The 57185-nt window shown below is 59.0% G+C and carries 50 protein-coding genes and 5 tRNA genes (1 of these 55 running past the window's edge); 27 read left to right on the forward strand and 28 right to left on the reverse strand.

Translation table 11 applies throughout. The features are described 5' to 3' along the window. Positions 1 to 211: 211 nt before the first annotated feature. On the reverse strand, positions 212 to 1078 hold the full coding sequence (locus KGB14_RS17955) for a LysR substrate-binding domain-containing protein (RefSeq protein WP_223488084.1): 867 nt from the start codon (positions 1076 to 1078) through the stop codon (positions 212 to 214). 113 nt (positions 1079 to 1191) lie between these two features. Here KGB14_RS17955 and KGB14_RS17960 point away from each other — a divergent pair, with 113 nt between their 5' ends. Together KGB14_RS17960 and phnX are read left to right on the forward strand one after the other, a co-directional pair. After that, positions 1192 to 2301, forward strand: a complete 1110-nt coding sequence (locus KGB14_RS17960; RefSeq protein ID WP_223488085.1) for a 2-aminoethylphosphonate--pyruvate transaminase — start codon at positions 1192 to 1194, stop codon at positions 2299 to 2301. 122 nt (positions 2302 to 2423) lie between these two features. Next, positions 2424 to 3251: a phosphonoacetaldehyde hydrolase gene (gene phnX / locus KGB14_RS17965; RefSeq protein WP_223488086.1), complete on the forward strand. Its 828-nt coding sequence runs from the start codon at positions 2424 to 2426 to the stop codon at positions 3249 to 3251. Between the two features lie 138 nt (positions 3252 to 3389). On the opposite strand, the gene KGB14_RS17970 is transcribed toward phnX, so the two are convergent. Then, on the reverse strand, positions 3390 to 4016 hold the full coding sequence (locus KGB14_RS17970; protein WP_223488087.1) for a hypothetical protein: 627 nt from the start codon (positions 4014 to 4016) through the stop codon (positions 3390 to 3392). Between the two features lie 368 nt (positions 4017 to 4384). On the opposite strand from KGB14_RS17970, the gene KGB14_RS17975 reads away from it, so the two are divergent. Beyond that, positions 4385 to 4933: a cytochrome b gene (locus tag KGB14_RS17975; RefSeq protein ID WP_223488088.1), complete on the forward strand. Its 549-nt coding sequence runs from the start codon at positions 4385 to 4387 to the stop codon at positions 4931 to 4933. A 53-nt stretch (positions 4934 to 4986) separates the two neighbouring features. Here KGB14_RS17975 and KGB14_RS17980 read toward each other — a convergent pair whose 3' ends face one another. After that, positions 4987 to 5928: a 1-aminocyclopropane-1-carboxylate deaminase/D-cysteine desulfhydrase gene (locus KGB14_RS17980; protein ID WP_223488089.1), complete on the reverse strand. Its 942-nt coding sequence runs from the start codon at positions 5926 to 5928 to the stop codon at positions 4987 to 4989. Between the two features lie 171 nt (positions 5929 to 6099). Next, a complete protein-coding gene (locus tag KGB14_RS17985) occupies positions 6100 to 8139 on the reverse strand; it encodes an FAD-dependent oxidoreductase (protein ID WP_223488090.1) in 2040 nt (679 codons plus the stop codon). A 207-nt stretch (positions 8140 to 8346) separates the two neighbouring features. On the opposite strand from KGB14_RS17985, the gene KGB14_RS17990 reads away from it, so the two are divergent. Together KGB14_RS17990 and KGB14_RS17995 are read left to right on the forward strand one after the other, a co-directional pair. After that, a complete protein-coding gene (locus KGB14_RS17990; RefSeq protein WP_223488091.1) occupies positions 8347 to 9477 on the forward strand; it encodes a carbon-nitrogen hydrolase family protein in 1131 nt (376 codons plus the stop codon). 3 nt (positions 9478 to 9480) lie between these two features. Next, positions 9481 to 10521 carry an AraC family transcriptional regulator gene (locus KGB14_RS17995; RefSeq protein ID WP_223488092.1) on the forward strand — a complete coding sequence of 347 codons (1041 nt, stop codon included), beginning with the start codon at positions 9481 to 9483 and terminating at the stop codon, positions 10519 to 10521. 390 nt (positions 10522 to 10911) lie between these two features. Here KGB14_RS17995 and KGB14_RS18000 read toward each other — a convergent pair whose 3' ends face one another. The 8 genes from KGB14_RS18000 to tig form a co-directional block, all read right to left on the reverse strand. Then, positions 10912 to 11760: a DUF2242 domain-containing protein gene (locus KGB14_RS18000; RefSeq protein ID WP_223488093.1), complete on the reverse strand. Its 849-nt coding sequence runs from the start codon at positions 11758 to 11760 to the stop codon at positions 10912 to 10914. Positions 11761 to 11974: 214 nt separating this feature from the next. After that, positions 11975 to 13846: a SurA N-terminal domain-containing protein gene (locus KGB14_RS18005; protein WP_223488094.1), complete on the reverse strand. Its 1872-nt coding sequence runs from the start codon at positions 13844 to 13846 to the stop codon at positions 11975 to 11977. Between the two features lie 102 nt (positions 13847 to 13948). After that, positions 13949 to 14025, reverse strand: a tRNA-Asp gene (locus KGB14_RS18010). 53 nt (positions 14026 to 14078) lie between these two features. After that, positions 14079 to 14351, reverse strand: a complete 273-nt coding sequence (locus tag KGB14_RS18015; RefSeq protein WP_002552737.1) for an HU family DNA-binding protein — start codon at positions 14349 to 14351, stop codon at positions 14079 to 14081. A gap of 150 nt (positions 14352 to 14501) precedes the next feature. Next, positions 14502 to 16898: an endopeptidase La gene (gene lon / locus KGB14_RS18020; protein WP_223488095.1), complete on the reverse strand. Its 2397-nt coding sequence runs from the start codon at positions 16896 to 16898 to the stop codon at positions 14502 to 14504. Positions 16899 to 17165: 267 nt separating this feature from the next. Next, positions 17166 to 18449 carry an ATP-dependent Clp protease ATP-binding subunit ClpX gene (gene clpX / locus KGB14_RS18025; RefSeq protein ID WP_223488096.1) on the reverse strand — a complete coding sequence of 428 codons (1284 nt, stop codon included), beginning with the start codon at positions 18447 to 18449 and terminating at the stop codon, positions 17166 to 17168. 112 nt (positions 18450 to 18561) lie between these two features. Beyond that, positions 18562 to 19197, reverse strand: a complete 636-nt coding sequence (gene clpP / locus KGB14_RS18030; RefSeq protein WP_007901795.1) for an ATP-dependent Clp endopeptidase proteolytic subunit ClpP — start codon at positions 19195 to 19197, stop codon at positions 18562 to 18564. Between the two features lie 93 nt (positions 19198 to 19290). Further along, positions 19291 to 20601: a trigger factor gene (tig, locus tag KGB14_RS18035; protein WP_223488097.1), complete on the reverse strand. Its 1311-nt coding sequence runs from the start codon at positions 20599 to 20601 to the stop codon at positions 19291 to 19293. A 144-nt stretch (positions 20602 to 20745) separates the two neighbouring features. On the opposite strand from tig, the gene KGB14_RS18040 reads away from it, so the two are divergent. Next, positions 20746 to 20970, forward strand: coding sequence for a hypothetical protein (locus KGB14_RS18040; RefSeq protein WP_223488098.1), 225 nt, complete (start codon positions 20746 to 20748; stop codon positions 20968 to 20970). Between the two features lie 20 nt (positions 20971 to 20990). Here the strand turns inward: KGB14_RS18040 and KGB14_RS18045 are convergent. The 4 genes from KGB14_RS18045 to KGB14_RS18060 form a co-directional block, all read right to left on the reverse strand. After that, positions 20991 to 21066, reverse strand: a tRNA-His gene (locus KGB14_RS18045). A gap of 77 nt (positions 21067 to 21143) precedes the next feature. After that, positions 21144 to 21228: transfer RNA gene (locus KGB14_RS18050), tRNA-Leu, on the reverse strand. A gap of 58 nt (positions 21229 to 21286) precedes the next feature. Continuing rightward, positions 21287 to 21362, reverse strand: a tRNA-His gene (locus tag KGB14_RS18055). 32 nt (positions 21363 to 21394) lie between these two features. After that, positions 21395 to 21471 (reverse strand) — tRNA-Arg (locus KGB14_RS18060). Between the two features lie 274 nt (positions 21472 to 21745). On the opposite strand from KGB14_RS18060, the gene folD reads away from it, so the two are divergent. Both folD and pbpG read left to right on the forward strand, forming a co-directional pair. Beyond that, entirely contained in the window at positions 21746 to 22600 is an 855-nt protein-coding gene (gene folD / locus KGB14_RS18065; protein WP_223488099.1) for a bifunctional methylenetetrahydrofolate dehydrogenase/methenyltetrahydrofolate cyclohydrolase FolD, read from the forward strand. Positions 22601 to 22829: 229 nt separating this feature from the next. Further along, positions 22830 to 23768 carry a D-alanyl-D-alanine endopeptidase gene (gene pbpG, locus KGB14_RS18070; RefSeq protein WP_223488100.1) on the forward strand — a complete coding sequence of 313 codons (939 nt, stop codon included), beginning with the start codon at positions 22830 to 22832 and terminating at the stop codon, positions 23766 to 23768. Positions 23769 to 23824: 56 nt separating this feature from the next. Here pbpG and KGB14_RS18075 read toward each other — a convergent pair whose 3' ends face one another. The 3 genes from KGB14_RS18075 to KGB14_RS18085 form a co-directional block, all read right to left on the reverse strand. Further along, positions 23825 to 24049, reverse strand: a complete 225-nt coding sequence (locus tag KGB14_RS18075; protein WP_223488101.1) for a hypothetical protein — start codon at positions 24047 to 24049, stop codon at positions 23825 to 23827. Between the two features lie 12 nt (positions 24050 to 24061). Then, positions 24062 to 24277 (reverse strand): DUF6021 family protein, encoded by a 216-nt coding sequence (locus KGB14_RS18080; protein ID WP_223488102.1) that lies wholly within the window; start codon positions 24275 to 24277, stop codon positions 24062 to 24064. Positions 24278 to 24370: 93 nt separating this feature from the next. Next, positions 24371 to 25099, reverse strand: a complete 729-nt coding sequence (locus tag KGB14_RS18085) for a peptidase C39 family protein (protein ID WP_223488103.1) — start codon at positions 25097 to 25099, stop codon at positions 24371 to 24373. Positions 25100 to 25270: 171 nt separating this feature from the next. On the opposite strand from KGB14_RS18085, the gene KGB14_RS18090 reads away from it, so the two are divergent. After that, positions 25271 to 25441 (forward strand): hypothetical protein, encoded by a 171-nt coding sequence (locus KGB14_RS18090; RefSeq protein WP_223488104.1) that lies wholly within the window; start codon positions 25271 to 25273, stop codon positions 25439 to 25441. Between the two features lie 70 nt (positions 25442 to 25511). On the opposite strand, the gene KGB14_RS18095 is transcribed toward KGB14_RS18090, so the two are convergent. Together KGB14_RS18095 and KGB14_RS18100 are read right to left on the reverse strand one after the other, a co-directional pair. Further along, positions 25512 to 26261 carry a TerC family protein gene (locus KGB14_RS18095; RefSeq protein ID WP_223488105.1) on the reverse strand — a complete coding sequence of 250 codons (750 nt, stop codon included), beginning with the start codon at positions 26259 to 26261 and terminating at the stop codon, positions 25512 to 25514. A gap of 28 nt (positions 26262 to 26289) precedes the next feature. After that, the gene (locus KGB14_RS18100; protein ID WP_223488106.1) at positions 26290 to 26532 is read right to left on the reverse strand and encodes a hypothetical protein; all 243 of its coding nucleotides are present in this window, start codon (positions 26530 to 26532) and stop codon (positions 26290 to 26292) included. Positions 26533 to 26812: 280 nt separating this feature from the next. On the opposite strand from KGB14_RS18100, the gene nhaR reads away from it, so the two are divergent. After that, positions 26813 to 27712 carry a transcriptional activator NhaR gene (gene nhaR, locus KGB14_RS18105; protein WP_223488107.1) on the forward strand — a complete coding sequence of 300 codons (900 nt, stop codon included), beginning with the start codon at positions 26813 to 26815 and terminating at the stop codon, positions 27710 to 27712. A 4-nt stretch (positions 27713 to 27716) separates the two neighbouring features. Here the strand turns inward: nhaR and KGB14_RS18110 are convergent, their stop codons facing one another. Beyond that, positions 27717 to 28871 (reverse strand): MFS transporter, encoded by a 1155-nt coding sequence (locus tag KGB14_RS18110; protein WP_223488108.1) that lies wholly within the window; start codon positions 28869 to 28871, stop codon positions 27717 to 27719. Between the two features lie 333 nt (positions 28872 to 29204). Between KGB14_RS18110 and sstT the strand changes: the two genes are divergently transcribed. Further along, the gene (gene sstT / locus KGB14_RS18115) at positions 29205 to 30464 is read left to right on the forward strand and encodes a serine/threonine transporter SstT (protein ID WP_223488109.1); all 1260 of its coding nucleotides are present in this window, start codon (positions 29205 to 29207) and stop codon (positions 30462 to 30464) included. A 141-nt stretch (positions 30465 to 30605) separates the two neighbouring features. Here sstT and KGB14_RS18120 read toward each other — a convergent pair whose 3' ends face one another. After that, on the reverse strand, positions 30606 to 31115 hold the full coding sequence (locus KGB14_RS18120; RefSeq protein WP_007901777.1) for a DUF1993 family protein: 510 nt from the start codon (positions 31113 to 31115) through the stop codon (positions 30606 to 30608). Positions 31116 to 31257: 142 nt separating this feature from the next. On the opposite strand from KGB14_RS18120, the gene KGB14_RS18125 reads away from it, so the two are divergent. Further along, on the forward strand, positions 31258 to 31905 hold the full coding sequence (locus KGB14_RS18125; RefSeq protein ID WP_223488110.1) for a YceH family protein: 648 nt from the start codon (positions 31258 to 31260) through the stop codon (positions 31903 to 31905). 160 nt (positions 31906 to 32065) lie between these two features. On the opposite strand, the gene KGB14_RS18130 is transcribed toward KGB14_RS18125, so the two are convergent. Both KGB14_RS18130 and KGB14_RS18135 read right to left on the reverse strand, forming a co-directional pair. After that, complete coding sequence (locus KGB14_RS18130; RefSeq protein WP_223488111.1) at positions 32066 to 32584, reverse strand: cupin domain-containing protein; 519 nt, start codon at positions 32582 to 32584, stop codon at positions 32066 to 32068. Positions 32585 to 32787: 203 nt separating this feature from the next. Beyond that, complete coding sequence (locus KGB14_RS18135) at positions 32788 to 33606, reverse strand: shikimate 5-dehydrogenase (RefSeq protein ID WP_223488112.1); 819 nt, start codon at positions 33604 to 33606, stop codon at positions 32788 to 32790. 235 nt (positions 33607 to 33841) lie between these two features. Here KGB14_RS18135 and KGB14_RS18140 point away from each other — a divergent pair, with 235 nt between their 5' ends. From KGB14_RS18140 to KGB14_RS18150, 3 genes are all read left to right on the forward strand, one after another. Continuing rightward, positions 33842 to 34213 (forward strand): hypothetical protein, encoded by a 372-nt coding sequence (locus KGB14_RS18140; protein ID WP_223488113.1) that lies wholly within the window; start codon positions 33842 to 33844, stop codon positions 34211 to 34213. Positions 34214 to 34448: 235 nt separating this feature from the next. Further along, entirely contained in the window at positions 34449 to 34643 is a 195-nt protein-coding gene (locus KGB14_RS18145) for a hypothetical protein (RefSeq protein WP_223488114.1), read from the forward strand. A gap of 100 nt (positions 34644 to 34743) precedes the next feature. Further along, the gene (locus tag KGB14_RS18150; protein WP_223488115.1) at positions 34744 to 34926 is read left to right on the forward strand and encodes a hypothetical protein; all 183 of its coding nucleotides are present in this window, start codon (positions 34744 to 34746) and stop codon (positions 34924 to 34926) included. On the opposite strand, the gene KGB14_RS18155 is transcribed toward KGB14_RS18150, so the two are convergent. Continuing rightward, complete coding sequence (locus KGB14_RS18155) at positions 34923 to 35984, reverse strand: AI-2E family transporter (protein WP_223488116.1); 1062 nt, start codon at positions 35982 to 35984, stop codon at positions 34923 to 34925. The genes KGB14_RS18150 and KGB14_RS18155 overlap by 4 nt on opposite strands. 156 nt (positions 35985 to 36140) lie before the next feature. On the opposite strand from KGB14_RS18155, the gene yegQ reads away from it, so the two are divergent. Further along, the gene (yegQ, locus tag KGB14_RS18160) at positions 36141 to 37478 is read left to right on the forward strand and encodes a tRNA 5-hydroxyuridine modification protein YegQ (protein ID WP_411740790.1); all 1338 of its coding nucleotides are present in this window, start codon (positions 36141 to 36143) and stop codon (positions 37476 to 37478) included. Between the two features lie 472 nt (positions 37479 to 37950). Here yegQ and KGB14_RS18165 read toward each other — a convergent pair whose 3' ends face one another. Continuing rightward, positions 37951 to 38319 carry a hypothetical protein gene (locus KGB14_RS18165; protein ID WP_223488117.1) on the reverse strand — a complete coding sequence of 123 codons (369 nt, stop codon included), beginning with the start codon at positions 38317 to 38319 and terminating at the stop codon, positions 37951 to 37953. Between the two features lie 303 nt (positions 38320 to 38622). On the opposite strand from KGB14_RS18165, the gene bcsQ reads away from it, so the two are divergent. From bcsQ to KGB14_RS18210, 9 genes are read left to right on the forward strand one after another with little or no spacing between them, the layout of a single operon-like run. Then, positions 38623 to 39783 carry a cellulose biosynthesis protein BcsQ gene (gene bcsQ / locus KGB14_RS18170; RefSeq protein WP_223488118.1) on the forward strand — a complete coding sequence of 387 codons (1161 nt, stop codon included), beginning with the start codon at positions 38623 to 38625 and terminating at the stop codon, positions 39781 to 39783. Further along, positions 39780 to 42011, forward strand: a complete 2232-nt coding sequence (bcsA, locus tag KGB14_RS18175; protein WP_223488119.1) for a UDP-forming cellulose synthase catalytic subunit — start codon at positions 39780 to 39782, stop codon at positions 42009 to 42011. The genes bcsQ and bcsA overlap by 4 nt, the downstream gene beginning before the upstream one ends. Positions 42012 to 42052: 41 nt before the next feature. Next, positions 42053 to 44311 carry a cellulose biosynthesis cyclic di-GMP-binding regulatory protein BcsB gene (bcsB, locus tag KGB14_RS18180; RefSeq protein WP_223488120.1) on the forward strand — a complete coding sequence of 753 codons (2259 nt, stop codon included), beginning with the start codon at positions 42053 to 42055 and terminating at the stop codon, positions 44309 to 44311. 7 nt (positions 44312 to 44318) lie between these two features. Then, positions 44319 to 45560, forward strand: a complete 1242-nt coding sequence (bcsZ, locus tag KGB14_RS18185) for a cellulose synthase complex periplasmic endoglucanase BcsZ (protein ID WP_223488121.1) — start codon at positions 44319 to 44321, stop codon at positions 45558 to 45560. Continuing rightward, on the forward strand, positions 45536 to 49399 hold the full coding sequence (locus tag KGB14_RS18190) for a cellulose biosynthesis protein BcsC (RefSeq protein ID WP_223488122.1): 3864 nt from the start codon (positions 45536 to 45538) through the stop codon (positions 49397 to 49399). Before bcsZ ends, KGB14_RS18190 begins: the two co-directional genes overlap by 25 nt. Before the next feature lie 17 nt (positions 49400 to 49416). Continuing rightward, on the forward strand, positions 49417 to 50085 hold the full coding sequence (locus KGB14_RS18195) for an SGNH/GDSL hydrolase family protein (RefSeq protein WP_223488123.1): 669 nt from the start codon (positions 49417 to 49419) through the stop codon (positions 50083 to 50085). Next, entirely contained in the window at positions 50082 to 50756 is a 675-nt protein-coding gene (locus KGB14_RS18200; protein ID WP_223488124.1) for an alginate O-acetyltransferase AlgF, read from the forward strand. Before KGB14_RS18195 ends, KGB14_RS18200 begins: the two co-directional genes overlap by 4 nt. An 18-nt stretch (positions 50757 to 50774) precedes the next feature. After that, positions 50775 to 52184, forward strand: a complete 1410-nt coding sequence (locus KGB14_RS18205; protein ID WP_223488125.1) for an MBOAT family O-acyltransferase — start codon at positions 50775 to 50777, stop codon at positions 52182 to 52184. Then, the gene (locus tag KGB14_RS18210) at positions 52184 to 53338 is read left to right on the forward strand and encodes an alginate O-acetyltransferase AlgX-related protein (protein WP_223488126.1); all 1155 of its coding nucleotides are present in this window, start codon (positions 52184 to 52186) and stop codon (positions 53336 to 53338) included. The genes KGB14_RS18205 and KGB14_RS18210 overlap by 1 nt, the downstream gene beginning before the upstream one ends. Before the next feature lie 75 nt (positions 53339 to 53413). On the opposite strand, the gene KGB14_RS18215 is transcribed toward KGB14_RS18210, so the two are convergent. Continuing rightward, on the reverse strand, positions 53414 to 54127 hold the full coding sequence (locus KGB14_RS18215; RefSeq protein WP_223488127.1) for a FadR/GntR family transcriptional regulator: 714 nt from the start codon (positions 54125 to 54127) through the stop codon (positions 53414 to 53416). 368 nt (positions 54128 to 54495) lie between these two features. Between KGB14_RS18215 and KGB14_RS18220 the strand changes: the two genes are divergently transcribed. Both KGB14_RS18220 and gudD read left to right on the forward strand, forming a co-directional pair. Next, a complete protein-coding gene (locus tag KGB14_RS18220) occupies positions 54496 to 55842 on the forward strand; it encodes an MFS transporter (RefSeq protein WP_223488128.1) in 1347 nt (448 codons plus the stop codon). A 25-nt stretch (positions 55843 to 55867) separates the two neighbouring features. Beyond that, positions 55868 to 57185, forward strand: partial view of a glucarate dehydratase gene (gudD, locus tag KGB14_RS18225; RefSeq protein WP_223488129.1) — the 5' portion only. 26 nt of this gene lie beyond the right edge of the window; the window shows 1318 of its 1344 coding nt (coding positions 1-1318); the start codon lies at positions 55868 to 55870; its stop codon lies beyond the right edge, outside the window.

Raw genomic sequence — 57185 nt, forward strand, 5'->3', positions numbered from 1 at the left:
CGGGAATAGGCTGGTCTGGTTTCGTGGTTCACCTTGGATATACGCCACAGCAAAAATGCCCCGTATCTTTCAATACGGGGCATTTTCTTGAATCGTTGCGCAAATGGCTAGGTTTTCACACAGTCTGGAAGGCTGCGATCTTTTGATTTTGCTTTCAAATGCGAAGATCAAAAGATCGCAGCCTTCGGCAGCTCCTACAGGGGGTCCACGATCAATTCAGATTTGGCGTCAACTCAAAAAACGCCTGTATCAAGCGCAAATCCCGCCGCCGCTCCATGCACCCAATCATGTGCCGATTGACCAGCCCCTCGCCAATAATCGGCACCGCCGCCACTCGCGGGTCGTGGCTGACTTCCACCGACGCCACCACCCCCACGCCCAACTCTGCGGCCACGGCCTCAGTCACGGCCTCTCGACTGTCCAGCTCCAGCAGCACCCGTGGATTGACCTTGGCCTGAACGCACGCCTTGTCGAACGTGCGTCGGGTAATCGAACCCGGCTCGCGCAACACCATGATCACCTGGTCCAGATCCTTGAGCTGCACCCCTTTCGACTTCAGCGCCCACGGATGACCAGCGGGCACCAGCGCGCAAATCCTCGACTCGCTCAACGCTTGCAAATGCAGCCCCTTGCGCGGCTCGACCTCGGTCAGTACCGCTACGTCGGCATGCTCCGACAACAACGCCGCCAATGTTTCCTGAGCATTGCCCAACCGCAGGTTGACGGTGATCCCCGGATAACGCGCGCGCAGGCTGGCGAGCATCGGCATGACCATGTGCGGCCCGTCCGCCGCCACCTCCAGGCGCCCGGTCAGCAGCTGCCGGTTGGCCTCCAGCATCACCTGCGCCTCTTCGGCCAGACCGAACATCGCCCGGGTGATTGCCGCCAGCTTGGTGCCCTCTTCCGTCAGCTCGACGCGCCGCGCGGTGCGTCGCAACAAGGTGATCTGGTAGTGCTCCTCCAGCGCCTTGATGTGCCCGGTGACGGCCGGTTGGCTGATGAACAGCCGCGCGGCGGCGCGGGTAAAGCTGCCTTCCCGGGCCACGGCGTCGAAGGCGCGCAGCTGGAACAGATTCATGAATAACCCTCACTGATGACTGGCATAACAACAAACAATTTGATTGATAGCTCACCGAATTGCAATTTATGTCCCGTAGCTTCATCCCACTGAGCTTTTGCAAGGACACAAGAATGAGTACTGCCGAGCCCACCCTGCTCACCCCCGGCCCATTGACCACATCGCGCCGCACCCGTCAGGCAATGATGGTCGACTGGGGCTCATGGGATGACCGCTTCAACCAATTGACCGCCAGCCTCTGCGAACAATTACTGGCGATCGTCAACGGTGCCGACAGCCATCACTGCGTGCCTCTGCAAGGCAGCGGCACATTCGCGGTCGAGGCGGCCATCGGCACGCTGGTGCCTCGCGACGGTAAAGTTCTGGTACTGATCAACGGCGCCTACGGCAAACGCCTGGCGAACATTTGCGAAGTGCTCGGCCGTTCGTTCAGCACCTTCGAAACCGCCGAAGACGAACCCTCCAGTGCCGCCGACGTCGACCGCCTGCTGCGGGCCGACGCCAGCATCACCCACGTTGCGCTGATTCACTGCGAAACCAGCACCGGCATCCTCAACCCACTGGCGGACATCGCCCACGTGATCGCGCAACACGGCAAACACCTGATCATCGACGCCATGAGCTCGTTTGGCGCCCTGCCGATCGACGCTCAACAGGTGCCGTTCGACGCACTGATCGCCGCCTCGGGCAAATGCCTGGAAGGTGTGCCGGGGATGGGCTTCGTTTTTGCGCGCAAAGAAACGCTGGCCAATGCCGCCGGTAACTCGCATTCACTGGCGATGGACTTGTTCGATCAGCACGCCTATATGGCCAAGACCGGCCAATGGCGCTTCACCCCGCCGACCCATGTGGTCGCGGCATTGCACGAAGCGTTGCTGCAATACGACGAAGAAGGCGGCTTGCCCGCACGGTACCAGCGCTACGCCAATAACTGCCAGGTGCTGCTCGATGACATGGCCAAACTGGGGCTGCGCAGCTTCCTGCCCACCGCGATCCAGGCGCCGATCATCGTCACCTTCCACGCGCCGAAAGACCCGCGCTATCAGTTCAAGGAATTCTACGAACGGGTCAAGGCCAAGGGTTACATCCTCTACCCCGGCAAACTGACCCAGGCCGAAACCTTCCGCGTCGGCTGCATCGGCCACGTCAACCAGGCCGAGATGCATGCCGCGGTGGCGGCAGTGGCCGAGGTGCTGCGCGAGATGGAAGTCCTGGACATCTGAAACGACGTCACCGTCCCCTGTAGGAGCGAGGCTTGCCCGCGAATGCAGACGACGCGGTCCATCAGTTAAACCGAATCATCGTTCTTCGCGGGCAAGCCTCGCTCCTACAAGGGACACCTCACATGAACTACAGCAACCCAACCAAGCTGCAAGCCGCCATCCTCGACTGGGCCGGCACCGTGGTCGATTTCGGCTCCTTCGCCCCAACGCAGATTTTTGTCGAAGCCTTCGCCGGGTTCGACGTCCAGGTTTCCATCCAAGAAGCCCGCGGGCCAATGGGCATGGGCAAGTGGGACCACATCCGCACCCTGTGCGATCAGCCGCAAATCGCCGAGCGTTATCGCCAGGTATTCGGTCGTACGCCGACCGACGATGACGTCACGGCGATCTACGAACGCTTCATGCCGCTGCAGATCGAAAAAATCGCCGAACACTCGGCACTGATCCCGGGTGCTCTGGACACCATCGCCAACCTGCGCCAACAAGGGATCAAGATCGGCTCCTGCTCCGGCTACCCGAAACAGGTCATGGACAAGGTGGTGGAGCTGGCTGCCACCAATGGCTACATCGCCGATCACGTGGTCGCCACCGATGAAGTCCCCAATGGCCGCCCATGGCCGGCACAGGCGCTGGCCAATGTGATCGCCCTGGGCATCGACGACGTCGCGGCCTGCGTAAAAATCGACGATACAGTGCCGGGGATTCTCGAAGGTCGCCGCGCCGGCATGTGGACCGTGGCGTTGATCTGCTCCGGCAACGCGCTGGGGCTGGACTACGAAGGTTATCGTGCGCTGAGCAGCGATAACCTGGCCTGCGAACGCAAACGCATTCACGCCATGTTCGAAAGCTCGCGGCCGCACTACATGATCGATACCATCACCGACTTGCCCGAAGTGATCGCCGACATCAACAAACGTCTGGCCAACGGCGAGATGCCACAAACGTTGTAAGCCCGAACTTATTGACAAAGCGCCGTAGTCTTGACAACAAGATTACGGCGCTAGCCATTTACAAACACCCATTAGAGCACTACAGCGTTCAACCCAATAACTATCGACTCCTGCAAACGCTCACCTTACAGCACTCGACTATTTATTAATCTGATTGCCTTGCGCATCAAAAACCGAACCATCTGCATACTTGACGCTGCCATCGGGGTACTGTTCGGTGCCATCGCTCCAAACGAGACGGCCATCCGGAAACTCTACTGTGCCATCCGGCCAAACAATGCGACCGTCGGGATGCTCTACCCTGCCGTCAACGTGCTGGAGAATTCCGTCCGGGCGCTTGACGATAGTCTGGTCTGCGCTGATCAGCGTTCCATCCGGCAATGAAATCGATCCATCACCATTCTCGACACGCCCAATGGAGTTCAACAGATTAAATAGGGCGACTGGATCAACATTCAGGTTAAGGGTCGGCCACGGCATCGGCGGCCTCACACCGGCAACAGGCTGGGTGGGTTTGATTGGCGGCTTGCCTGCGGGCAAGGCCGGTTTGACTGGAGGTTTAGTCCCTACAGGCTTGACCGGAGGTTTTACAGGCACGGGTGGTTTCGCGGGAGTCGGGGGTTTGACAGGTGTTGTTGTCGGTGGCTTGGGTTTGGTTACCGGTGGTTTTACTGCCGGCTTCGGTTTAGTGATCGGCGGCTTGGCCATCATTTTTTTAACAGCACCATAACGGTCTTTATTATAGGTGAAAACATTAGAACTCATAGGTCATCCCTTTTTACTTCCCCTGCATCATATAACTGATACAAAGTATTATTAGTTCATCACCCTGATGAACTCGACAACCCAACAATAACGAAGTTTTAAAATTCCGCAAAACCCAACCTTATACCAAACATGACCAATACACAGCCACAACAGAGATTAAAAACAACACAACACCAAAATCTTCCAGATGCTTTTGTTACGTACCCCAGGGATGTATTCTCTGCAACATCTCAAGTCCAGTACCACTAAAAATAACCACCAAAAGCTTGATTCAACTCAGGCAAAATAAGCCAAATAGGATTACAGTGACGACACACCGTCGAACAAGAACGGTGACTTCAGACCAGACTTGTGAGGAACACCGTATGCCCTGGAAGAATTCCGAATCACGTTACAGCACCGTATCGATCGCGCTGCACTGGTTAATGCTGGTTCTGTTAATAGCGGTTTACGCCTGTATCGAATTGCGCGGGATCTTTCCCAAAGGCAGCGGCGGCCGAACGCTGATCAAGGAAGCGCACTTCATGCTCGGGCTGACGGTTTTTGTGCTGGTCTGGCTACGGTTGTTCGCCCGCAGCCTGGGGCCGGCGCCGCAGATCTTCCCCGCCTCGCCTCACTGGCAAACCACGGTTGCCAAGTTGATGCACTGGGCGCTGTATATTTTCATGATCACCACACCAATTCTGGGCTGGCTGACTACCAGCGCCGAGGGGCATAAGGTGATGTTCTATGGCGTTGACCTGCCGTTGCTGATCGAAGAAAACAAAACGCTGGCCAAGCAGTTCCAGGGCTGGCATGAGCTCGGCGCGACCATCGGCTATTGGCTGATCGGGTTGCACGCCGTGGCCGGGCTTTATCACCACTATGTGGTGCGCGATAACACCCTGCTGCGGATGATGCCCAAGCGCGGTTGATCTCGACCGAGGCCTGCCTGCACAACCCCCCGCTCCCACAGGTTTTTCGTCGCTCAAGTTTCTTGGCCCCCTCGCCGTGAATTGAAACCCCGGCGGCCCTGCAAGCCGCCGGTGTGGATGAAGATCAGGCGCGTGCCTGGGGCAAATTTCCCGGCTTCGACGCGTTGCTTGAGCGTCAATAGCGCTTTGCCGGTGTACAGCGGTTCGAAAAGAATGCCACTGGCCTGTTCGGTCTGCTCGATGAACTCGAGTAACAGCGGATCGACTTTGGCAAAACCGCCACGACTGGCGTCGAACAGCTCATAAACCGGGTCCTGCAGACCTGCCTCGCGAACAATCGATTCGACCTGTTGCGCCACACCATGATCGTCAGGCACCGCCAGCGCGCCATACACCGGGTGTTCGCCCTCCTCGGCCAGTACCAGACCGGCCAGGGTCGTGCCTGTTCCGCAAGCCAGCCACCAGCCGTCGTAATTGCTCCAGCCCAGACCGCTCAGTTGCTCGCGGACCTGCCCCATCAGCTGCATGCAGCCCTTTGCACCACTCAAGCCGCCGCCACCTTCCGGCACTGGCTGCAGGTCGGGATACTGCTCCCGCCAGGGCGCCCAGAAACCGGGTTCGTGCCGCGCTCGATAACCGCCATAACCCAACCAATGCAACTGCATGCCGAACGCCTGCAAGTCCTTCACCGTCGGGGTGTCTTGCGGATGCCCGCGCAGCAGGCCCACGGTGATGAAGCCCAGGCGTTTGCCCGCTGCGGCCAATGCATGGAGATGGTTGGAATGGGCACCGCCCAGGCTGATGATGCCTCGGGCGCCGGTCTGGTCGGCGGCTTTCAGGTGTTCGATGAGCTTGAACCACTTGTTGCCGCTGATCAGCGGATCGATCTGGTCCAGACGCAGGATCGCGACGTCGATGCCAGCGGTGGCGAGCCAGTCGAGGTGAAGGGGTTCGAGGGGGGCTTGGGGTAGCCAGTTGGCAGGAGGAGAAAGCATTGGCGCCTGATTGTGCTCAGAAAGAGCCCGCATTCTAGTCGCTCAAAGGACCCCATCGCGAGCAGGCTCGCTCCCACATTGGATTTGCGTCGGTCACAAAATACGTGAACACCACAAAACCTGTGGGAGCGAGCCTGCTCGCGATGGCCATTGGCACGTTAAACCTGCGTATTACAACTCAGCCGCCAACCGCGACCCCTGATTGATCGCCCGTTTGGCATCCAGCTCCGCCGCTACGTCCGCGCCGCCGATCAAATGCACGTTCTGCCCGGCAGCAACCAGACCGTCGTGCAATTCGCGCAACGGATCCTGCCCGGCGCAGATCACGATGTTATCCACCGGCAGCACCTGCGGTTCGCCGGTTTCGCCGATACGGATGTGCAGGCCTTCGTCGTCGATCTTCAGGTACTCGACGCTGTTGAGCATCTGCACCTGCTTGTTCTTAAGACCTGTGCGATGAATCCAGCCAGTGGTCTTGCCCAGGCCGTCGCCGACCTTGGATGTCTTGCGTTGCAGCAGGAACACTTCACGGGCCGGCGCATGCGGCTCAGCCTTGATCCCCGCAACACCGCCGCGCGCTTCAAGGTGTGTATCAATGCCCCACTCCTTCCAGAACGCTTCGCGGTCCTGACTGGTGGCCACGCCCTGGTGAACGAGGAACTCCGACACGTCGAAACCGATACCGCCGGCGCCGATCACCGCGATGCACTTGCCCACCGGTTTACGTTCGAGAATCACGTCCAGGTAGCTCAGCACTTTGGCGTGCTCGACGCCCGGAATCGCCGGCACCCGTGGCGCAATGCCGGTGGCCAGAATGATTTCGTCGTAACCGCCCTCGACCAGTTGTGCCACGTCAACACGAGTGTTCAGGCACAGCTCGACGTGGGTGGTCTGCAACTTGCGATTGAAGTAGCGCAGGGTTTCGAAGAACTCTTCCTTGCCCGGCACGCGTTTGGCGATGTTGAACTGGCCGCCGATTTCGCTGGCCGAATCGAACAACGTCACCTGATGGCCCCGTTCAGCCGCCACAGTCGCGGCGGACAACCCGGCAGGACCGGCGCCGACCACGGCGATTTTCTTGATTTGCTGCACCGGCAGGTAATTGAGCTCGGTTTCATGGCAGGCCCGCGGGTTCACCAGGCAACTGGTCAACTTCCCGCCGAACGTGTGGTCCAGGCACGCCTGATTGCAACCGATACAGGTGTTGATTTCATCGCCACGGCCAGCGGCCGCCTTGTTGACGAAGTCCGGGTCGGCGAGAAACGGCCGCGCCATGGACACCATGTCGGCGTCGCCTTCAGCCAGGATCTGCTCGGCGACTTCCGGGGTGTTGATGCGGTTGGTGGTGATCAACGGTATATTCACCGAGCCCCGCAACTTGGCCGTGACCTTGCTGAACGCCCCACGCGGCACTTTGGTGGCAATGGTCGGAATCCGCGCTTCGTGCCAGCCGATGCCGGTGTTGATAATCGTCGCACCCGCCTGCTCGATGGCCTTGGCCAATTGCACGATCTCTTCCCAACTGCTGCCGCCTTCCACCAGGTCGAGCATCGACAGGCGGAAGATAATGATGAAGTTCGGGCCGACCGCTTCGCGCACCCGGTGGACGATTTCCACCGGCAGGCGCATGCGGTTTTCGTAAGCACCGCCCCAGCGATCCGTGCGGTGGTTGGTGTGGGCCGCGAGGAACTGGTTAATGAAATAACCTTCGGAGCCCATGATCTCGACGCCGTCGTATTCGGCTTTTTGCGCCAGGGTCGAGCAAGTGACGAAATCGCTGATCTGCTTCTCGATGCCTTCCTCGTCCAGCTCTTTAGGCTTGAACGGATTGATCGGCGCCTGAATCGCACTCGGGGCCACCTGTTTCGGGCTGTAGGCATAACGCCCGGCATGGAGAATCTGCATGCAGATTTTGCCGCCCGCCTCGTGCACTGCACGGGTGACGATTCGGTGTTTGAGCGCTTCTTCCTCGGTGGTCAGTTTGGCCGCGCCGGAGTAAACCCCGCCCTCGTCGTTCGGACCAATCCCACCGGTAACCATCAGGCCCACACCGCCACGGGCACGTTCGGCAAAGTAGGCGGCCATGCGCTCAAAACCACCGGGCTTTTCCTCAAGGCCAGTGTGCATCGAGCCCATCAGGGTGCGGTTGCGCAAGGTAGTAAAACCCAAGTCCAGCGGGGCCAACAGGTGCGGATAATGAGCGGCGGCCATCGGTAACTCCACAACGAGCGATCACGGAAAAATGCAGGAGCTCTACGGCCCCGTCAGTCATGTTCGACAGACTAAGAGTCGCACTGCTGTCACTCAATGACCGTAACTGACAACTTATTGATCCAAATGCGCAGCGCCCCTTGGCAAGCGCGGGCATGGGCCCTACCCTAGTCGTGAACCCTGCACACGGTCGTCGACTGCTTTCCCATGCGCAAACTTTTGTACCTGACCCTCTCCATGGCGTTGATCGCTGCCCTTACGACCTATGCCATGTGGGCCGCGGATCGTCCGGTGGGTCATTACCTCTCGGACTTGCGCATCAATCTCGCCGTCGATCAGGGCACCCCCGCTGATCGAGGCAACCTGCTGGGCATCCAGCCCGAGTTGTTCCCCACCGACTATCAAAGCCCCGAACACTTGCACCGCAAGCTCGCGGCCTATTTGCAGAAAGCCCGGGACCAGGGCCTGCTGAATGACAAAACCATCGTGGTACTGCCTGAACATATCGGCACCTGGCTGATGGTCAGCGGCGAGAAAGACGAGCTGTACCAGGCGACCACTATCAAGGAAGCCATGAACTGGCTGGCGGTGAGCAACCCGTTGCAGTTTCTCCGCGCGCTGATCAGCGCCGGGGGCACCAGCCGTATCGACGACGCGCACTTGCGGATGAAAGCCAAAAGCATGGCCAGGGACTACCAGGCGCTGTTCGGTGGTTTGGCGAAAGAATTCCACATCACCCTGGTGGCGGGGTCCATTGTGCTGCCCGAGCCGAGCGTCAACGACGGCACCCTGAACATAGGCCATGGCGCGCTGTATAACAGCAGCGTGGTGTTCGGTCGCGATGGCTTGCCAATTGGCCAGCCACAGCGGCAAATGCATCCGATTTTCGCTGAGCACGACACTCTCGAAGCTGATACCGAGTACACGATCAACGTCGTCGACACCCCGGCCGGGCGCTTGGGCGTATTGATCGGCAGCGACAGCTGGTACCCCGACAACTATCGCAAACTCGACGATCGGGGCGCACAACTGGTGGCGGTCCCGGCGTTCGTGGCCGGGCGCGGGACCTGGGATCAACCGTGGCGCGGCTATAAAGGCCTGCCTACGCCGAGCGCGATCAGCCTCAAGGCCGGCGAGGTCAGTGAAGGTCAGGCCTGGCATCGCCTGACACTGATCGCCCAACCACCCGGCAGCCAGGCCATCGCCGGAATGAGCGTGTTCCTGCGCGGTCAGTTCTGGGACAAAGGCAGCGCCGGTCAAAGCTTCCTCAGCAGCAACGGGCAGCATTTCGCCGACGGCGATGCCCGTGGCGCGCGTTTGCTGAACCTCTGGTTGTAAGCGATGAAACCGCAGCCGATGCGCCTCGGGGATCTGTCGGTGGGCTTTGTTCATAGCCTGGCCGACGCCGTGCGCAGCCATGGCCTGGACCCCCGACCGCTGCTCGAACAGTACGGCCTCGATGCCGCGCGGCTGGCCGAAGCTGGCGCTCGGCTCTCAATCCCGCGCTACATGCGCCTGGGCCACGGTGCCATTCAACTGACCAACGACCCGGCACTGGGTTTGCGCATGGGCCAGCTCAGTCGCCTGAGCCAGGCGGGGCTGGCCGGGGTCACCGCCGCCCAGGCACCGACCGTGCGGGAAGCGGCGCGCTGCCTGATTCGCTTCGAAGCGCTGTACGGTTCCAACTATCGCGGTCAGTCGAGCTTTCACGAAGACGCCCAAGGTGCCTGGCTGCGGTTCTATTCCATCAGCCCCTACAATGCCTACAACCGCTTCGTGGTGGATTCGATCATCGCCGGCTGGTTGCAGCAATTGTCCAGCGTAAGCCCTGCCCCACTGCGCGCCGAACGAATCGAGATCGAATTCCAAGCGCCGGATTACCGCGAAGCCTATAGCGTGCTGGGGGATTGTCCGATTCAGTTTGGAGCTGAACAGAATCAACTGCGCCTGAGCCTTGACAGCCTCGCCCAGCGCAACCCGGAACACTGCCCAAGCACCTGGCGGCACCTGTTGCAACTGTGTGAACGGGAGCTGGAGCAACTGACACGCACCCGCAGCCTGCGTGAACGCATCACTCAGTTACTGGGGCCGTTGCTCAATGGTGGCCGGGAACCCGACCTGGAAGAAGTGGCGGCGCGCCTGAAGCTGCCGACCTGGACCTTGCGTCGCAAACTCACCGAGGAAGGCACGCAATTTCGTGCAATTCTCAACGACACTCGCCGCGACCTGGCCATGACGTATATCCGCGACACCGAACTGGCGTTCGGCGAAATCGCTTACCTGCTGGGCTTTGCCTCGGCCGAAGCCTTTCAACGGGCCTTCAAACGCTGGAATGGCCAGACTCCCGGCGAATTTCGCCGAAGTCATAGAAAAACCGCCTGAAGCTGAAAACTATCCGCTCAAGCCTTCAACCTGAAGGCATCGGCTCACAGCTCGGTAGCATCTTCGGCCGGCTCCAGCGGGTCCAGTTCAAACGCTTGGTACTCGAGCAACTCTTCCTGATAATCGTCCATTATTAACCCCCATCGTTTGTTGAAAAAACATCTGAATAAATGACCAACGCCCTGAGCATAAAGTGCCCGCGTGAAAGAAAAATGACGCTGGCACGACACGATGTCGCTACTGAATAAAACGTAGCAGGCGGTCAGGAATTTATCACAGGATTTTTTCGATTTGAGCCGTAGGAATTCGGCTCGGCTTGACGTGGATCAATCTTGAAAGCCATTACGGGATCGGTGTCGTCTGACACGATCCCGTAACATCAGGCGTCAATTACTGGCTAGAGACAGGCATGGCCGAAATCGGCTCGGTCGGCGCCGGCATGCTGCTTGCGTCCGCCGATGGCGTGACCGTTTCCGTGGACGACGTCGGCTCGGTCTTCTCCGCCGGGGTAATTGGCGCCGCTTCAGCGGGTGGCACGACAGGTTCCGACGCGGCAGGTGCGCTTTCGGCAGGTGCAGGTTGGGTTGCCGGCGCAGGCGCAGGTTCTGCCGCTGGTGTTGGAGTTGGCGCCAACTGAGCTGGCGCAGCCTTGGCTTCAGGTACGCCCAGCTCCGTTTTCGGCTTCTCGGTGATGTGCGCAGCCTTCTTCGCTTCCGGTGGCAGGAACAACTCGACCAGGGTAAAGAAGCGATCGTAGAACTTTGACGAAGACACCGTTTCGCTGGCGACCTTGACCATCGAGTCGTCGGACGAGCCGATTGGCATCGACACCGAGCCCAACACACCCACGCCAAGGCTGGCAGAGTTGTTGGTCTTCTTCAGCGCATAACGGTCCTGCAGGGCGTTGGCGAACATGGTCGCGTGATGCCCGGCGCTACCATCTTCGGCACAAACCACACTGAAGCTGATCTCCATGTGAGTGTCACCGGTCTGCTGGAAGCTTTTATGTCCACTGACCAGTTTCGGATCGCTGCTGGTGATGATGTAACCCTGGCTGAGCAACGCCCGACGGGCGGCTTCGCAGGTCTGCGCATCGGTCACCGGGTAGCTGCGTGAAAACGTCCCGGAATCGTCGAAGTTCTCATGCTCATAGATGGCGGCCTTCTTCGACGAACAACCGGCAGCGGCGGCCAGCACCAAGGCCAGCCCGACAACACGCATGGGAATTGATTTAAACATTGAACATCCTGAGAAAAACGGTTCGGGGCGTATTGTGCAACAGATCGCTGCCTAGCGGCGTACCGTTTAGTGTCTTAAAACAGATACAAGTCTACCGACTGTCTTTCACAGGAAAAAGTCCCGTTCGGGCGGAACGGTCAAAAGATTGCCGCCCATAAAAAAACCCCGGCCGTCTGGTCGGGGTTTTTATATTGCAGGAAAACTCAGTCAGGCATCAGAAACGCTTGATCTCAGCCTCGCTTTCCAACTGTTTGCGGTAGGCCGCAAAGTCTTGCTGACCAATGCGCGAGGCGAGGAAGCGACGGTATTGAGCCTTCTCTTCTTCGGTCGGCGCAGCGGCTTCGTTCACGCCGTTCAGACGCACGATCACCAGGCTACCATCGGCCAGGGTCACGTTGCTGAAGGTCGGCTTGTCTTTGGATACTGGCTTGGGCATACGGAACAGCGCTTGCAGCACGGTAGGGTCGATCCCTTCCTGAGCGCGAGTTGCGGCTCCGGTAACCTTCCAGTTCTGGCCGTCAATCGCCTTGTCCAATGGCGTCTTGCCATCGCGCAGGCTGGCGATCAGTTGATCAGCCTTGGTCTTGGCCGCAGCACTGGCGTGCTCCTTGGTCAATTGCCCACGGATGCTGGCAGACACACTTTCCAGCGGCAGTTGCTCAGGCTTGCGGTGCTCCTTGGCGCGCAGCACGATCACGGTTTCCGGGTCCAGCTCGATCGCGGTGCTGTTGGCACCCTCATCCAGCACTTCAGGACTGAACGCAGCAGTGACTACGGCACGGTTGGCCGCGACACCTTCGCCACCTTCACGGCCAAACGGCGCGGACGTGTGAACAGTCAGCTTCAGGTCTTGCGCCGGCTGGGCCAGATCGGAGGCTTCGAACGACGAGTCTTCCAGTTGCTTGGTCGCCTCGACGAAACGCTGCTCGACCTGCTGGGTTTTCAGCTCGCGGGTCAACTTGTCTTTCAGACTGGCAAACGTCGGAACTTCGGGGGCTTCAACGCCCAACAGCTTGATCAGGTGGAAACCGAAGTCAGTGCGAACCGGCTCCGAGACCTGATCCTTGGCCAACGAATACAAAGCTTTTTCAAACGCTGGATCGTAGACGCCCGGGCCTGCATAACCGAGGTCACCGCCGTTGTTCGCCGAACCTGGGTCCTGGGAGAATTCCTTGGCCAGCGCCTCGAATTTCTCGCCCTTGGCCAGACGCGCCTGCACGTCTTCGATCTTGGCCTTGGCTTGCGCCTCGGTCACCTTATCGTTCACTTCAATCAGAATGTGCGCCGCCCGGCGTTGCTCGGACAGGTTCGCGGTTTCTTTCTGATACGCCGCTTGCAGGTCTTCATCCTTGACGCTGACCTGATCAAAGAAGGAGGCCTTCTTCAATTCGAGGTAGTCGATGACCACCTGATCCGGCGTCATGAACTCCTTGGCGTGTTCGTCATAGTAGGCCTTGACCTCATCGTCAGTCAGCTTCACCGCCGCAGGATCTGCCTTGACGTTCAGGGTAGCGACATCGCGGGTCTGTTTTTCCAGACGGGCGAAGGCCAGAACCTGAGCATCGGTGACGAAACCGCTACCGGCCAAGCCAGCGCGCAGCTGACCGATCAGCATTTCCTGAGCCAGCATCTGGCGGAATTGCAGACGGCTGTAGCCGAGTTGACGAATCACCTGGTCGAAACGCTCGGAGCTGAACTTGCCATCCACCTGGAATTCAGGGGTTTGCAGGATCACCTGATCCAAAGCAGCTTCGGAGAAAGCGAATTTCGACTTTTCTGCGCCTTGCAGCAGCAGTTTGCGATCGATCAGGCCTTTGAGGGCCGATTCGCGCAGCATTTTTTCGTCGAGCAAGGAAGCATCGAAATCCTTGCCCAGTTGTTGCATGAGTTGACGGCGTTGCATATCGACCGCCTGGCTCAGCTCGTTCTGGCTGATTTCTTCGCCATTGACCTTGGCCGCCTCATTGGTGTGCTTCGTGGCCCGAAAAATGGCGTCGAAACCGGTCAAAGCCATCAGTGCAACGATGACCCCGATGATGGTCTTGGCAATCCAGCCTTGTGAATTGTCCCTGATATTCTGCAGCATGCGTCCCCCAGAAACGGTTGAACTTCAAAATTAGGCAACCGTGGAGCGTGGGTAGAATCCGGATAGAAGAAAGGCGCATCCGAGGATGCGCCTTCTCGTAACTGGCGGAGCGGACGGGACTCGAACCCGCGACCCCCGGCGTGACAGGCCGGTATTCTAACCGACTGAACTACCGCTCCGCTGCCAAGTCAGGCATGACCCCGACCCGGATAGGCAAAAACCTGAATCGAACTTAGTTGACAGCTTCTTTCAGTGCTTTACCGGCTTTGAAACCTGGTTTTTTGGCTGCGGCGATTTCCAGCGTCTTACCGGTCTGTGGGTTACGACCGATGCGAGCTGGACGATCGGTCACGGAGAAGGTACCGAAACCAACCAGAACAACAGAGTCGCCAGCCTTGAGAGCGCCAGTGACGGATTCGATTACAGCGTCCAGCGCACGGCCAGCAGCAGCTTTCGGGATATCAGCGGATGCAGCGATAGCATCAATCAGTTCCGACTTGTTCACTCTAAGTCCCCTTATATCTATTTGAGTTTGATTCTAAGTTTTTTGGTGAAAGCAAAAAAACGAGTGCTGAATGGCCTACAGACACTTAAGAGCCGCTTTATAACAAGGGCTCTAAAAAACTGTCAAGGAAGCCCCCCAGTCAAATGCGTACTAATGCGTGCTAATTCTTTCCTTAGAGTCAGACTCGCGTTTTTCATCCTTTGCAACTATCTCCGGAGCCACATCCGGCAAGGGCTCCGGCGCGTATTGCAGCGCAATTTGCAGGACCTCGTCAATCCATTTAACTGGTTTAATCTGTAGATCTTGCTTGATATTGTCAGGAATTTCCTTCAGATCGCGTACGTTCTCTTCAGGAATGATCACCGTCTTGATTCCACCACGGTGAGCCGCCAGCAGTTTTTCTTTCAAACCGCCGATCGCCAGCACCTGACCACGCAGGGTGATTTCGCCGGTCATGGCGACGTCCGCGCGCACAGGAATCCCGGTCAATGCCGAAACCAGGGCCGTGCACATGCCTACACCGGCACTAGGGCCGTCCTTCGGCGTTGCCCCTTCAGGCATGTGGATATGCGTGTCGCGCTTCTCGTGGAAGTCCAGAGGGATCCCCAGGCTCTTCGCCCGACTGCGGACAACGGTCAGGGCCGCAGTGATCGATTCGACCATTACGTCACCCAGAGAACCGGTCTTGATCAACTGGCCTTTGCCCGGTACCACCGCAGCCTCGATGGTCAGCAATTCGCCGCCCACTTGAGTCCACGCCAAGCCCGTTACCTGACCGATCTGATCCTGCGACTCAGCCAGACCGTAGCGGAATTTACGCACGCCCAGGAAGTGCTCAAGCATGTCGGCAGTGACCTTCACCGAGAAGCGTTTTTCCATCGCATGCTCTTTGACCGCCTTGCGGCAAACCTTGGCAATCTGGCGCTCCAGCCCACGTACACCGGCTTCGCGGGTGTAGTAGCGGATGATGTCGCGGATCGCTTCGGCGTCGAATTCCAGCTCGCCTTTCTTCAAGCCGTTGGCCTGAATCTGCTTGGGCGAAAGGTATTTGACGGCGATGTTGATCTTCTCGTCTTCGGTGTAACCCGGCAGACGAATCACTTCCATCCGGTCCAGCAGCGCCGGCGGAATGTTCATGGAGTTGGAGGTGCACAGGAACATCACATCGGACAGGTCGTAGTCGACTTCCAGATAGTGATCGTTGAAGTTGTGGTTCTGCTCGGGATCGAGCACTTCCAGCAACGCCGACGCCGGATCGCCACGCATGTCGCTGCCCATTTTGTCGATTTCATCGAGCAGGAACAGCGGGTTGCGGACGCCCACCTTTGTCATCTTTTGAATCAATCTTCCTGGCATCGAACCGATATAAGTCCGGCGGTGACCACGAATTTCCGCCTCATCGCGCACGCCACCGAGGGCCATACGGACGAATTTGCGGTTGGTGGCGTGGGCAATCGACTCCGCCAGCGAGGTTTTACCCACCCCCGGAGGACCGACCAGGCACAGCACCGGACCGCGAATCTTCTTCACGCGCTTCTGCACGGCAAGGTATTCGAGGATCCGCTCTTTGACTTCTTCCAGACCATAGTGGTCGGCGTCGAGAATGTCTTCGGCACGGGCAAGGTCCAGACGCACCTTGCTTTGAGCCTTCCACGGCACTTGAACCAACCAGTCGATGTACGAACGCACCACTGTCGCTTCCGCGGACATTGGCGACATTTGCTTGAGTTTGTTCAGTTCGGCCTGAGCCTTGGCCAACGCGTCTTTCGGCAGGCCGGCGGCATCGATGCGCTTTTTCAGCTCTTCGATTTCATTGTGGCCTTCATCGCTGTCGCCCAGCTCTTTCTGAATGGCCTTCATCTGCTCATTCAGGTAGTACTCGCGCTGGCTGCGCTCCATTTGCTTTTTGACGCGACCGCGAATGCGTTTTTCGACTTGCAGCAGGTCGATCTCCGCATCCAGCAACGCCAGAACGTGCTCGACCCGGGCCGACAAATCGATGATTTCGAGGATTTCCTGCTTCTGCTCGATCTTCAGGGCCATGTGCGCGGCCATGGTGTCAACCAAGCGGCCTGGCTCGTCGATGCTGTTGAGCGACGACAGGACTTCAGCGGGCACTTTCTTGCCCAGCTGCACATATTGTTCGAACTGAGCCAGCAGGCTGCGGACAAATACTTCCGATTCGCGCTCAGGCGCGTCGGCTTCTTCGATCAGCGAGACTTCGGCGCGGCAGTGGCCGTCGACTTCGCTGAAGCGCTCCACGGCGCCCCGCTGCTCGCCTTCGACAAGAACCTTGACCGTGCCGTCAGGCAGCTTGAGCAGCTGCAGAACGGTAGCGATGGTGCCTACGCGATAAAGTGCATCTTCACCGGGATCATCGTCAGCAGGATTCCGCTGAGCCAGCAGAAGGATCTGCTTGTCACCCGTCATCGCAGCCTCGAGGGCTTCGATGGATTTCTCGCGCCCCACGAACAGCGGGATAACCATGTGCGGATAAACCACGACATCACGCAATGGCAAGAGAGGCAATTCGATGGTTGTCTTCATGATTTCGCCTCTACGGCGGCCATAAGGCCGTAAACAGATGGATGTAAGCTTGAAACCAAGATGGGGGCTGCTTTCAAAAAAAACAAGCGGATAAAAGAACCACTTTAAAGATCGCCGCTTACGGTAGCGCCTGCGTGGGTCCAGATACATCCAAAAAATCAGGGCGACTGTCATGCCGCCTTCGCAGCGGGCGGCGATCCGACAAGCCAGCTCCCACAATAGCAAAGGGGCCCGAAGGCCCCTTCTTTATTCCAGCAGTGTGACGCCTCAGGCGTCTGGCGCTGCCTTGGCGGTCGGCTCATTGTTTTCATAGATATACAATGGCTTGGACTTGCCTTCTATTACGCTTTCATCGATCACTACTTTACTCACCTCGGACTGCGAGGGGATTTCATACATAGTGTCGAGCAATACACCTTCGAGAATCGAACGCAGTCCACGGGCACCGGTTTTGCGTTCCAGGGCACGTTTGGCAACCGATTTCAGCGCGTCGGAACGGAATTCCAGGTCTACGCCTTCCATCTCGAACAGCTTGGCATACTGCTTGGTCAGGGCATTTTTCGGCTCGGTGAGAATCTGCATCAACGCAGCCTCATCGAGCTCGTCCAGCGTGGCAAGTACTGGCAGACGACCGACGAACTCGGGGATCAGACCGAACTTGACCAAATCGTCAGGTTCGACTTCACGCAGGGACTCACCGACTTTCTTGCCTTCTTCCTTGCTGCGAACTTCCGCGTTGAAACCGATGCCGCCCTTGGTGGAACGGTTTTGAATAACCTTTTCCAGACCGGAGAACGCACCACCGCAGATGAACAGGATGTTACGGGTGTCGACCTGAAGGAATTCCTGCTGCGGATGCTTGCGACCACCTTGAGGTGGAACGGAAGCGACCGTGCCTTCGATCAACTTGAGCAGGGCCTGCTGCACGCCTTCACCGGAAACGTCCCGGGTGATCGACGGGTTGTCAGACTTGCGCGAGATTTTGTCGATCTCATCGATGTAGACAATGCCCATCTGGGCCTTTTCTACGTCGTAATCGCACTTCTGCAGCAGCTTCTGAATGATGTTCTCGACATCTTCACCGACATAACCCGCCTCGGTGAGGGTGGTTGCGTCGGCAATGGTGAACGGAACGTTCAGCAAACGGGCCAGCGTTTCGGCAAGCAGGGTTTTACCCGAGCCTGTCGGGCCGATCAGCAAGATGTTGCTCTTGCCGAGCTCGACGTCGTCATTCTTTTTGTCACGCTGGTTCAGGCGCTTGTAGTGGTTGTACACCGCTACGGCCAAAACCTTTTTCGCACGCTCCTGACCAATCACGTACTGATCAAGGATGCCGCTGATTTCTTTAGGCGAAGGCAATTTATGCGCGCTGCTTTCGGCCTGGGCTTCCTGCACCTCCTCACGGATGATGTCATTGCACAGGTCGACGCACTCGTCGCAGATAAAGACCGAGGGGCCGGCAATCAATTTGCGTACTTCATGCTGGCTTTTGCCACAGAAGGAGCAATAGAGCAGCTTGCCGTTGTCCTCGCCGTTGCGGGTGTCAGTCATTCGTTCGATCCAAATCCGATAGGCTTGCAACACAAGATGAAGGCTATTGCGGGCTTTTTCAAGCCCGCTGGTGATCGGACCCGCCGACCCACCTTATTTTGAGCTGCTTATTTTAAGCGGGGCGCTGGTTGATCACTTCATCGATCAACCCGTATTCACGCGCTGCTTCTGCACTCATGAAGTTATCGCGGTTGGTATCGCGCTCGATTTCTTCAAGAGTGCGCCCGCTATGCTTGGCCATCAGCGTGTTGAGACGCTCACGAATGAAGAGGATTTCCTTGGCATGGATTTCGATATCCGAGGCCTGGCCCTGGAAACCGCCCAGTGGCTGGTGAATCATCACACGCGAGTTCGGCAGGCAGTAACGCTTGCCTTGGGCACCGGCGGTCAGTAGAAACGCACCCATGCTGCACGCTTGACCGATACAGGTGGTCGACACGTTTGGCTTGATGAACTGCATGGTGTCGTAGATCGACATGCCCGCAGTCACCGAACCACCCGGCGAGTTGATATAGAGATGGATGTCCTTGTCCGGGTTTTCCGCTTCAAGGAACAGCAGTTGCGCACAGATCAGGTTGGCCATGTAGTCCTCTACCGGACCAACCAGAAAGATCACTCGCTCCTTGAGAAGGCGCGAGTAGATGTCATAGGCGCGTTCGCCACGAGCAGACTGCTCGACAACCATCGGGACCAGGCCGCCTGCGGCCTGGATATCAGAGTTCTGCTGAATATACGAATTACGGAACATGCTCTGCAGTCACTCCCAAATAGTTATGTCTTGAATACGCATAAGCCAGCACGAAGGCTGGCTTATGGTGTGTGCTTCTTACCGCAAAAACAATCAGTCGGCTTGTGGAGCTTCTACCGGCTTGACTGCTTCTTCGTAAGAGACCGATTTGTCGGTCACGCTAGCTTTCTGCAGAACAGTATCCACAACTTGTTCTTCCAGCACAACCGAACGAACTTCGTTCAGTTGCTGGTCGTTCTTGTAGTACCAGGACACAACCTGCTCAGGCTCCTGATAAGCCGAAGCCATTTCCTGAATCATCTCGCGAACGCGGGCTTCGTCAGGCTTGAGGTCGAATTGCTTGACCACTTCAGCCACGATCAGACCCAGTACAACGCGACGCTTGGCTTGCTCTTCGAACAGCTCGGCCGGCAGTTGGTCAGGCTTGATGTTGCCGCCGAACTGCTGAACAGCCTGCACGCGCAGACGGTCGACTTCGTTGGACAGCAGGGCCTTTGGCACTTCGATCGGGTTGGTGGCCAGCAGACCGTCCATAACCTGATTCTTGACCTTGGATTTGATCGCCTGACGCAGTTCACGCTCCATGTTCTTGCGAACTTCGGCGCGGAAACCTTCCAGACCGGTTTCCTTGATGCCGAATTGAGCGAAGAATTCTTCGGTCAGCTCTGGCAGCTTAGGCTCGGAAACGGTGTTCACGGTTACGGTGAACTCAGCGGTTTTGCCCGCCAGGTCGAGGTTCTGATAGTCCTCTGGGAAGGTCAGGTTCAGAACGCGCTCTTCGCCGGCTTTAGCGCCGACCAGACCGTCTTCGAAACCAGGGATCATGCGGCCGGAACCCAGCACCAGCTGGGTACCTTTGGCAGAACCGCCTGCGAACACTTCACCGTCGACCTTGCCAACGAAATCGATGTTCAGCTGGTCGTCGTTCTGGGCGGCGCGATCAGCCACTTCGAAACGGGTGTTCTGCTTGCGCAGGACTTCCAGCATCTTGTCCAGATCGGCATCAGCCACGTCAGCGCTCAGGCGCTCGACAGTGATACCTTCGAAACCGGCAACGGTGAACTCCGGGAACACTTCGAAAATTGCGACGTATTCCAGATCTTTGCCAGCTTCCATCGATTTAGGTTCGATCGAAGGAGCGCCAGCCGGGTTCAGCTTCTGCTCGACAACAGCTTCGTAGAAAGAAGACTGGATCACATCGCCCACGGCTTCTTGACGTGCATCAGCACCGAAACGGCGCTTGATTTCACTCATTGGCACTTTGCCTGGACGGAAGCCAGCGATCTTGGCCTTTTGGGCAGTCTGCTGCAGACGCTTGTTGACCTGAGTCTCGATGCGCTCAGCTGGCACGGTGATGCTCATGCGGCGCTCAAGAGCAGAAGTATTTTCAACAGAAACTTGCATGGATATTCCTCGTTGCACAGACGTTAGCCGGCCGTTTCCGACCCCAGAATCAAGGGCATGCATTCTAGTGGGTCAAACTCAAGAAGTCACCCTACTGAAAACGGGTAAAAAAGCAGCAGGCAATTTATAGGCGGGGACAAACGGTTGCGCCTCGCCCTGTTAGCAAATACAGCCAGGGCCCTGCACCAACCCTCCTATATAGAAGGAATCGGCAATCCATCCCTGACAGCCAACCCCGCGAAGGGATCGGCGGGCGAATCGAGCATCATCGAGAAACATAAATACGACGAAGCGACCTACCCTGCGACCCACAACCTGCAGCCGCTGAACACTCAAACCTTTGAAACAAAAAAGGCGCCAGACTGTTAAATCTGGCGCCTTTCGAAATATGGGGTGGACGATGGGGATCGAACCCACGACAACGGGAGTCACAATCCCGTGCTCTACCAACTGAGCTACGCCCACCATATTGCGTGACAAAGAAGCCAAACAACTTCTTTGTTGAGCCCAACCAAGCCAACCGGCATGAGTGAAGCTTTATTTGGTGCGGATGAAGAGACTCGAACTCTTACGCCTCGCGGCGCTGGAACCTAAATCCAGTGTGTCTACCAATTCCACCACATCCGCGGATTGAAGCTGTTAAAGCAAAGGCGCCAGACTGTAAAATCTGGCGCCTTTCAAAATATGGGGTGGACGATGGGGATCGAACCCACGACAACGGGAGTCACAATCCCGTGCTCTACCAACTGAGCTACGCCCACCATATCGCGCTACTTGTGCCAAAGCTGCCTAATGGCGCACCCGGCAGGACTCGAACCTGCGACCATCCGCTTAGAAGGCGGATGCTCTATCCAGCTGAGCTACGGGCGCCTTGTTAGCTGTAACCTTGAAGGACTACAAACTAAGTGCTTTTCAGTCTTGCAGAACTTCGATTCTGCTCAACCTTCTCAACCAGTGCTAGGCTGTGCCCGACAAGTGCGACGAATAGTATAGAGCGACCCGAAGGTCGTCAAATCCTTTTTAAAAAAAATTCATTTAATTAAAGGGGTTAGGGGAATTTGCAGACCAAGCGCCTTTGCCCTCACCTCACGACATGCGAGAATGCGTCCTCTTTTTTCCCCCTCTCGATGGTTAATCACGCGCAATGACTGCACAACTAATCGACGGCAAATCGATCGCCGCCAGCCTGCGCCAGCAGATCGCCAAACGAGTCGCCGAGCGTCGCCAGCAAGGCCTGCGCACGCCCGGCCTCGCGGTGATCCTGGTCGGCAGCGATCCTGCCTCTCAGGTTTATGTCTCGCACAAGCGTAAAGACTGTGAAGAGGTCGGCTTCCTTTCCCAAGCCTATGACCTGCCTGCCCAAACCACTCAAGAAGCACTGACCGATCTGATCGATCGACTGAACGACGACCCGGCGATTGACGGCGTTCTGCTTCAACTGCCTTTACCTGAACACCTGGACGCCTCCAAATTGCTGGAACGCATTCGTCCCGACAAGGACGTCGACGGCTTCCACCCTTATAACGTCGGCCGTCTGGCCCAGCGCATTCCGCTGCTGCGTCCGTGCACGCCCAAAGGCATCATGGCGCTGCTGGAAAGCACCGGCGCCGATCTTTACGGAATGGACGCCGTCATTGTAGGAGCCTCCAATATTGTTGGCCGTCCGATGGCGATGGAGTTGCTGCTGGCCGGTTGCACCGTGACTGTCACACACCGTTTCACCAAGGATCTGGCAGGCCACGTCGGGCGCGCTGATCTGGTTGTGGTTGCCGCTGGCAAGCCGGGCCTGGTCAAGGGTGAATGGATCAAGGAAGGCGCGATCGTGATCGACGTCGGCATCAACCGACAGGAAGATGGCAAGCTGGTCGGTGACGTGATCTACGAAACCGCCCTGCCCCGCGCCGGCTGGATTACCCCGGTACCGGGCGGCGTCGGCCCGATGACCCGCGCTTGCTTGCTGGAAAACACGCTGTATGCCGCGGAAACGCTGCACGGCTGAGTCCGCGCCCGCACCGCGGTGCCGTATAAAAGAACCCCGCCAAACGCGGGGTTCTTTTTGCTTAAGGAAAAAGCTCGACCATCCGCCGGAAAAGCCTGTTTCCAATCACTTTCACCTGAACATCGAACAACCATCGACAGTTCTTCAGCCATACTCCTAAAATGCGTCGCTTTTTAGAGAAAAAGCCCGTTACAAAAACGGTATATCCACCCTTCATGAGTCCGCCAGCGTGAAAATCCGCCTTTCAATCCTGAGCTTGTTTTTTGCATTTACAGGGACTTTCATCACGCCAACGATTAATGCTGCCGAAACTACCGAGGCGCCCCGAAACACTTCACAACTGAAGATCGCTTCCGGCAGCGCATTGCTGATGGATCTGCAAACCAACAAAGTCATCTACGCCAACAATCCGGATGTTGTGGTGCCGATCGCTTCCGTCAGCAAACTGATGACGGGCCTGGTGGTAGTAGAAGCCCGGCAAAACATGGACGAATTCCTTTCCGTCAACATCAGCGATACCCCGGAAATGAAAGGTGTGTTCTCGCGGGTCAAGCTCAAAAGCGAATTGCCGCGCCGAGAGATGCTGCTGATTGCCCTGATGTCATCGGAAAACCGTGCCGCCGCGACCCTGGCCCATCACTATCCGGGCGGTTATGTCGCATTCATTGCCGCCATGAACGCCAAAGCCAAGGCGCTGGGCATGACCAGCACCCACTTTGTCGAACCGACAGGGCTTTCCCCGCGCAATGTGTCCACTGCCCGCGACCTGAGCAAACTGCTGATCGCGGCGCACAAGTACCCGTTATTGACTGAGCTCAGCACTACCAAGGAAAAAACCGTCTCGTTCCGTAAACCCAACTACAGCCTGGGTTTCCACAACACCGACCATTTGATCAATAAGTCGAACTGGGACATCAAGCTGACCAAGACCGGTTTCACCAACGAGGCCGGTCACTGCCTGGTGCTGGTCACCAGCATGGGCAATCGTCCGGTTGCACTGGTGATTCTCGATGCTTTCGGCAAGTACACGCACTTTGCCGATGCCACCCGTATTCGCAGCTGGGTCGAAACCGGCAAGAGCGCCGACGTGCCGTCCGTAGCGCTGCAATACAAATCCGAGAAGAACCTCAAGCATCGCCAAAGCGGCGTGATTGAAGCCTCGAAATAAGGCCGCAATGCCTGTAAACGAAAGCCCCGATTATTCGGGGCTTTTTTTCGTCTGCATCAATCATTGGGCAACGGCATTTGATCGTCATCCGGAATGCCATCCCCGGCACTCGGATCTCTCCAGCCTTGCGGATGCTCGGTTGGCACCACGGTAGGCCTGGCTAGAGGATCCCTTAACGGGCTGTCTGGATCCATCACGGGGTCCAGGCTCGGTTCGGGTGTTGTTGGAACACTGTCTGGCGGGTCTGGACGTTTGTCATCGAAGCTCGAATCGGTAGACATATGCACCTCTCACTAGGACTTGGGTTTCAGATCGCCAAGTGGATCGTAAGGCTTAGCCGGTGCCTTCTTGCCCTCCTCACCCGGCTTTACATCCCTGGGCGCCTTGGCAGGCCCGATGGGATCGACCTGAGGATCGGCGAGGTCCGGAGAATCGGGGTCGAACCCCAACTCATTATCGGACGAATGCTCAGACGAGTGCGGGCCGACAGGGGTGTTGGAATGAGCCATGGGCGCCTCCTGGTCAAAGCCCGGCGAAATCCGGGCCCTTTATTTAAGAGGCCAACCACGCCGAGTAGTGCCGTACAGATGACAAACGGAGGCCTACTGCGTGGTCAAGGCTTTCTTCGCCCTGGCGGCTGCCTGCTCCTGACCTGACTGGGCCAGATCGTTCGCCGCTTTCAGCCAGCGCTGCTGATCGACGTTGGCCGGAATCTGGTTCGGCTTCTGGATCAATACAGCCCAGCCGCCAGCACTTTCGAACGCCGATTCAAAGGCGCTGAACCCCATCAGCACCCGGCGATCCATCCCGGCGCGAAGCAGCACTGTCTGCTTCTGGCGGTTGTAACCGGCGAGAATGGCGTATCGGGGTTCTGCCCAGAACGCCGAGCCTTCAGTGAAGCGCACCATCACCGGGTAACCCGCCGCCACCTGGGCCAGCAGCGCCGGCAAATGACTATCCAGGGGATAAACCACCATCCCGTATTCACGGGCGAGGTTTTGCATGTTCTGCTGCAACTGCGCTTCGGCACCCGGCAATTTCAGAGGTTTGTCGAGCAATCCCGGGGTGATCACGATGCCCTGCTGGGACAACAGACTGGCGAGCACCTGGGGCCCGCTTTGATAACTTTGCCCTCGGTAGAACGTACCGCTGAGTTCGACACGCTCGGGCAGACGCTTGATCTCTGGCGCCACGCTCCCCGCGCAGCCAGCCAGACCTGCAACGCAGCCAATCACCAGCATCACCGATCGAATTCGAGAAAATACCTGCACCATCATCACTCTCTTGTTCAGACGCCAGGCAATCGCGCTCCCGGCTTGGCCGTCGATCATAGGATGCCGTGCGACAGCGGTATAGCCTTAACCGGCAGTTGAATGCATTCGATAGAGCGAATGGGTTGATGACCGGTGACCTTTGGTCAATAGTCTGAAATATGCCAGCGACTAGACTGTCAATTGCAAAGCGTGTGCGAGTGCCCGATGCAGGGCAAAGAGGAGGCACTGATGAGCCTGACCATGACCATTGTGATGTTGATTTCCGGCTGGCTGGCCGTGGCCGCCGCCATGTTGTGGGGAGTTTTGCGTATTACCCGCCGGCACCATCACCATCCGGTTCAATCGGCGCCAGTGGCGAAAACCGATCAGCCGGCTGCACACCCCGTCACTGCGCACTGATTGGCGCTTTTTCAGTCGCGCAAAAAAAACGGCCGCCTGGAGTTCAGGCGGCCGTTTCATTTAACGAAGGTCAAGCTTCGGCGGCGATGCGCTTCTGCCTGGCCCGTCGCGACAGCATGTTCAAGCCTTCGATCATGGCCGAGAACGCCATGGCCGCGTAGACGTAGCCTTTCGGTACGTGGGCGCCGAAACCTTCGGCGATCAGCGTCATGCCGATCATGATCAGGAAGCCCAGCGCCAGCATCACCACCGTCGGGTTGTCGTTGATGAATTTGGCCAGCGGGTCAGCCGCCAGCAACATCACCAGTACCGACACCACCACCGCGATGATCATGATCGGCAAATGCTCGGTCATGCCGACAGCGGTAATGATGCTGTCGATGGAGAACACCATGTCCAGCAGCAGGATCTGACCGATCGCAGCAGCAAAGCCCAGGGTCACGGTCGAGGTGGCCGATGTCGGATCATCCGGCGCCGGGTCCATGCTGTGATGGATCTCGGTAGTCGCCTTCCACAACAGGAACAGGCCGCCGGCAATCAGGATCATGTCCTTCCAGGAGAGCGCGTGGCCGAGAAGCTCGATCACAGGCTCAGTCAACTGGACGATGAACGCGATGGTGCTCAACAGTCCCAGGCGCAGGATCAAGGCCATGCCGATACCGATGCGCCGCGCCTTCTGGCGATGCTGTACGGGCAGCTTGTTGGTGAGGATCGATATGAAGATCAGGTTATCGATGCCGAGGACGATTTCCATCACCACCAGCGTGGCCAGTGCGACCCAGGCGGTGGGGCTTGCAGCAAGTTCTAAAAGGTATTCCATGGGTCAGTCCTGACTCGTTGTAGACGGTTTAGATTTCCCGGGACGAAGATTCGGTTTTATCCGCCTCTTTGGCCGGTTGTTCTTTCTTGCTGATCAGGCCGCCAGTGGCATCGCTCAACGCTTGTTCGGCGGCTTTGTGGGTATCGTCAATCGTCTGTTTGGCGGTTTCGGCCGCCTTGCTCATCAGTTGCTGAGCGCTTTTCTCGGCCTGGTCGCAACCGGCCAACAGCAGTAAAGACGTAATCAGCAGCGCCGTGGCTTTAAGCTTCATGATGCTTTCCTCGATAGAACAGACAGAGCCGAAAAGGCCTTCCGTCGATAGCGAGGCATTCTAAGGAAGCAAACACTTCAGGAAAATTCGTATTTTCAGCGGTTATACTTCGGTTTTTACGAATCCAGATGAAAACGCGGATGTCGTGTGTGCGCTCGTAGGAGCTGTCGAGTGAAACGAGGCTGCGATCTTTTGATCTTGCTCGTCAAAAACAAAAGATCGCAGCCTCGTTTCACTCGACAGCTCCTACAGATGATGTGAACAGGGGGATTTCACCAACATGTTGAATTATCGACAGCTGCACTATTTCTGGGTGGTAGCCAAGACCGGCAGCATCGTGCGCGCCTGCGAGCAACTGAACCTGACGCCACAGACCATCAGCGGGCAGATTTCCCTGTTGGAACAAACTTATGGCATCGAGTTGTTTCGCCGGGTCGGTCGGCAGCTGGAACTCACCGAAGCCGGGCGTCAGACCCTGCCCTATGCCGAGCAGATGTTTCAACTCGGTGGCGAACTGGAGTTGATGCTGCGGGCGCAGCCCAATGAGCAACAGATTCTGTTTCGCGTGGGCGTTGCCGATGTGGTGCCCAAGTCCATCGTCTATCGCCTGATCGCGCCCACTATGGCGTTGAGCGAACCGCTGCGCATCACCTGTCGCGAAGACAAACTGGAACGCTTACTCGCCGACCTGGCGATTCAACGCCTTGATCTGGTGATCTCCGACAGCCCGATGCCTTCGCATCTGGACATCAAGGGCTACAGCCAGAAACTCGGCGAATGCGGCATCAGCTTCTTCGCCACCACCGAACTGGCCGCGCGATATGGCCAGGATTTCCCTCGCAGCCTGCACGGCGCCCCGCTGCTGATTCCCGGGCCGGAAACCGTGGTCCGCAGCCGTTTGCAACGCTGGTTTGCAGAACAGCAGATCCAGCCGCGAATCGTCGGCGAGTTCGATGACAGCGCGTTGATGCAGGCGTTTGGTCAATCCGGCAGCGGGATATTCATCGGCCCGAGCGTGATTGCCGACGAAGTGAAACGCCAATGCGGCGTGGAATTGATTGGCCAGACCGACGCGGTGAGCGAATCGTTCTATGCCATTTCGGTGGAACGCAAGGTCAAGCACCCCGGCATTGTCGCCATTACCGAAGGTGCCCGACGCCAGCTGTTCACCGAGCTGTGAAGCGTCAGGCGCAGATTTGGCGGGGTTTGAAGGTCATCAGCGCCATCGCCAACAAGATTGAGACCAGGATAAAACCGGCTGCCGCGAAACCCAGGCCGCCCAGACCAACACTGTCGATCACCCGCCCACCGACCATCGCGCCCAAACCGATCCCGAGGTTGGCCCCGGCAATGTTCAGCGATGCGGCGAACGCCGGCGCCTCAGGCGCCGCCTTCATCAGACGCACGTGGCTGACCAGGAACAGCGCCGCCTGAGTCACGCCCCAAATCCCCATCGCTGCCGCCAGACCGAGGGGTGAATGAATGTTCGGCACCAGGGCCACCATGCCGGCGATCATGAACGCGCAGAACATCATGGAAGCGACCAGCGGATGCCGATCCACCGCGCGGCCACCCAGTGAGTTGCCGATCAGGCCGACCGCGCCGAACCCCATCAGGCACCAACCGACCACCGTCCCGTTGAATCCGGCGAGGCGCTCAAGAATGTCTGCCAGGTAGGTGTAAGCGGTGAACATGCCGCTGAACACCAGAATCGACAGCAGCACGTGCCCTACCATCAGTGGGCTGCGCAGGATCTTGAACTGCGAACGAAAGCTCACCTGATGCTGATGCAGACTGGTTTTCGGCAGGTAGATAAACAGCAGCAGCGCCTTGGCAAACGCGATCACCGCCAGAATGCCGAAAGCACTGCGCCAGCCGAACGCATCGGAGATCAGCGTGCCTACAGGAATGCCGAACACCGTGGCGCAGACAATGCCAAAACCGATCTTGGCAATGGCCCGCCCGGCGTAGTCCGGCCCGACGATGTCTACCGCGGTTTCACTGGCCAACGCCCAGAACACCGGCAACCCCAGTGCCGGAATCAACCGGGCAATGGCCATCACCCCGATGTTCGGCGCCAATGCCGCCAGCGTGTTGGCCAGGCCGAACATGATCAGCACGCTGATGAACAGTTTGCGGCGCTCAAACCTTGCGAAGTACGCCGTCAGGAACGGCCCGAACGCGGCCACGGTGAACGCAAACAGGGTCACCAGCAAACCCGCTTGAGGGATGCTGACGTCCAGATCACGGGCGATGGCCGGCAACAGGCCGACGATGATGAATTCCGTAGTCAGCACCGTGAAACCAGCGGCGGACAACAGAAGAATGGGCAACAGCATGCAGAACTCCAGAAAAACGACGACACCAGCGACAGCCCGAAGGCCCACTGGCAGAACTTGAAAATGAGGATGGCGAAGCTTAACAGAGTGTTTCCAAACCAGCTTGCACGAACCTGCAAATCGCGTTGAACAATCGGGTGGCAGATCGTCACAGGTCTGAAGGATCACGGCTACGCTGTGATAAAGTCCGCGGCCTGCGGTACTTACACTTTGCTCATCGGCCATTGATTGGCATTGATGCAGTGACCCTTCGGTTCCCTCCATGTGGCCTGCCCGGCTTTTTGCTACATGAGCCACGGAACCCTGCACCCTAATAAAATCAGAGATGCCGTTATGACCGCTCCATCCCCTTCTCTCTTGCAACGCCTGAAACGCAGCAGCCTGGTCACGCAAATCATCATCGGCCTGATCGCCGGGATTACCTTGGCGCTGTTGGCGCCTGAGCTGGCCAAGTCCACCGCCTTCATTGGCAAAGTGTTCGTCTCGGCGCTCAAGGCTGTCGCGCCGATTCTGGTGTTTGTGCTGGTCATGGCGTCGATTGCCAACCATAAGCACGGCCAGGAAACCCATATCCGGCCGATTCTGTTTCTGTATTTGCTGGGCACCTTCGCGGCGGCCGTGGTGGCGGTGGTTGCCAGTACGCTGTTTCCGTCGAGTCTGGTACTGGCGACTCAGGATGTTGCGGTGACCGCACCGGGCGGCATCAGCGAAGTGTTGCAAAGCCTGGCACTGAGCGTGGTCGATAACCCGGTCAGCGCGCTGATGAACGCCAACTTCATCGGCATCCTGGCGTGGGCCATCGGCATGGGCATCGCGATTCGCCATGCCGGTGCAACCACCCGTGAGGTGCTTGGCGATTTGTCCAATGGCGTGACAGTGATCGTACGGATGGTGATTCGCTTTGCGCCGCTGGGGATCTTCGGCCTGGTGGCTTCGACCCTCGCCACCTCCGGTTTCGGTGCCTTGATCGGTTACATGCATCTGCTGGCCGTGTTGCTGGGCTGCATGCTGTTCGTGGCGCTGGTGATGAACCCGGCCATCGTGTTCTGGAAGCTGCGTCGTAACCCGTATCCGTTGGTACTCACCTGCCTGCGGGAAAGCGGCATCACCGCTTTCTTCACGCGCAGCTCGGCGGCGAACATTCCGGTCAACCTGGAATTGAGCAAGCGTCTGGGCCTGCACGAAGACACCTATTCGGTGTCGATCCCGCTCGGCGCCACCATCAACATGGCCGGCGCTGCGATCACCATCACTGTGCTGACCCTGGCTGCCGTGCACACCCTGGGCATCGCCGTGGATATTCCGACGGCCATTCTGCTCAGCGTCGTCGCGGCGATCTGTGCCTGTGGCGCCTCGGGCGTGGCCGGCGGTTCGTTATTGCTGATTCCGCTGGCGTGCAGCCTGTTCGGCATCCCGAGCGAAATCGCCATGCAGGTGGTGGCGGTCGGCTTCATCATCGGCGTGTTGCAGGACTCGGCTGAAACCGCGCTGAACTCCTCCACCGACGTGCTATTCACCGCGGCTGCGTGCCTGGGTGAGGAACAGAAGACTCAGAAAGCCCGGGAAGCCCGGGAAGCCCAGCGTTTGGCATAACAACGCACCTGTAGGAGCCAGGCTTGCCGGCGAAAGCGATCTCACATACGCCTTCGCCGGCAAGCCTGGCGCCTACAGAAGGCAAAACGAAAAAGCCCGCCAAGGCATACACCTGGGCGGGCTTTTTTGTACCTGGGCGGTTTAGAACGCGCCCATGTAGTCGCGCTTGCCCACTTCCACACCGTTGTGACGCAACAGCGCGTAAGCGGTGGTGACGTGGAAGAAGAACTGCGGCAGACCGTAGCTCAGCAGGTAAGCCTGGCCAGTGAAGCGCTTCTCTTTAGGGGTGCCTGGACGGGTAACGATCTCGATGCCTTCTTTGCCGTCGATCTGCTCGGGCTTGATCTCGCCGATGAAGGCCAGGACCTTGGCGATCAACGCTTGCAGTTCGGCGAAGGTGGTTTCGGTGTCGTCGTATTTCGGCAGTTCGACTTCAGCCAGACGCGCCGAAACGCCTTTGGCGAAATCAACGGCGATCTGCACCTGACGCACCAACGGGAACATGTCCGGGTACAGACGGGCTTGCAGAAACGCGTTCGGGTCAATGTTTTTCGCGGTGGCGTGGGCTTCGGCCTTGCTCAGGTTGTTGCTCAGGGCATTGAGCATTTGCTGGAAAACCGGAACAGAAGCGGCGTACAGGGAAATGGTCATGGCAGTCTCGTGTGGTGACAGGAGTAAAAAAACGTGAGGCGATTATAGCCATGACGGCGCGCGCTGCGACTTGTCTTTTATCCAGCAAGGATTAGGCTAGGCGGCTTCGACTGCATGCTTCGACTGCCTAGGGAAAAGCGCGATGAGCACTGAGCAAGAAACAACCTTCGACGAACCGCGGCTCAACAGCACGGAAATCCGCATTCTGGGCTCGTTGATCGAGAAACAGGCCACCAGCCCGGAAACCTATCCGCTGACGCTCAATGCGCTGGTGATTGCCTGCAACCAGAAAACCAGCCGCGAACCGGTGATGAACCTGAGCCAGGGCCAGGTCGGCCAGAGCCTGCGTGCCCTTGAAGGGCGTGGCTTCACCCGACTGGTGATGGGCAGCCGTGCCGACCGCTGGGAACATCGGGTCGACAAGGCGCTGGAACTGGTTCCGGCGCAGGTGATTCTGACCGGGCTGCTGTTCCTGCGCGGCCCGCAGACAGTCAACGAACTGCTGACCCGCAGCGGCCGCATGCATGATTTCGAAGATGCCGAGCAGGTAGTGCACCAGCTGGAGCGCTTGATCGCCAGAGGTCTGGCGCTGTTGATCCCGCGCCAGGCCGGCCAACGCGAAGACCGTTACATGCACGCGCTGGGTGATCCGGCGGATATCGAAGCGATCCTGGCTGCCCGGCAGAATCCGGTGGAACGTGGCGCCAGTGGCGGTGTGTCGGTTGAGCGAATCGAAGAGCTTGAAGCGCGGATTGCGGCGCTGGAAGAACGCTTGGCACGCCTGGAATAATCCCTTGCTCCCGCTGGGTCGCGAAGCGGCCCCAAACCTGTCAACGCATTACGCCTGGCACACCGGGTTTGCCTGCCTTGCGACTGCTTCGCAGCCGAACGGGACGGTGCGGCGATCCGACAAGCTCCCTCGCCACCGGTTCGCGTTCAATTCTGAACGGCTACTCGCCATCCCAATAATCCACGCCATCGGCCTGCCTTGCGACGGCGACGAAGCCCGAAGCATTGCCCTGGGCATCGACCTTGAAGTCGTCCATCACCACGTATTTGCCGGAATCCGGGTATTGGCAAATATCCGGTGATTGCTGGCTACTGACCGCCAGATACCGCAATTCGCCGTGGCTGTTGTTGATGATCTGGTGCGCGGTTTCAGGACCGCCCGCCGGGCAGGCGATCACGTCACCGGCGCGGATAGGAAAGCGTTCGGCGCCAAGGCGAACTTCCCCTTCCCCGGCCACGATGTAGAACATCTCTTCATTGACCCGATGGCTATGAAACGGACTGCCGCGCATGCCCGGCTCCAGGGCATACAACCGATAACCCAGTTTTTGCGCGCCCAGTTGCTGGCCGATACGGGCCAGGCGCTGCTGATAGCGGCCGGCAGTGTCACCGGTGGGAGCAAAACCTTCGGGCAGCGGTACAAGTTCGACCTGATCCAGGTTGAGAATGGCGGGATGCATGAAAACCTCGGTCACGGGTGGCTGGAGAGCAAGTCTTCGCTTGCTGGCGAGCAGTATAGGCAGGGGATTGGCAAGTGACGGCTTGGCCGGAGACCGAATCGCGGCAATCGCGAGCAGGCTCGCTCCCACAAGGTCAGCGCTGAACCTGTGGGAGCGAGCCTGCTCGCGAAGAGGCCGGCACAGCCAACCAAACTATTGGGATATCAGCTCCGGGCAAACGCCACGGCTTTCTGGAACTGCTCATCCGTCGGCCGCACGCCGGTGTACAGCACGAATTGCTCCAGGGCCTGGATCGCGATCACTTCCAGCCCGGTAATGACTCGTTTGCCTTCGGCACGACCACGTACGATCAATGGGGTTTCCGAGGGGATCGCCACCACATCGAAAACAGTTTCCGCTGCAGCGATCGCTTCAGGCTCGAACGCCAGTTGATCCGCTTCCGGCCCGCCATTCATGCCGATGGGCGTGACATTGATCAACATCAGCGGGCGCTGGGCACCCAATTCCGCCTGCCATGAGTAACCCAACGATTCAGCCAGGGAACGCCCGGCGCGCTCGTTACGGGCCACGATCAGGCCGTTTTTGTAACCGCCATCACGCAAGGCGCTGGCCACGGCCTTGGCCATGCCGCCACTGCCGCGCAGAGCGAAGGTCGAATCCTTGGGAACCTGATGGGTTTCGAGTAACTGGGCGATGGCGATGTAATCGGTGTTATAGGCCTTGAGGTGACCGTTGGTGTTTACGATAGTGTTAATCGATTGTATGGCCGCCGCTGATGCATCCAGCTCATCGACTAATGCGATACAAGCTTCCTTGAATGGCATCGACACCCCGCAACCGCGAATGCCCAAGGCGCGGATACCGCCCACGGCGCCCGGCAAATCCTGGCTGCTGAAGGCCTTGTAGTAAAAATTCAGGCCCAGTTGTTCATACAAATGGTTATGAAACCGCAGGCCGAAATTACCGGGACGCCCTGAGAGCGACATGCACAGTTGGGTGTCTCTGTTAGGGTTCATCTGCATCCGAATCTCCTTCAATAGCACTTTCAGATGGACGGGAAGCCATTCCACCGGGTTCTGATCGATCATAAAGGCCTGCACCCGGCGCACAGCACCGTAAAGAAGCCGGTACAGACCTTACACAAAATTTACCCAACGGCTGTGCTGATTTTCAAAAAACGCTGTCTTAGAAGTATCCCCGCGACAACTTGCGTCTATTGCAGATGCAAGCGCCGGGTCGAAGAACCGAGGAACTATCATGATCCGTAAAATCCCCACAGTAGCCTTGCTGATCGGTGCTCTCGCTATCGCAGGGCAGGCAGAAGCAGGTGGTCATGGCGGCGGCTGGGAAGGTCCGGCTGTGTTTGGTGCGATCGTCGGCTCGGCAATCATCGGCTCGGCAATTATCGGCCGCGACCGTCCAGTGTATGTGGAGCAACCGGTCTACGTTCAGCCACAACCGGTATACGTGCAACCACCTCCTGTTTATTACCAACCGGCGCCGGTCTACGTACAACAGCCGATGTACTACCGCCCGGCACCGATTTATTACGGTCCGCCACGCGGGTATGGTCCACCGCGCGGCTACTACGGCCCTCCCCATGGTTATTACCGCGGCGACCGCTGGTAACAGCCCCATCAGGCCCCGCCTCAAGCGGGGCCTTTTTTGTGGCCACAGGGCGAGCGAAGTCTGAATAAATCTCGCCAAGGTCGCTGTCGGGAAAGTGCCGACAGATAAAGTTGGCATGATGGACTCAACCGCCCTTCCCCCGACTTGGGTGAAACGGTCATATTTATGTCATGACAGGGCCGCAAGCTTGGATCTGTCCGTAAACAACAGGTTGATAAAAACAAGGACGACCTTGATGCCCACACAAAACCCGCATCGCATTGTCGGCTTATGCACTTCCGGCAAGGTGTACAACGCACTGACCGAACTCAAGCACCTGGAAGGTCATCGCAGCGCAAAGTTTCTCTCGCTGCTGGCAGAAAGCCTGGTGCGCAAAGGCCTGCTCAACGAGCAGGAAGTGGTGCACATGCTCGATCAAGTGGTGTCTTGACCCCAGGACTCATTGGCGTCAATGACGACTATCGAAAGCGTTGATTGTCCGTTCAAGCGTCCGATCCGTAAGGTAGCCCCATAGATTAATGGAGGTACTTATGGCTCAGGTTCAGATCATGTCCGTTATCGGCAGCGCCGTTCCCGCACCGCTCAGAGCGCTAGGGTTGCTCGCCTGCTGGTATCTGGTGCAAGACGGCGAGCCAATCAGCGGTCCGCTCACGTCGCTTCCCGCCGCTCAGGCCCTGTCGCAACGTATCGACTCAAGCCAGCTCAGCGCTTAAGGCAGCTGAACCTTTGGCTTGGAATCGATGAAAATCGCCCAGCTCGACACGAATAAAGCGGCAATCAGCGGCCCGATAACAAAACCGTTCAGGCCAAAAAGCGCCAGGCCACCCAACGTCGAGATGAGGATCAGGTAATCCGGCATCTTGGTGTCCTTGCCCACGAGGATGGGTCGCAGGACGTTGTCCACCAGGCCGATCACGAACACCCCGAACAAGGTGAGCACTGTGGCCTGCCAGATCGCGCCGCTGAACAGGAAATACGCCGCTACCGGGATCCAGACGATACCCGCGCCCACCGCCGGCAACAGCGACAGAAACGCCATCAACACCGCCCAGAGCAGCACGCTCGGGATGTCCAGAAACCAGAAAATAAAACCGCCCAATGCCCCTTGCGTGATCGCTACCAGAAGGTTGCCCTTCACGGTGGCCCGCACCACGCGATTAAATTTCAGTTGCAAGCGACGTTTCTGGTTATCTTCCAGCGGTATCGCCGCACGTACTTTACGCGCCAGTTCAGCCCCATCCCGCAGAAAGAAAAACAGCAGGTACAGCATGACGAAAAAGCTCACCACGAATTCGAACGTCCCCTGACCAAAGCTGAATGCCTGGGTCGCGACAAACTGGCTACCTTGCATCGTGCTCTTGATGATTTTCTCCCGAAGCCCGCTCAGCTCGCCCATGCCGAAACGGTCGAGCAAGTATTGAACGTACGGGGGCAGGCTATGTTTGAACTGCGACACATGGCGGGCGATGTCCAGTTCGCCGCTTTCGATTCTGTTGTACAGCGCCGCGCCTTCCTGAACCAGCAAGGTACTGATCGTAATCACCGGCAGGATCGCGATCAGCACACAGACACTCAAGGTAAACAGGGCCGTCAAGTTGCGTGGCCAGCCGTACTTCAGGTGCAGTTGACGCTGCATCGGCGCGAAGAGAATGGCGAGGATGACCGCCCAAAACACCGCGCCATAGAACGGCAGCAGAATCCAGATGAAGGCAAGGCTGACCAGCGTCAGCAAAACCATCAGCGATGTGTTTTGTAGTTTCGTTTCATTCATGTCTGGTCCATTCAGTGCGCAGGAGCATGTGCGTCCTGATACTTAGGCCGCCACGGTTCGCGCGAGTGCCATCCGTTTTCATCAAGCATAGATCCAGATCAATAAACCCCACGGGCAAGCGGATTACCCTCGCACGCTTTTGCGATCGACACGCCCATGACCCCTACCATGACGCTCACGCCCCCGGAACTGCTCGCCCCCGCCGGCACCCTGAAAAACATGCGTTATGCCTTCGCCTACGGCGCCGACGCGGTGTACGCCGGCCAGCCGCGCTACAGCTTGCGGGTGCGCAACAACGAATTTGATCACGCCAACCTCGCGCTCGGCATCGCCGAGGCCCAGGCTCAGGGCAAGCGCTTCTATGTGGTGGTGAACATCGCCCCGCACAACGCCAAACTCAAAACGTTCCTCAAGGACCTGGAACCGGTGATCGCCATGGCGCCGGATGCGCTGATCATGTCCGACCCCGGCCTGATCATGCTGGTGCGCCGGCACTTCCCGCAGATGCCGATCCACCTCTCGGTACAGGCCAACACGGTGAACTGGGCCAGCGTCGAGTTCTGGCAGCAACAGGGCTTGAGCCGGATCATCCTGTCCCGTGAACTGTCGCTGGAAGAAATCGCCGAAATCCGCCAGCACGTCCCGGCGATGGAGCTGGAGGTGTTCGTTCACGGCGCGCTGTGCATGGCCTATTCCGGGCGCTGCCTGTTGTCGGGCTACATGAACAAGCGCGATGCCAATCAGGGCAGCTGCACCAACGCCTGTCGCTGGAAATACTCGGCGACACCGGCCCGCGAAAATCAGCTCGGCGAGATCGTTCAGCAATTCCAGCCAGAGCCTACCCTGGGCATCGGCGCGCCGACCGATCAGGTGTTCCTGCTGCAAGAAGCCAATCGCCCTGACGAACTGATGCCCGCGTTCGAAGATGAACACGGCACGTACATCATGAACGCCAAGGACCTGCGCGCGGTCCAGCATGTCGAGCGCCTGACGCAGATGGGCGTGCATTCCCTGAAGATCGAAGGTCGGACCAAATCGCACTTCTATTGCGCGCGCACCACCCAGGTGTATCGCCGCGCGATCGATGATGCGGTGGCTGGCCGAGCGTTCGATCGCAGCCTGATGACCGACCTGGAATCCCTGGCCCAGCGCGGCTACACCGAAGGGTTTCTGCGTCGACATGTGCATGACGAATACCAGAACTACCAGAACGGCAGTTCGGTGTCAGAGCGCCAACAGTTCGTGGGCGAATTGACCGGCGAACGCCGAGATCGGCTGGCCGAGGTGCGGGTGAAGAATCGCTTTGGTTTGGGCGATCACCTGGAACTGATGACGCCCAAGGGCAACTTCCACTTCGATTTGCATCAGCTGCAGAACGTCAAAGGCGAGGCGGTTGAAGTGGCGCCGGGGGATGGGCACACAGTGTATGTGCCGATACCGGATGCGGTGGATTTGCGTTTCGGGTTGTTGATGCGGGATGTGGGTGCGAGTTAAAGCCGTCAAAGACATGGCGCCAATCCTGTGGCAGCTGCGTATCAAACACTGCCACAACACTGTCGCCAGGGTGCGCGACAAATAAGTGAGGTAATAGCACGAATGGATTTGCCAGGACCGAAGTAAATCATGGCTTGTACATCAACGCGGCATCCCGACTCGCGTTCTTTGCCCGAGAGGGCAATGACAACTGTTTGCACTAAGTATGGAAAGACGACGCGCAACCAGGCTGGCTTTATGTCGAGAGAGTATCCGGCGAGATCCAACTGTTCACGATTCAAGAGCAAACAGTGAACAAACCGGGGACCGAATGCATAGGGGTGGCGACAGGCCCGGCGTCACCCCCCAGGCCAAACCATAGATGGAGCGCCCGGAATACGTTATAAATCGAATGCCATTGAGTGATGTACCGTATTGAATCCAATTCACCTCCTCGAATACGCCTCGCTGCGCAGCAAAATAAAGATAGCCTTCAGCGATCCAATAAGCATTTCAAACGGTCCTCTGAAACGGCCGCCGAATAATTCGCCACGTCCATCGCCAGATCGGCCTCCACCAGCGCCTCCAGCAAGGCCGCTTGCGCCTCGAAGCGCAGCCCGCGCTTAAGCTTTCGCGCGGCGTGCATTTGATCCAGCAACACATGGGTCACTTGATAAGGGGGGCTGATTTTCAGGCGCTGCAGCCAGACGGGAAGTTCCTTTTCGATTTTACGTTGCCTGACATCCGCGACACCCGTCGCCTTATCTGGAAAAGTATTTTTTGAAACCGCCACGATCTCCTCAAATACATCAGTCAACTTCTTTAATATATAACCCAACATCAAATCATCAAAGGCGATCAATACTCACACTCCATTGCGCCGGACATTATTTCTCCGGATAAATACCCTAACTACTTGCCATCACACTACACCTTATTGCCCAATCATTAGTGGACGCATTCTAACATCCACACTTCACACCAATACATAACGTTTTAATAACACTTAACAAACCTTACTGACGTTTTATAACAATCATTGACTCTCAAACGCAGACACCCTAGATTAATGGCACTCTGCCAACACCCAGACAAGACAACGCATAAACTTTGTTAAGTTAATGGAATGCTGAGTTTCTAAGTTATTTCATTCCTGGTAAAACGCATGAAATATGTAGACGACATTACGAAACTCTTTACACGTTTTGGCGCCAATGCGGAGAGTTATCAGGAAATACAACCAAACTATAAAGATTTCAAAGACGACCCGGTTACGGTGGCTGAGCCAGAGCCGGTGGTGGCATTGTCTCCCCCACCAGCAGCGCCCCCTGTGTTTCTACTCGATGAGCCACCGCCTTCTTTATTGAGTGGCGCGCCGGTCGAGCCTGTGAGGAATGTTGTCCTCCCGCTACCTTCGCCCAAAGCCCCTCCCCTGACCGAGCCACCTGCGAGTTCTGCTACGGGTGATCGTCAGCGATTGAGCGACTTGTTGCATGAGCTCAATCAGGTTCGTAGAGACGGTCTGCCAGAAACGACTCGCAAGCGGACCCGGGCGAAGGTCATTGCTATCGTTTCGGCGAACGGTGGGGTGGGTAAAAGCACCGTCGCCGCAGGCCTGGCGAAAACACTTCGGCGCCCGGGCGGGCGAACCATCGCGATTGATCTGGACCCTCAGAACGCGCTGTCCAGCCACTTAGGTATCACCAGGCAGGTTCCCGGGCTGATCCAGCTCAGAGAGCAGGACGCAGACTGGGGCGCCCATCGCCTGCCGGGCTTTAGCGACAGTGAATGCCTGCCCTTCGGCACTGGCGAGGTGAACGATCGCCGATTGCTCAAGCAGTTGATGCTTGAAGATTCTGACTGGCTGAATCAGCACCTTGCGTCAATGAACCTCAGCGAAAACGATACCGTGATCCTGGACACGCCTTCGGGTGCCACCGTCTATTCGCAACAGGCCCTCGACGCCGCCGATCTGGTGCTGGTGATGACGGTGGCCGACGCGGCCTCCTACCTGGCACTGGACACCATAACCCAGTGGCTGGAGAGCAGCCGACGACGCGCGCAGCAGCACCGCTATGTGCTCAACCAGCGGGATGACTCGCGTTCGTTCTGCCGGGACATGGGCGTGCTGTTTGTGCGGCGGCTCGGCGCTAACCTGATCGGGACGATTCGCCTCGATCACCAGTTCAACGAGTCGCTGGCCTATGGTCGGGACCTGCTGCAGTACGCACCCGAGAGCACTGGCTGTCAGGACATTCTTTCGCTGTCAGGCGCGGTCCAAGCCCTGCTTTTCGCGGATGCTTGCAGCCAGCAGGGCACGCCATGACCGCCCAACTGAATCAGCTACCTGCAAAGACGTGGTGGTTGCAGGGGCTACTGGATACTGTCCAGGCTCGCGTCAGCCGATGGCCCCTGCGTTGGCGCCAAGTCCTGAAGATCTCAGCCGGGCTGATCGCGGCATTGTTGGTGCTGGGTATCCTCACTGCGCCGCTGAATCTGTATTCCCAGGCTGCGTTCGCCGCCGTCTGTTTTGCCGCCAGCCTGATCATCCGCAAGCAAGCCGGGCGTCTGGCGATCCTGACCCTGATCACCCTCTCGCTGATCGCTTCGCTGCGTTACATGTACTGGCGTCTGTCCGACACCCTGGATTTCGACAACTGGCAGGATGCCGTATTTGGCTACGGGCTGGTGCTGGCCGAACTGTATGCCTTGCTCGTCCTGGTCTTCGGCTATGTACAGACCGCCTGGCCACTGCACCGCAAACCGCAGTTTCTGCAACAGCCGCCCGCTGAATGGCCGACGGTAGACGTCTTCATTCCCACCTATAACGAAGCATTGGGCATCGTCAAACTGGTGGTGCTCGCGGCTCAGGCCATTGACTGGCCCGAGGGCAAACTGCGGGTGCACATGCTCGATGACGGGCGCCGGGAAGAATTCAAGGTTTTCTGTGAGCAGATTGGTGTCAACTACATCACCCGCGACAACAATCAACATGCCAAGGCCGGCAACCTCAACGAGGCACTCAAAGTCACCGATGGCGAGTTCATTGCCATATTCGACGCCGACCACGTGCCCACCCGCTCTTTCCTGCAGATCGCCATGGGCTGGTTTTTAAAGGACCCGAACCTGGCGTTGCTGCAAACGCCGCACTTTTTCTATTCACCCGATCCGTTTGAAAAAAACCTCGATACCTTTCGCTCGGTGCCCAATGAAGGTGAGCTGTTCTACGGCCTGGTGCAGGACGGCAACGACCTGTGGAACGCGGCCTTCTTCTGTGGTTCCTGCGCGGTCATCCGGCGGACTCATTTGCTGGAAGTCGGCGGCATCGCCACCGAAACCGTGACGGAGGATGCGCACACGGCACTCAAGCTCAATCGCCGTGGTTTCAATACCGCTTACCTTGCCATACCACAAGCGGCGGGCCTGGCCACTGAAAGCCTTTCCCGACACATCAGCCAGCGCATACGCTGGGCGCGGGGCATGGCGCAGATTTTTCGGACCGACAATCCGTTGTTTGGCAAAGGACTGAACCTGGGGCAGCGCATCTGCTACCTCAACGCCATGATGCACTTTTTCTACAGCCTGCCCCGCCTGGTGTTCTTGACCGCCCCCTTGGCCTACCTGTTTTTCGACGCGCAGATTTTCCATGCCTCGGCGTTGATGGTCACGGTCTATGTACTGCCGCATATCTTCCATTCCAGCCTGACCACCTCCAGCATCCAGGGGCGCTTTCGCCATTCCTTCTGGAACGAAGTGTACGAGTCGGTATTGGCCTGGTACATCATGCGACCGGTGCTGCTGGCCCTGATCAGCCCTTCGCTGGGCAAGTTCAACGTAACCGACAAGGGCGGCACCATTGAAAAGGACTATTTCAACTGGAAGCTTGCGCGGCCTTACATCGTCCTGCTGACCTTGAACATGATCGGTCTGGCAATCGGTATGGTGAAACTGATCGGGAGTGATTCGGCCCAGGCCACTACCCTGCTGATCAACCTGGCCTGGACCGTGTACAACATCGTCATCGTCAGCACTGCCGTGGCGGTGGCCACTGAGTCCTCTCAGGTGCGCAACGAACCCAGGGTGCCCGCGGATCTGCCCGTGCGCGCCTATCGCGAAGACGGCACCTGGTTCGATTGCACAACCCGGGACTTCTCACAAAACGGCGTGGGTCTGGCACTGCCACCGCAGGTTCAGCTCAGCGTCAATGAGAAGCTGCGGCTGTGCATTCTGCGCACACCTCCCTCAAGCCTCTTCCCCGCAAAAACGGTTTTCAGCAACGACAACGTGGCGGGCGTGCAATTCGAGGCTCTGACCCTGCGCCAGCAAAGCGAGCTGGTGCGACTGACCTTTTCACGGGCCGACACCTGGGCCAACACGTGGGGTAACGGCCGCCTCGACGCGCCCATGTCAGCGTTGCGCGAAGTCAGCGGCATTGGCTTGCGCGCCATCCTGCGCTTGTTCGTTGCAACTCTAAAGGACAGCCAGGCGCTGCTGCGCAAACGCCCGGACGCTCCATCACCCATCGACTCCACCGCGGACACGCAACGATCTTGAATCCTTCCACTCGCCGGACCTTTCTTCCTCGTCACTCACTCATGCTGATCGCCTGCTCGTTAATGGGCTGGAGCGGCTGGGCGTTGAGTGCTGTCGCCCAAATCAGCGCCACAGAGCCGGCGGTGACGCCGGTCGCATCGTTGCCCGGGACCGATGCCCCGAGCAACAGCTATACCCGCACCCTCAAGGAGCTGGGCAAAAGCTATTCGATGACCCTTAAAGGCGTGGAAGCTACCGACAGTGTGAATTTCGATGTGCGCGCCGATGAAGTCGTCACGGCTGCGCAGGTCACACTGCAGTACAGCTACTCTCCGGCGCTGCTGGCCGATCTTTCGCAAATCAACGTGCTGATCAACGATCAAGTGGCCGCCAGCCTGCCCCTCCCGAAGGAAGAGGCCGGTAAATTGCAGACCCGGACCGTGCAGATTCCGCCGCAGACCATCACCGAATTCAATCGGCTCAGCCTGCAGTTCATCGGTCACTACACGATGCAATGTGAAGACCCTTTGCACTCCAGCCTGTGGGCCAGGATCGGCAACGACAGCCAGCTGAGCCTCCAGGTGTCCTCGATTAAACAGCCCAACGACCTGTCCGCTCTGCCGCTGCCCTTGTTCGATCGTCGAGACGCCTCGCTCCTGAAGCTGCCCTTCGTGTTCGCCGGACGCCCGGGCGGCCCCGAGCTTGAGGCCGCCGGTATCCTGTCGTCCTGGTTTGGCGCCCTGGCCAGCTACCGCGGCGCAACCTTCCCCGCCAGCCTCACCAGCCTGCCGGCCAAAGGCAACGCCGTGGTGTTTGTCAGCGGCAGCGAATCAACGACCTTGAGTGGTTTGCCGATCAAAGAGGCCACGGGGCCGACGTTGACACTCGTGAGCAACCCGAATGATGCTCAGGGCAAACTGTTGATCGTCTCCGGGCGCGATGGCGCCGATCTCAAGGTCGCCGCGACAGCGCTGGCCCTCGGTGGCTCGGCCTTTTCCGGGCAGAGCGTGGTGATCGACCGGATCGACTCGCTCAAGCCACGCCGACCGTACGACGCACCTAACTGGCTGCCCTCCGATCGCCCGGTTCGCCTGGGTGAACTGGCGAAGCCCGAAGAACTCAATGTGTCGGGTTATAACCCGGGACAAATGACGGTTGCGCTACGCCTGCCACCCGACCTGTTCAACTGGCGTGAACCCGGCGCGCAACTTGACCTGAAATACCGCTATACGCCGCAACCGGTCTCCACCAACTCTTCGTTGCTGGTCAACTTCAACGACACCTTCATCAAGTCGATCGACCTGCCTTCGATCGAGAAACTCGGCAACAGCAACAGCCTGCTGGCAATGCTCAAAACCGACGACAGCCTGGCCCGCACGTCGCGCATGCTGTTGCCGCTCAATTCCGTAGCGCTGCAATCGCGCCTGCAATTTCGCTTTATGTATGACTACATCAAACAGGGCGACTGCCGCGACATCATCATCGACAACATGCGCGGCGTGATCGACCCGGACTCGACCCTGGACCTCAGCCAATACGAACATTTCATGGCCATGCCCAACCTCGGGGTGTTCAAGGACAGTGGCTTCCCGTTCACCCGCATGGCCGACCTTTCTGAAACATCGGTGATCCTGCCCAACGAGCCCGGCCCGGCCGAGCTGAGCGCCTATCTGACCCTGCTGGGTCGCTTCGGCGACTCCACCGGTTATCCGGCCACCGGCGTGAAGGTGGTCCACGCCGACCAGGTGGCCGAGCAACGCGACCGGGATTTGCTGGTGCTCGCCTCGGGCAACAATCAACCGCTGCTGGAGCAATGGCAAAGCCTTCTGCCGGCCAAGGATGAAGAAGCTGCGCAGTACTTTGAACTGTCTGACCTGCCCTTGCGTCTGCGCAACTGGGTCAGCCCGGACACGAAAACCAATCTGCGTGAAGCGCGCAGCAGCCTCAGGTTTACCGCTGAGGACGGCAGTGCGTATCTGACTGGATTCGAGTCGCCGCTCAAGAGCGGGCGCAGTGTGGTGTTTATCGCCAGCGCAAGGCCCAACGGCTTGGCCGACGTGACCAACGCCCTGCTCAGCAGCGAAGAAAATGCCCACGAGTTGCAAGGCAGTCTGGTGGTGGTCAGGGGCAAGCATGTCGAATCCCTGGTCGCCGAGCAGGATTACTACGTCGGGAGCTTGGGCCCATTGCGCTATCTGCAGTGGTACCTCTCGCAAAACGTAATGGCGCTCATGCTGTTCACCCTCCTCGGGGTCCTGCTGCTTGCTTCGCTAGCCTACCTGGCCCTGCGCTTACGGGCCAAACGTCGTCTTGGTCAGTGAGCCGCGCATGCCTGTGTCATCCATGAGCGGCCGAGGTGTTTCACTTTGCCAGTGCCTGCGCGGTAACGCGCGCAGGTTGAGCGCTGTGCTTGCGCTTGCCCTGCTGGCGCCTGCGATAGCGGCCGGGAAATCCTGTGAGTCGCCAGCCTGGCCACTGTGGCAAACCTACGCAACGCGCTTCGTTCAAGACGACGGTCGTGTTCTGGAATCGAGCCTGGAGAACAATCACAGCACCTCTGAAGGGCAGGCTTACGGCATGCTCTTCGCGCTGATCGGCAACGATCAGCCACGCTTTGACAAACTCTGGCGCTGGACCTCGGCCAACCTCGCAGGCTCGGCCGCCGCCACACGCCTGCCGGGCTGGTTATGGGGGCAAGGCACGGACGGTCAGTGGCGCCTGCAAGACGCCAATTCGGCCGCCGACGCCGACCTGTGGATCGCCTACGCCCTGCTCGAAGCCGCGCGCCTGTGGCATCGGCCGGACTATCACCAGGACGCCCTGCACCTGATGGCGACGATTGAAGCGCAACTGGTCGTCAAGCTGCCCGGGCTGGGCCCGATGGTATTGCCCGGACCACAGGGCTTCGTCCAGCCGAACGCGCTCTGGCGCCTGAACCCCAGCTACCTGCCCCTGCCACTGTTACGGCGGCTGGCCAAGGAAGCACCCGCCGGGCCCTGGCAAGCGATTGCCAACAACGCCGCGACGATGATTGCCCAATCGAGCCACCACGGTTTCGTCGCTGACTGGGTCGCTTATCAAGGCACTTCAGCGCAATCGGGTGCCTTCGTAAACGACCCGATCAACGGCGACACGGGCAGCTACGATGCCATTCGCGTGTACCTCTGGCTGGGCATGAGTGATACCTCCGAACCGCTGGTGGCGCTCCTGCTCAAACGGCTGGGCGGCATGGCCCGCAGCACGGTCGCGACGGGTTCTCCTCCGGAAACAGTCCAGGTTCTCCACGGCAGTGTTCAGGGTCAGAGCCCGTTCGGGTTCTGGGCGGCACTGATTCCCTACCTTGAGACCAAGGGGCTACCCGGGTTGGCCGAACAACAACGACGCCGCGTGGAACTCGCCTTGCACGAGGCGCTGGCCAGGCCTGATGCCGACGCCGGCGCGCCGCGTTACTACAACTTCATGCTTAGCCTGTTCGCGCTCGGCTGGGCAGATAAACATTACCGATTCCGGGAAGACGGAACGCTGAAACTCTCCTGGGAGACCGCATGCACGCGCACCACCGCACGCTAGCCATCGCCGTCATGAGCGCATGGACGGCCGCTGCTGCCCACGCTCAAAGTCCGACACCACAGGCATTACTCGTCGAACAAGGGCAGTACTGGCAGTTGCACAATAACCCTCAACGCGCGTCGGAAGTCTGGCTGAAAGTCCTGCTGCTGGACCCGGCCCAGGTTGACGCACTGTATGGCCTGGGCTTGATCGGTGTGCAACAGGGCAAGCCACAACAGGCGCAGCAATACCTCGCCCGCTTGCAGGCCATCCAGCCACCGCCCAGGCAGGCACTGCAATTGGCGCAGGACATCAGCGTGGCCCAACCGCAGAACCAGCAGCGTCTGGAAGAGGCTCGGCGTCTCGTCGATGCCGGTGAGCGCGACAAGGCGACCGCCGTGTTTCGCTCGCTGTTCGATGGCCGTCCACCCCAAGGCACGATCGGCCGCGAGTTCTACAACAACCTTGCCTTCAATCAGGCTGACTGGGCTGAAGCACGCGGTGGATTTCAGCGCCTGCAACGGGAAATGCCCAACGACTCGATCGTCGCGCTGTTTTACGCCAAGCATCTGGTCCGCCATGAAGACAGTCGTGCCGAGGGCATCCGCGCCCTGGCGGCGCTGACCCGGCGTACCGACATTGCCGGTGATGCCGACGAAAGCTGGCGCCTGGCGCTGACCTGGATCGGTCCGCCCAACCCGGCACAAGTGCCGTTGTTCGAGGCGTACCTCAAGACGCATCCGGATGACATGGAAATCCGGGCGCAGATGAACAAGGGCAAGCAACAGCTGGCAACGACGGCCAGCAAGGAATGGCAACCGCCCGCCGAAGTCGCGCGCGGGCTGAAGGCGCTCAAAGAAGGCGATCAGGCCACCGCCGAACAGGCTTTTCAAGCACGCTTGAAAAGCCAGCCCGATGATGCTGACGCGCTGGGCGGCCTTGGGGTTGTTCGCCAGCAGCAACACCGACTGGCCGAAGCGGAAAAGCTCTTGAGCCAGGCCACACGACAACACGACGGCAGCCACTGGCAAGTTGCGCTGAACGAAGTGCGCTACTGGTCTGCGTTGCAGCAGGCCCGCGACGCCCAGGCCAAAGGCCAGACAGCCCAGGCACAGGTCTTGGTCAACCAGGCGCTGCGGCTCAATCCAAACGGGATGGACGCTCGCCTCGCCCAGGCGGACATTCAGGCCGGCGCGGGGCAGTTCGATGACGCTCAGCGCACCTATCGCCAGATATTGAACCTGCGCCGCGACGACCCTCAAGCACTGGAAGGGCTGGTCAATGTGCTGCTCAAGAGCGGCAAGAACGATGAAGCCCTGCAACTGATCAACAGCCTGCCCGCCACCGGACAGGCAAAGATCGGCCAGTCCGCACGCCTGCAAGCCTTGCGCGCGACGCAACTGGCCGCCCTCGCCGAACAACGCAACGACCTGCCCGCTGCGCGCAACGCCTTGCAAGACGCGCTGCGCGTTGAGCCGGACAACGTCTGGACGCGTTTCGCCCTGGCCCGTCTGAACCTGGCGATGGGCGAACCGCAAAAGGCTCGGGACCTGATCAACGCCATGCTCCAGGACCACCCCGACAATGCCGATGCGCTTTACGTCAGCGCCTTGCTGTCGGTTCAGATGCGTGAGTGGAAAGCCGCCCAGACAACATTGGGACGCTTGCGCCCCGACCAGCGCACCCCGGACATGGAAGCGCTGGCCGCTGATGTCAGCCTCAACCTGCAACTCAGCCAGGCGATCGAGTTGGGCAAGCGCGGACAGCGCCAGGAAGCCCTGACCTTGCTCGATCGTATTCAGCCGATGGCCAACAACAGTCCGGATCGCACGGCGAGCCTGGCTTCGGCCTATGTCGACATCGGCGAGCCGACCCGCGCGCTGACCCTCATGCGCGGCCAGTTGCAAAACACCACAGCGCCCTCGGCGGACTTCATCCTGCAATACGCCGCTGTCCTGCTTAAAACCGGAGAAGACGCACAGGTCAACGAGATTCTGCGCGACCTTCAGAACAGGCCCTTGAACGCGCCGGCTCGCAAGCGTTTCGACGACCTGCTCTATCTCTATCGCATCCGCCAGGCTGACCAACTGCGTGAGCGAGGCGATCTGGCCAGTGCCTATGACACGCTGGCGCCCGCACTGGCGCAACGTCCCGGTGACAGCGCTGCCGTCGCGGCGCTGGCGCGGATGTACTCGGCCAACAGCGACACGGCAAAAGCCCTCGAACTCTACAAACCGCTGTTACAACGTCAGCCAAACGACTCGCAACTGCTGTTGGGTGCCGCCAACGCGGCGGTGTTGGCACATGACACGGCCTTTGCCGAACAGGCACTGCAACAGCTGCTCAAGACCGAATCCGGTAACCCTCAAACGCTGACAGAGGCCGCCCGCCTCTACCAGAACATGGGCAAGACCGGCACGGCGACTGATCTGCTGCGCAAAGCGGTGGCCATTGAACAGAGCGAAAAACGCAGAAGCCAGGGCGGCCAACTGGCCGGTTCGACGGTGGCGCCCAACCCTTTTGCCGGGGTATCGGGTTCACGTAACGAAGTCAGTCGCGACACCTTGCTGGCAGCAATCCCGCCACCGGCTCAAGGGATGCCGGGCAGCGTGAGGTCTCACACCCCTTTTGGCATCGACGCCCCGCCAAGGCCGCAGCAGGCGAGCAATGCATTCGAGTCGCAGCTGCCGCGCGCAGCACTGGTGAGCGAGGACATCAGCCCCGCGCAACTGGCGCTGAATAAAATCCTTCAGGAGCGCAGTGCCTACGTCACCCAGGGCGTGAGCATTCGCAGTAACAACAGTGAGTCGGGATTGAGCAAACTGACCGATATTGAAACACCCCTGGAAATCAATATCCCGCTGGATGAAAGCCGCGTCGCCCTGCGCGTGACGCCGGTCTCGCTGAACGCCGGCAGTGCCAGCGGCGAGGCACTGCAGCGTTTCGGTAACGGTGCGCAGAGTGGCAGCGTCGGTTCGCAAAAAGCCGAGGGTGTCGGCCTTTCCGTCGCCATTCAACGGCCCGCCGATGGGCTCAAAGCCGATCTCGGCACCACCCCGCTCGGCTTCAAATACACCACCGCCACCGGCGGCATCAGCATTGATCGCCCGGTGAGCGACACCTCTAACGTCCGTTACGGCGTGAGTGTTTCCCGGCGCCCGGTGACTGACAGCGTCACCTCGTTTGCCGGCACCACGGACAAACGCAGCGGGCAGTCCTGGGGCGGTGTAAGCGCCAACGGCGGGCGTGGCCAGTTGAGCTATGACGACAACGAAGTCGGCGTCTATGGCTACGCCTCCTGGCACAAGCTATTGGGCAACCATGTCGAGTCCAACAACCGCAGTGAACTGGGCAGCGGTGTGTACTGGTACCTGCAAAATGCGACGGACAGCAAGCTGACCGTCGGCCTGAGCATGACCGGCATGAGCTACGCCAACAATCAGGACTATTTCACCTATGGCCACGGCGGCTATTTCAGCCCGCAGACGTTCTTCGCCCTGGGCGTGCCGGTGACCTGGGCGCAACGCACCGGGCGCTTGACGTATCAAGTCAAGGGCTCGGTCGGCGTGCAGCATTTCGAGCAGGACAGCGCCGACTATTTCCCGAACGACAAAGCCCTGCAGGCGGCCTCGGGACTGCGCTACGAAGGGCAAAACAAAACCGGGATCGGCTACAGCGTCGCCGCGGCGGCTGAATACAAGGTCGCGTCGAATTTCCTGCTGGGCGCCAATCTGGGCCTGGACAACGCCCGCGACTACCAACAACTCAGCGGTGCCTTGTCTTTGCGCTACCAGTTCGAGGAGATCAGCGGCCCCATGAGCCTGCCGGTCAGCCCGTACACCTCGCCTTATTCCAACTGATCATTCTGGAGCTTTCGATGCCCACTTCTGCCCTTGCCGGCCTGACTCTCCTTGTTCTTGGGGAGAGCCATATGAGCCTCGCGGACCATTTGCTGGAGCCGCTGCACGACAACCTGACTCGCCAAGGCGCCCAGGTTCATTCCATCGGTGCCTGCGGTGCCAGCGCCGGCGACTGGCTGATCAGCAAAAAGGTCGACTGCGGCGCCGAGCGCAAAGGCAACGACAAGATCGTGATCAAAGGGCGCGAAGCAACCACCACACCGATTCAGGACCTGATCGCCGCCGACAAGCCCGACCTGGTGGTACTGGTCATCGGCGACACCATGGCGTCCTATGACAAGCCGGTGTTTCCGAAGGCCTGGGCATGGCAAAGCGTCACCGGCCTGGCCAAGGCCATCGCGGCCACCGGGACCCGTTGCGCCTGGGTAGGCCCGGCCTGGGGCAAAGCCGGTGGCATGTACCAGAAGAATGATGCCCGCACCCAGTTGATGTCACAGTTTCTGGCCGCGAACGTGGCGCCTTGCACCTACATCGATTCGCTGACGTTCTCCAAACCCGGGCAGTGGGTCACCACCGACGGGCAGCACTTCACCGTCGCCGGTTATCAGGCATGGGGCACTGCGATTGGCGGTGCGTTGGCCAAGCTGCCCGCCGACCGCGTCAGCAGCACAGGAGCCGGCAAATGACCCGACCAGCACGTGGCTGGGCGCTGTTCGCGCCCTTGATGCTGAGCCTGCACGCCCAGGCCGCCGACATTGCCCTGTACCCGACGGGCCCGGATCAAGACTCGGCCTTCCTGCGTTTTATCAACGCCGCCGACCGACCGTTGCAACTGCTGGCCGAAGGCTCTCGGGCAAGCCTCAAACTGGAAGGCTCGAATGCCGTGTCCGACTACCTGCCCGTGCCCGCCGATCAGCCGATCAAGGGCACCCTGGAACGCAATGGCAAAAGCCAGCCGCTGGACATCCAGGTGGCAGCAGGCGAATTTGCCAGCGTGATCGCCTTGCCAGACAGCGCTCAAGGGATCCGCCAGGTCGTCATCCGTGAGCAACCCGACGACTTCAATAGCTTGAAGGCTTCGCTGGCGTTTATCAGCGCCGATCCAGCGTGCACCCAGGCCGGTTTGCGCGCTGCGGGGAAAAACGCCGACCTGTTCAAGGAGGTGGCCGACGGCAGCGTGCAACGCCGAACGATCAACCCAGTCAGCCTGTCGGTTCAACTGGTTTGCGCCCACACCAACGTCGGTGCCCCGCTTGACCTGGGCCAGCTCAAGGCCGGCGAACGCTACAGCGTTGTGCTGCTACCTGGCGCAAAGGGCCCTTACCTGCTGCTCGCGACTGACGTCCTGGCCCACTGATCGGATCGCGCCACCACCATGGTTTTTGCCTCTCTCGAGTTTCTGACGTTGTTCCTGCCGCTATTTCTGTGTGCCTATGCAGTGTGCCCAGCCGCCTGGCGCAACGTCACGTTACTGATCGGCAGCTGGCTGTTCTATGGCTGGTTGAGCCCGCGGTTTCTCGCAGTGCATGTGCTGCTGACGATCACAGCATGGGCCGGCGGCTTGCTGATTGACGCCTTGCGGAAAGAAGACAAGGGCCGCGTGCGGCTACTCACGATGCTGATCGTGCTCAACACGGCGGTGCTGTGCTGGTACAAGTACGCCAATATCGTCGCCGGCACGTTGATCGATGCCGTCGCCGGGTATGGCGCCATGCCGCTGGACTGGCAGCGGGTCATCATGCCGGCCGGGCTGTCGTTTATCGTCTTGCAGGCGATTTCCTATCTGGTGGATGTGCACCGCCGCACCGTGCCCGTCGAGCGCAGCTTCATCCATTACGCCACCTACATTTCGATGTTCGGCCATTCGGTCGCCGGCCCCATCATTCGCTATGACTGGGTGCGGCGTGAGCTGAATCAACGTTACTTCAACCTGCAGAATTTCTCGCTGGGCGCACGCCGGTTCATGGTCGGGATGTGCATGAAGGTCCTGGTGGCCGACACCCTGTCGCCCTTGGTCGATGTGGCGTTCAGTTTGCCGAACCCCAGCTTCTTTGACGCCTGGATCGGCTGCCTTGCCTACTCCCTGCAACTGTTCTTCGACTTCGCCGGCTACAGTGCCATGGCCATTGGGCTGGGACTGATGCTGGGTTTTCACTTTCCCGAGAACTTCGACCGTCCGTATCTGGCCAACAGCATCCAGGACTTCTGGCGTCGTTGGCACCTGTCGCTGTCCAGCTGGTTACGTGACTATCTGTATATTTCGCTGGGTGGCAATCGCAACGGCATCTGGAAAACGTATCGCAACCTGTTCCTGATCATGGCCATCGCCGGCCTCTGGCACGGTGGCGACAGCTGGAATTATCTGCTGTGGGGCAGTGCCCATGGCATTGCGTTGTGTGTGAACCGTGTCTGGAACAGCTCTACCCTGCCCCCGGTACCGCCGGTGCTTTCCCATGGGCTGACACTGCTGTTCGTCTGCCTGGCCTGGACACTGTTCCGCGCCCCCGACTTTCATGGCGCGCTGAGCCTGTATGCCGGACAGTTCGGCCTGCAGGGCATCGCCCTCGGTGACGAACTGTCCGCAACCCTGCGCCCGGTACACGGCTTTGCGGGTCTGCTGGGTGTGTTCGGTGTCATCGCACCGCTGCTGCGCCCTTACTGTGAGAAACGACTGGGCGGCCTTGCGTTCTACACCGCCGCTCTTTGGCCCATCGCCGGTTTCATGCTGTCGTTCGCACTGATTGCCAGTCGCGAAACCGTACCCTTCCTGTACTTCCAATTCTGATGACGAGCCTAAAGCACACCCTGCCCCCCACTCAGACAGATGATCTGGCGACACGCAGCAGTCGGTTGGCTGGCGTGGCGCTGCTGATATTCCTGTTCGTCGGACTGCTGTCCTCTGGCCGCCTGATCGTTTCAGGGCAGATCTCACTGTTACCCGATAACGTGCCGACCCCGCAGATTTTTGACGGCGATATCACGCATCGGATCGCCAAGGAACTGTCGAACGCTCAGCTCCCCACGACCTTCGCCAAGCTGGAGCGCGGTGTCAGTTGGCTGCTGCTCAGAGACACCGGGCCGAGGGTTCGCTCGGGTTGTCCTGACTGGTTATTTTTGGCCGATGAGCTCAAGGTCAATCATCAAGCGCAGCGCAATGCCGATGCCAAAGCCCAGGCAGTGATTGATCTGAAGCAGCAGCTCTCCCTGCGTGACATCAGCCTGCTGGTGGTCATCGTTCCAGACAAGAGCCGCATCGCTTCCGAGCAGCGTTGCACACTGCACCGCCCCGTCGCTCTCGAAGGGCGCATCCAGGCCTGGACCTCGAAGCTGGATGCGGGGGGCGTGGCGAATCTGGACCTCACCGGTGCGCTGACGCCACTGGGGGCCAGTGCCTATCTGCGCACCGATACGCACTGGAGCGAATCCGGCGCGAAGGCGGCGGCCGATGCCATCGCGCAGCGCCTGAACACCCTGGGCATCAGCGCAACGCCACGCAGGTCGTTCAACGAAAGTCATGCTCCGCTCGCAGTGCGACCTGGCGATCTGGTCCATCTGGCGGGCATCGACTGGCTACCGCTCAAATGGCAACCCGCACCCGAAATGGTCGCCCAAACCAGCACCCACGAACTTCCCGTTGCATCAGCCGACAGCCCTGACACTGAGGCCGACCTCTTTGGCGATGCCGACCTCCCCAACACCGCGCTCATCGGCACCTCATTCTCACGCAACTCCAACTTCGCAGGGTTTGTGCAGCAGGCACTGGGCGCCCCCGTGGGTAACTTCGCCAAGGACGGCGGAGCGTTCTCTGGCGCGGCAAACAGCTACCTCAACAACCCGGCCTACAAGGAAACGCCGCCAAAGCAAATCATCTGGGAAATCCCGGAACGGGACCTGCAGTCGGCTTACATCGACCCCATTGCCTATCGCTCGTTGCGGTAGGCCAATCGCGAATCTGGGCCGTCCAGGTTGGAAACGAGCCCGCAAACGGGGTGCTATCGAGCAGATCAACGGCGACTACCGATCAGCCGAAAAGCGGTCACGACTGTTAGTCAGGTGCAACCACATCGCCGCCCGCGCCGCATCCGGGTCCTGGCGCTTGATAGCGTTGAGAATCGCCTCGTGTTCAAGGTTGGCGAGTTGCCCCAGCTTGCTCAAGTCCGCCGACCCGCGCTCGGCGGCATTGACGCGGGTCCGGGGGATCATGGCGCTGCCCAGGTGCTGCATGATCTCGGTGAAGCACACGTTGCCGGTGGCTTCGGCGATCAGCAGGTGGAAGCGTTTGTCCGCCTCGACGCAGCTGTCGTTGTTGGTCAGCAAACGTTGGTAGTCGTCCAGCGCTTCGCGCATCTGCGCCAACTGCTGGTCTGTGCGACGAACCGCTGCCAGTGCGGCGGCCTGGGTTTCCAGGCCCATGCGCAACTCCAGAATACTGCGCACGCCCAGTGCGGTATCGACATTGAGCCTTAGCCCTTGATCGGGTGCACGCTCGAGGACAAAGGTGCCGATGCCATGACGGGTTTCCACCAGCCCCGAAGCCTGTAATTTCGAAATCGCCTCGCGCACCACCGTGCGGCTGACGCCATGTTTCTGAACAATGGTGTTCTCCGAAGGCAGCTTGTCCCCCGGCAGCATCTGCCCCAGCAGGATGCTCTGCGTCAGCTCGGCCACCAGGTCATGGGCCAGGTTGTGGGAACGTTTGCGGGCAGGTGCATCGAGGTCTTCTTGCATGGTGATTATCCGTAAAGCAGGGCTATTCGGATCGTAGCACTGCGCTCGCTTCCCGGTGACCGGATTTTCGATCAAACGGCGCTCAACTTGTATGACAACACTCAATCAACACACCGAAACAGAGGATTTAAACTATCGAACCCAAGCGTCCTGTCGCAATAAAGAAAAAATCATCGACTGAACAAACCCCGACACAACCCAACAAATACGCCACAAAAACCCGGAAAACGAATAAAAACCCTCCCACCTAGCACCATTTTGTTGAGAGACAGCACTTGTAGGACAAAAAAACCTAGTTGTATGATGTCTATCAACAACGCAGCACCCAGCTAAACCCCGCATAAAAATAACGAGTGGGAGAAAAAGAAGTGAATACATCCATACCCGGGATGAACGATGGCACCGATTCGGTCCTGCAATCCGCCATCTCAAAAGTGAAACGCCACGTCCTGCCGCTGTTCGTGATCATGTTCATCGTCAACTACATCGACCGCGTGAACATCGGCTTCGTCCGCGCCCACATGGAACATGACTTAGGGATTGGTGCTGCCGCCTACGGCCTCGGTGCCGGTCTGTTCTTCATCGGTTACGCGCTGTTCGAAGTCCCCTCCAACATCCTCCTGCAAAAAGTCGGCGCGCGAATCTGGCTGACCCGCATCATGCTGACCTGGGGGGTGGTAGCCGCCTGCATGGCCTTCATCCAGAACGAAACCCACTTCTACATCCTGCGTTTTCTGCTGGGCGTGGCCGAAGCCGGTTTCTTCCCCGGAGTGATTTATTACTTCACCCGCTGGTTGCCCGGCGTCGAACGCGGCAAGGCGATTGCGATCTTCCTCAGCGGTTCGGCGATTGCTTCGCTGATCTCCGGTCCGCTGTCCGGGTTGCTGCTGCAAATCAGCGGTTTTGGCATGCATGGCTGGCAGTGGATGTATTTCATTGAAGGCCTGTTCTCGGTCGGGCTGTGCGTGTTCGTCTGGTTCTGGCTGGACTCCAAGCCTCACGACGCCAAATGGCTGACCCTTCCTGAGCAGGACGCGCTGGTCAACGCCATCGATGACGAACAACTGGCCCGCGAAGCCGCGACGCCGATCAAACCGTCGCTGGGCACACTGCTCAAGGATCGCCAGATCATCCTGTTCTGCCTGATCTATTTCTTCATCCAGTTGACCATCTATGCCGCGACCTTCTGGTTGCCGAGCATCATCAAGAAAATGGGCGACCTGAGCGACATTCAGGTCGGTTTGTTCAACTCGATTCCGTGGTTGCTGTCGATCGTCGGCATGTACGCCTTCGCCTCGCTGTCGGCCAAATGGAAACACCAGCAGGCTTGGGTCGCCGCTGCGCTGTTGATCGCGGCTGCCGGAATGTTCATGTCCACCACGGGCGGGCCGATCTTCGCCTTTGTGGCCATCTGCTTCGCGGCGCTGGGCTTCAAGTCGGCATCGTCGCTGTTCTGGCCGATTCCCCAGGCCTACCTGGATGCACGGATCGCTGCAGGCGTGATCGCACTGATCAACTCGGTGGGCAACCTCGGCGGCTTCGTTGCACCGACCACCTTCGGCCTGCTGGAAGAACACACCGGGTCGATTCAGGGCGGGCTCTACGGCCTGGCCGCCACTTCGATCATCGCCGCGATCATCGTCTTCGCGGCGCGCAATAAACCGAAACCTGCCCCGGCCGTTGCCCTGGGCAAACCTGCTCCCCGTCACGCCTGAACACCTGCTTTTCAAGGACATAAAAATGAACGCACAAGAAGCCGCAAAAGCCCCGATCATCACCAGCATGCAGGTTGTGCCGGTGGCCGGCCACGATGGCATGCTGCTCAACCTGAGCGGCGCCCACGGCCCGTTTTTCACCCGCAACATCGTGATCCTCAAGGACAACGCCGGCCACACCGGCGTCGGTGAAGTGCCAGGTGGCGAGCGCATTCGCCAGACGCTGGAAGACGCGCGCGCACTGGTGGTCGGCAGCCCGATCGGTACGTACCAGAAGATTCTCAATCAGGTGCGCCAGACCTTTGCCGATCGCGATGCCGGCGGTCGCGGCCTGCAGACCTTCGACCTGCGCATTACCATTCACGCGGTCACCGGCCTGGAAGCCGCCCTGCTCGATTTGCTCGGTCAGCACCTGGATGTGCCAGTCGCCGCCCTGCTCGGCGAAGGTCAGCAGCGCGATGAAGTGAAGATGCTCGGTTATCTGTTTTATGTCGGTGATCGCAACGAAACCGATCTGGCCTACCGCAGCGAACCGGACGCCGACAACGACTGGTTCCGTGTGCGTCATGAAAAAGCCATGAACGCCGACGCCGTGGTGCGCCTGGCCGAAGCCGCCCACACTCGTTATGGCTTCAAGGACTTCAAACTCAAGGGCGGCGTGTTGAGTGGCGATGAAGAAATCGAAGCCGTCACCGCCCTCGCCGAACGCTTTCCCCACGCACGCATCACCCTTGATCCGAATGGCGCCTGGTCGCTCAAGGAAGCGATCCGCCTGTGCCGGGATCAGCATCACGTTCTCGCGTACGCCGAAGACCCGTGCGGTGCGGAGAATGGCTATTCGGGCCGGGAAGTCATGGCCGAGTTCCGTCGCGCCACAGGCCTGAAAACCGCGACCAACATGATCGCCACCGACTGGCGGGAAATGGGCCACGCGATTCAGTTGCAGTCCGTGGACATTCCCCTCGCCGACCCGCACTTCTGGACCATGCAGGGTTCGGTTCGGGTCGCGCAGATGTGCCACGAGTGGGGCCTGACCTGGGGTTCGCATTCCAACAACCACTTCGATATTTCCCTGGCCATGTTCACCCACGTCGCGGCCGCCGCGCCGGGTGAGATCACCGCCATCGACACCCACTGGATCTGGCAGGACGGCCAACGCCTGACCAAGGCGCCGCTGCAAATCGTCGACGGTTGCGTGCAGGTGCCGAAAAAACCTGGCCTGGGGGTTGAGCTGGACATCGATCAACTGGCCAAGGCTCATGAGCTGTACAAAGGCATGGGACTGGGCGCGCGGGATGACAGCGTGGCGATGCAGTTTCTGATTCCGGGGTGGAAATTCGATA

This window comes from Pseudomonas sp. A-RE-19, assembly GCF_019956555.1.
In the GTDB taxonomy this organism is placed as follows: domain Bacteria; phylum Pseudomonadota; class Gammaproteobacteria; order Pseudomonadales; family Pseudomonadaceae; genus Aquipseudomonas.

Excerpts from the sequence above, each read along its gene's own strand:
- KGB14_RS17955 (WP_223488084.1), bottom strand. The coding sequence starts at position 1,078 with ATGAATCTGTTCCAGCTGCGCGCCTTCGACGCCGTGGCCCGGGAAGGC.
- KGB14_RS17960 (WP_223488085.1), top strand. The coding sequence starts at position 1,192 with ATGAGTACTGCCGAGCCCACCCTGCTCACCCCCGGCCCATTGACCACA.
- phnX (WP_223488086.1), top strand. The coding sequence starts at position 2,424 with ATGAACTACAGCAACCCAACCAAGCTGCAAGCCGCCATCCTCGACTGG.
- KGB14_RS17970 (WP_223488087.1), bottom strand. The coding sequence starts at position 4,016 with ATGAGTTCTAATGTTTTCACCTATAATAAAGACCGTTATGGTGCTGTT.
- KGB14_RS17975 (WP_223488088.1), top strand. The coding sequence starts at position 4,385 with ATGCCCTGGAAGAATTCCGAATCACGTTACAGCACCGTATCGATCGCG.
- KGB14_RS17980 (WP_223488089.1), bottom strand. The coding sequence starts at position 5,928 with ATGCTTTCTCCTCCTGCCAACTGGCTACCCCAAGCCCCCCTCGAACCC.
- KGB14_RS17985 (WP_223488090.1), bottom strand. The coding sequence starts at position 8,139 with ATGGCCGCCGCTCATTATCCGCACCTGTTGGCCCCGCTGGACTTGGGT.
- KGB14_RS17990 (WP_223488091.1), top strand. The coding sequence starts at position 8,347 with ATGCGCAAACTTTTGTACCTGACCCTCTCCATGGCGTTGATCGCTGCC.
- KGB14_RS17995 (WP_223488092.1), top strand. The coding sequence starts at position 9,481 with ATGAAACCGCAGCCGATGCGCCTCGGGGATCTGTCGGTGGGCTTTGTT.
- KGB14_RS18000 (WP_223488093.1), bottom strand. The coding sequence starts at position 11,760 with ATGTTTAAATCAATTCCCATGCGTGTTGTCGGGCTGGCCTTGGTGCTG.
- KGB14_RS18005 (WP_223488094.1), bottom strand. The coding sequence starts at position 13,846 with ATGCTGCAGAATATCAGGGACAATTCACAAGGCTGGATTGCCAAGACC.
- lon (WP_223488095.1), bottom strand. The coding sequence starts at position 16,898 with ATGAAGACAACCATCGAATTGCCTCTCTTGCCATTGCGTGATGTCGTG.
- clpX (WP_223488096.1), bottom strand. The coding sequence starts at position 18,449 with ATGACTGACACCCGCAACGGCGAGGACAACGGCAAGCTGCTCTATTGC.
- clpP (WP_007901795.1), bottom strand. The coding sequence starts at position 19,197 with ATGTTCCGTAATTCGTATATTCAGCAGAACTCTGATATCCAGGCCGCA.
- tig (WP_223488097.1), bottom strand. The coding sequence starts at position 20,601 with ATGCAAGTTTCTGTTGAAAATACTTCTGCTCTTGAGCGCCGCATGAGC.
- folD (WP_223488099.1), top strand. The coding sequence starts at position 21,746 with ATGACTGCACAACTAATCGACGGCAAATCGATCGCCGCCAGCCTGCGC.
- KGB14_RS18075 (WP_223488101.1), bottom strand. The coding sequence starts at position 24,049 with ATGTCTACCGATTCGAGCTTCGATGACAAACGTCCAGACCCGCCAGAC.
- KGB14_RS18080 (WP_223488102.1), bottom strand. The coding sequence starts at position 24,277 with ATGGCTCATTCCAACACCCCTGTCGGCCCGCACTCGTCTGAGCATTCG.
- KGB14_RS18085 (WP_223488103.1), bottom strand. The coding sequence starts at position 25,099 with ATGATCGACGGCCAAGCCGGGAGCGCGATTGCCTGGCGTCTGAACAAG.
- KGB14_RS18090 (WP_223488104.1), top strand. The coding sequence starts at position 25,271 with ATGAGCCTGACCATGACCATTGTGATGTTGATTTCCGGCTGGCTGGCC.
- KGB14_RS18095 (WP_223488105.1), bottom strand. The coding sequence starts at position 26,261 with ATGGAATACCTTTTAGAACTTGCTGCAAGCCCCACCGCCTGGGTCGCA.
- KGB14_RS18100 (WP_223488106.1), bottom strand. The coding sequence starts at position 26,532 with ATGAAGCTTAAAGCCACGGCGCTGCTGATTACGTCTTTACTGCTGTTG.
- nhaR (WP_223488107.1), top strand. The coding sequence starts at position 26,813 with ATGTTGAATTATCGACAGCTGCACTATTTCTGGGTGGTAGCCAAGACC.
- KGB14_RS18110 (WP_223488108.1), bottom strand. The coding sequence starts at position 28,871 with ATGCTGTTGCCCATTCTTCTGTTGTCCGCCGCTGGTTTCACGGTGCTG.
- sstT (WP_223488109.1), top strand. The coding sequence starts at position 29,205 with ATGACCGCTCCATCCCCTTCTCTCTTGCAACGCCTGAAACGCAGCAGC.
- KGB14_RS18120 (WP_007901777.1), bottom strand. The coding sequence starts at position 31,115 with ATGACCATTTCCCTGTACGCCGCTTCTGTTCCGGTTTTCCAGCAAATG.
- KGB14_RS18125 (WP_223488110.1), top strand. The coding sequence starts at position 31,258 with ATGAGCACTGAGCAAGAAACAACCTTCGACGAACCGCGGCTCAACAGC.
- KGB14_RS18130 (WP_223488111.1), bottom strand. The coding sequence starts at position 32,584 with ATGCATCCCGCCATTCTCAACCTGGATCAGGTCGAACTTGTACCGCTG.
- KGB14_RS18135 (WP_223488112.1), bottom strand. The coding sequence starts at position 33,606 with ATGCAGATGAACCCTAACAGAGACACCCAACTGTGCATGTCGCTCTCA.
- KGB14_RS18140 (WP_223488113.1), top strand. The coding sequence starts at position 33,842 with ATGATCCGTAAAATCCCCACAGTAGCCTTGCTGATCGGTGCTCTCGCT.
- KGB14_RS18145 (WP_223488114.1), top strand. The coding sequence starts at position 34,449 with ATGCCCACACAAAACCCGCATCGCATTGTCGGCTTATGCACTTCCGGC.
- KGB14_RS18150 (WP_223488115.1), top strand. The coding sequence starts at position 34,744 with ATGGCTCAGGTTCAGATCATGTCCGTTATCGGCAGCGCCGTTCCCGCA.
- KGB14_RS18155 (WP_223488116.1), bottom strand. The coding sequence starts at position 35,984 with ATGAATGAAACGAAACTACAAAACACATCGCTGATGGTTTTGCTGACG.
- yegQ (WP_411740790.1), top strand. The coding sequence starts at position 36,141 with ATGACCCCTACCATGACGCTCACGCCCCCGGAACTGCTCGCCCCCGCC.
- bcsQ (WP_223488118.1), top strand. The coding sequence starts at position 38,623 with ATGAAATATGTAGACGACATTACGAAACTCTTTACACGTTTTGGCGCC.
- bcsA (WP_223488119.1), top strand. The coding sequence starts at position 39,780 with ATGACCGCCCAACTGAATCAGCTACCTGCAAAGACGTGGTGGTTGCAG.
- bcsB (WP_223488120.1), top strand. The coding sequence starts at position 42,053 with ATGCTGATCGCCTGCTCGTTAATGGGCTGGAGCGGCTGGGCGTTGAGT.
- bcsZ (WP_223488121.1), top strand. The coding sequence starts at position 44,319 with ATGCCTGTGTCATCCATGAGCGGCCGAGGTGTTTCACTTTGCCAGTGC.
- KGB14_RS18190 (WP_223488122.1), top strand. The coding sequence starts at position 45,536 with ATGCACGCGCACCACCGCACGCTAGCCATCGCCGTCATGAGCGCATGG.
- KGB14_RS18195 (WP_223488123.1), top strand. The coding sequence starts at position 49,417 with ATGCCCACTTCTGCCCTTGCCGGCCTGACTCTCCTTGTTCTTGGGGAG.
- KGB14_RS18200 (WP_223488124.1), top strand. The coding sequence starts at position 50,082 with ATGACCCGACCAGCACGTGGCTGGGCGCTGTTCGCGCCCTTGATGCTG.
- KGB14_RS18205 (WP_223488125.1), top strand. The coding sequence starts at position 50,775 with ATGGTTTTTGCCTCTCTCGAGTTTCTGACGTTGTTCCTGCCGCTATTT.
- KGB14_RS18210 (WP_223488126.1), top strand. The coding sequence starts at position 52,184 with ATGACGAGCCTAAAGCACACCCTGCCCCCCACTCAGACAGATGATCTG.
- KGB14_RS18215 (WP_223488127.1), bottom strand. The coding sequence starts at position 54,127 with ATGCAAGAAGACCTCGATGCACCTGCCCGCAAACGTTCCCACAACCTG.